This window comes from Blastococcus sp. SYSU DS0753 (genome assembly GCF_054051175.1).
The window spans coordinates 1-56764 of sequence record NZ_JBJHAT010000007.1 but is presented as its reverse complement, the minus strand read 5'-3'; the positions used below and the strand labels follow the sequence as shown (position 1 = coordinate 56764).

Sequence of the window (56764 nt, the reverse complement as noted above, 5' to 3'; positions counted from 1 at the left end):
GACCGCCCTTGTGGTACTGGCCGGTCGAGTGCAGGAAGCGGGGGCCCCACCCGAAGGTCACCACCTGCTCGGTCCGGCTCGCCAGCGACCTGCGCACCTCGGCGGCGCGCGCGTCCCGGTGCCGGTCGAGGTATGCCATGACGGCGAGGTACCCGCGGGGCTGGACGGCGGCCAGCAGCGCGTCGAGGGTCAGCGAGAGACCGTCGAGCGAGGAGAGGTCGACCCCGTCGAGGACCGAGGCGGTCCCGCGGATCTCCACCGCGCCGATCGTCGCCGCCGGCTGCTCGTCGGGCAGCCCGGCGGCGAGGAGCACGGAGGTGTTCTCCTTGCTCTCGGTCACGTTCGGCTGGTCGAAGGGGTTGATCCCCAGCACCCGGCCGGCGACCGCGGTCGCGTACTCCCAGCCGAGGAATTGCGCGCCGAGCGGCCCGGTGACGCCGAGCGCCGGCCCCGGGCCGGGGGCGTCGGCTCCCACCAGGCCCAGCAGGACGTCGGGGGCCGAGCTGGCGGACGCCTCCGACCGCTCGAGGACGACGGGGAGGATCCCGCGGCCCTCCTTGCCCGTCGACTCGGCGATGAGCTGCTCGGCCCAGTCGCCGAAGCCCTCGATCGGGGGGACGCCGGCGTCGGCGAGGGCCAGCTTGTCGCGCCCGGCGCCGAACGCCGCGGCCAGCACGATCCCCAGTTCCATGGCCGGGTTGCGCGGGGCGGCGAGCTGCTGGGCCAGCTGCGCCGCGTCGTCGATCAGCGCGGCGACGTCGGCACCGGCGAGGGCGGCGGGCACCAGTCCGAAGGCGGAGAGCGCGCTGTACCGGCCACCGACGGTGGGGTCGGCGAGGAATACCGCGCGGGCCCCCATGGCGGCGGCCGCCTCCGCCAGGGGGGACCCGGGATCGGTGACGACGACGAACCGCGCGCCGATCTGGCTCTCGTCCAGGCCGGCACGGGCGAACGCGGCTGCGAACGCCCGCCGCTGGCTGTCGGTCTCCAGCGTTCCGCCGGACTTGGAGCTGACCACCACGACGGTGCGCTCCAGTTCGGTCATGGCGGCGGCCACCTGACCGGGATCGGTGGAGTCCAGGACGACCAGCGGCACGCCCGCCGTCCGGCAGATCACCTCCGGGGCCAGCGACGAGCCACCCATGCCGCAGAGCACGATGCGGTCCAGCCCCTCGGCGACCAGCTGGGTGCGCAGCTCGGCCAGCGCGGTGAGCAGCGACCGGGAGGTGGCCGGCAGGTCGATCCAGCCGAGCCGGACCGCGGCCTCGCTCTCCGCGTCGGGGCCCCACAGCGTCGGGTCCTTGCGGACCAGCCGGGCGGCGACGTCGTCCTCGTCCAGTTGCCGGCGGAGAGCGCCGGGGATCTCCAACCCCGTGCAGCTGACCGCCAGGGTCACTTCTTGTCCTCGAGCTCGCTTCGTACCGAGTCGGTGAGCTCGTCCCAGGAGTCGACGAACTTCTGCACGCCCTCGTCCTCGAGCACGCGGAAGACGTCGTCGAGGTCCACGCCGGCGTCGCGCACCGCCTGCATGACCCCCGCCGCGTCGTCGTAGGCCTTCTGCACGGGCGTCCCGGGGGCGCCGTGGTCCGCGTAGGCCATCATCGTCTTCTCCGGCATGGTGTTGACCGTGCCCGGCGCGATGAGCTCGCTGATGTACATGGTGTCGGAGTAGTCGGGGTTCTTGACTCCGGTCGAGGCCCACAGCGGCCGCTGCCGAGCCGCGCCCTGCGCCTCGAGGGCCCGCCAGCGGTCGGAGGAGAACACCTCCTCGTAGGCCTGGTAGGCCAGCTGCGCGTTGGCGATGCCGGCCTTGCCCTTGAGCGAGGCGTCGGCGCCGGCCGCGTCGAGGCGCTTGTCGATCTCGCTGTCCACCCGGGACACGAAGAACGACGCCACCGACGCGATGCCCTCGAGCGATCCGCCCTCGGCCACCCGCTTCTCCAGGCCCGCGAGGTAGGCGTCCATCACGGCGCGGTAGCGCTCCAGGCTGAAGATGAGCGTGACGTTGACGCTGATGCCGTTGGCGATCGTCTCGGTGATCGCGGGCAGGCCGGCCTCGGTCGCCGGGATCTTGATGTAGAGGTTGGGCCGGTCGACCAGCCACCACAGGTGGGCGGCCTCGGCGGCGGTGGCGTCGGTGTCGTGCGCCAGGCCGGGGGCCACCTCGAGGGAGACCCGGCCGTCGCCCGGCTGCCGGTCGGCGATCGGGCGGAGCAGGTCGCAGGCGTCCCGGACGTCGGCGGCGGTGATCGTCCGCAGCGCCTCCTCGACGCTGACCTCGCGGACGGCGAGCGCGTGCAGCTGGTCGTCGTAGGAGTCCGACCCGCTGATCGCCGCCGCGAAGATGGTCGGGTTCGTGGTGACGCCCACGACGCTGTGCTCGTCGACCAGCGACTGCAGGTTGCCGCTGCGGATGCGGTCACGCGAGAGGTCGTCGAGCCAGACGGCGACCCCCGCGGACGACAGCTCGGCCAGGTTCTGGTTCTGTGCCATGTCAGGTGCCTTTCAGGAAGGGACTGGAGCGGCCTCGCTGCAGGGACCCGCCGCGAGCCTGTGGGTGGTGGGGGGCAGCGAGGTCCTTTCTCAGCGGTCGCCGGTGGCCTGGGGGAGCCCGCCCGTGGCGGCGACCGGACCGGCCGGGACGGTGGCGCCGGAGCGGGCGGCCTCGAGGCTCTCGCGGGCGGCGGCGACCACGGCCTCGTCGGTCAGGCCGAACTGCTCGTACAGGACGGTGTACGCGGCGCTGGCGCCGTAGTGGGTGAGCCCGACGATCCGGCCGGCGTCGCCGACGAACTCGCGCCAGCCCATCGGCACGCCCGCCTCGACGCTCACCCGGGCGCGGACCGTCGGGGGGAGCACCTCGTCCTTGTAGGCCTGGTCCTGGTCGGCGAACCACTCGACGCACGGCACGGAGACGACCCGGGTCGGGACGCCGTCGGCCTCCAGGCGGTCGCGGGCGGCCATGGCGATCTGCACCTCGGACCCGGTGCCGAGCAGGATCACGTCGGGGCTGCCGGTCGAGGCCTCGGCCAGCACGTAGGCGCCGCGGGCGACGCCGTCGGCCGAGCCGAACCGCTCGCGGTCGAACACCGGCAGGTTCTGCCGGGACAGCAGCAGCCCGGCCGGCCGGTCGTTGTTCTCCAGGATCGTCCGCCAGGCGGCGGTGACCTCGTTGGCGTCCGCGGGGCGGACGACGTCGAGGCCGGGGATGGCGCGCAGCGCGGCGAAGTGCTCGATCGGCTGGTGGGTGGGGCCGTCCTCGCCGAGGCCGATCGAGTCGTGGGTCCAGACGTAGGTGACCGGCAGTTGCATGAGCGCGGCCAGCCGGACCGCGCCGCGCATGTAGTCGGAGAAGGTGAGGAACGTGCCGCCGTACACGCGGGTGCCGCCGTGCAGGGCGATGCCGTTCATGATCGCGCCCATGGCGTGCTCGCGGACGCCGAAGTGGATCGTGCGGCCGAAGGGACCGCCGGACCACATCTTGGTCTGCCGGTCGGCGGGCAGGAACGACGGCTCGCCCTCCACCGCGGTGTTGTTGCTCTCGGCGAGGTCGGCGGAGCCGCCCCAGAGCTCGGGCAGCCGTGGGTAGAGCGCGGCCAGCACCTTCCCCGACGCCTTGCGGGTGGCCACGCCCTTCTCGTCGGCGGGGAAGGCGGGCAGGTCCTCGGCCCAGCCCTCGGGCAGCCGGCGCTCGCGCATCCGGGCCAGCAGGGCGGCGCCCTCGGGGTTGGCCTTCTCCCACGCGGTGAACCGCTCGTCCCACTCGGCGCGGGCCGCGCGGCCCTTCTCCACGACGGACCGGGCGTGGGCGAGGACGTCGTCGTCGACCTGGAAGGTCCGCTCGGGGTCGAAGCCGAGGATCTCCTTGGTCGCGCGCACCTCGTCGTCGCCGAGCGCCGAGCCGTGCGAGGCGCCGGTGTTCTGCTTGGTGGGGGCCGGCCAGGCGATGACCGTCCGCAGCACGATGAGGGAGGGGCGACCGGTCTCGGCCTTGGCCGCGGCGAAGGCGGCGTCGACGGCGGCGAGGTCCTCACCGTCGTCGACGTGCTGCACGTGCCAGCCGTAGGCCTCGTAGCGCTTGCCGACGTCCTCGGTGAAGGCGACGGTCGTGTCGTCCTCGATGGAGATCTTGTTGTCGTCGTAGACGAGGGTCAGGTTGCCCAGCCGCTGCGTGCCGGCCAGCGACGACGCCTCGCCACTGACGCCCTCCTCCATGTCGCCGTCGGAGGCGAAGCACCAGATGGAGTGGTCGAAGAGGCTCTCGCCCTCGGGGGCGTCCGGGTCGAGCATCCCGCGCTCCCGGCGGGCGGCCATCGCCATGCCGACCGCGTTGCCGACACCCTGGCCCAGCGGGCCGGTCGTGGTCTCGACGCCCGGGGTGTGGTTGACCTCGGGGTGGCCGGGGGTCTTCGAGCCCCAGGTGCGCAGCGCCTTGAGGTCGTCGATTTCCAGGCCGTAGCCGGAGAGGAACAGCTGCACGTACAGCGTCAGGCTGGAGTGCCCCATGGAGAGGACGAACCGGTCGCGGGCGACCCAGTTCGGGTCGGTGGGGTCGTGCCGCAGCCACTTGTGGAAGAGCAGGTAGGCCGTCGGGGCCATGCTCATGGCGGTGCCCGGGTGGCCGTTACCGACCTTCTGGACGGCGTCCATCGCCAGCACGCGCGCGGTGTCGATGACGCGGCGGTCGAGATCCCCGAAGTCCTGGGGGAGGGTCGGCTGCGGCTGCGACGGGCTGCCGGTGGGCGCGTCGGTCGCGGCCTCGGCGGGGGCTTCCGGTCCGGTGCTGCGCGTGTCCATCTGGTCGGTTCTCCCTCGAGGTAGGCCTGACGTCGTGCCCGGGCGAGCGGCCGGCCGCCGGTGGGTCGCCCAGGGGCGTCCCCCCGGGCCGGTGGGTCAGGGGGCGTGACGACGTCGTCGCGTCGCCCCTACCCGCTGCACCGGCGGCAGCAACGTGATCAACCCTAGTCATCCGAGGTCGTGCCGCGCGGCGGCCCGTGAACCGGCCGGGGCTACAGTGGGGGAGTTACGCCTCCAGGTTCGAAGGGATCCCGTGGTGCCCTGCTGCCCGCGCGCGACCGCGCACGAGGGCACCCGGTGACGGCGCTGTCCGAGCGCCCTCCCGCCTCCGCTGCCCGCCGCTCCACCCGCCTGCGCGCCCGGCTGGGCGCGTACGTGGGGTTGACCAAGCCCCGCATCATCGAGCTGCTGCTGATCACGACGCTGCCGGCGATGATCCTGGCGGCGGGTGGGTGGCCGTCGTGGGGCCTGCTGGCCGCGACGATGGTCGGCGGCACGCTCGCCGCCGGTGCGGCCAACGTCTTCAACTGCTGGTACGACCGCGACATCGACCGGCTGATGCGCCGGACCGAGCGCCGGGCCCTGGTGACCGGCGAGGTGAGCCCGCGCAACGCCTTCGTCTTCGGCGTCGTCCTGTCGGTGCTGGCGATCGTCCTGCTGGCCCTCACCACCACCCCGCTGGCCGCGGCCCTCGCCGCGGGGGCGATCTTCTACTACGCGGTCATCTACACCGCGGTGCTCAAGCGGCGCACGCGGCACAGCACGCTGTTCGGCGGGGTGCCCGGGGCCGCGCCGGTGCTCATCGGCTGGGCCGCCGTCACCGGTTCCCTGGACTGGCCGGCCTGGATCTTCTTCGGCGTCGTCTTCTGCTGGCAGCTGCCGCACTTCTGGGCGCTGGCCATGCGGTTCCGCGAGGACTACGCGCGCGCCGACGTCCCGATGCTCCCCGTCGTCGCCTCGGAGCTCTCCGTCGGCCGGCAGACCGTCGTCTGGACCTGGCTGACCGTGGCGGTCTCGCTGCTGCTCGCCCCGCTCGGTGCCGAGTACGGCATCGGCTGGATCTACACGCTGACCGCCGCCGCCCTCGGCGCCTGGTTCGTGGTCGAGGCGCACCGGCTGCTCTCCCGCATCCAGCGAGGGGTGGAGACCCGACCGATGCAGCTGTTCCACATCTCGATCTCCTACATGGCGCTGCTGTCGGTCGCGATCATCGTCGACGTCTTCGTCTGAGGAAGGACCCCGTCCTCCTCACCCCTCGCAGGCTCGGGACGAGCCCCCGGACGGGGCCCCTGGAGGGCGGCGCAGCCGGCTGCCGCCGAGCACTACCGTGCGGATCGTGCGCCGGGACCTCGCGAACGTGCGGATGGGCCAGTTCGTGGGGGCGGACGGCCGCACGTACTCGGCCCGTGGCGGCCGCATCGAGGCGGTCGAGATCGAGGGCCTGATCCAGGCGGGGTGGCCCGTGGTCACCTACCTCGCGGGGGGCAGGCTCGTGTGGCACGACGAGGAGGACGCGTGGCCGGCGTGGGCCGATGCGCGGAGCGCCGCCGAGACCGTCACCGGACGCCGCTGTGAGTCCGCCGACGGCTCGCTCGCCGTGCTTCTGGTGTGGCACGACTGACCGCGGCGGTGTGCGCGGACGAGCAGCCTCGGGCGCGAGAACTGCTCATCGGCGCACTCAGCCGGTTCAGCGGGTGGCGACCGCCGGCTCGAGGGGGGCCGTCAGCGGGGCCTCCGAGGCCGGGCCGCGCACGGACCACACCAGCCGGGCCGTGTAGGCGGTGATCAGCACCGCGCCCAGCATGTGCAGCAGCACCAGCACGATCGGCAGGTCGGTGAAGTACTGGACGTAGCCGATCACGCCCTGCGCGAGCTGGACCACCAGCAGGTCACGGGCGGCGCGCCGGACCCGGCCGGGGGAGTCGGTCGTGTGCAGCGCGACGAGCAACGCGACGGTGAGCCCGATGAGCAGGAAGACGGCGTCGGCGTGCAGGTGGCTGACCAGCTCTGCGTCGAGCCCGGTGCGACCCGCCTCGGCGTCGCCGCTGTGCGGACCGCTGCCGGTGACCACCGTGCCCATGACCAGGACCAGCGCGGTGGCCGCGGCGACGGCGCCGACGAGCAGCCGGAACGGGCGCCCGACCAGCGGCTGCCCGACCCCCGGCTCGCGGGACCGCAGCCAGAGCACCGTGGTGAGCGCGACCAGCCCCATGGAGACGAGGAAGTGCCCGGCGACCGTCCACGGGTTCAGCCCGGTCAGCACGGTGATGCCGCCGACGACGCCCTGCGCCGGGATGCCCAGGAACGCGGCCACGGCCAGGGCGCGCAGGTCGCGGCGGGCCGACCGGAACACCACGACGACGAGGGCCACGGCCAGCACCGACAGGACGAAGGTGAGCAGGCGGTTGCCGAACTCGACCACCCCGTGGATGCCCATCTCGGGCGTGGTGACGAAGCTGTCGTCGGTGCAGCGCGGCCAGGTCGGGCAGCCGAGCCCCGATCCGGTGAGGCGGACGACGCCGCCCGTGAGGACGATCCCGCCGTTGGCCACGACGTTCGCGAAGGCGACCCGCGAGATGGTCGTGGGCGAGAAGGAGGCGGGCAGGACCGGCACGCCCCGATGCTAGTTGAAGGACCCCGCTGCCCCCCGCGCCTCGCGAGCTCGCCGCGGCGCCCTGCAGCGCGGCCACCGCCCCCCGCCGCTCGCCCGCCCCGAGTCGCGCCTCTGCGGGCGGGCCGGGGGGCGTGAGGCTGCTCACGAACCGTCCCGGAGGGGCCGCTTCTTAGGTGGACCTTGCTTGCAGGCCTCCTGAAATAGGACACACTCGTGTTGTGGAATCCATCGCGGCGCACCCCCGGCCGTCGGCGACCGCCGACGACGGGCGCACCCGTGACCGCGTGAGCGGGCTGCTGCTCGAGCACGGGCCGCAGACGGCGACCGAGCTCGCCGGCCGGCTCGGCGTCTCACCGGCGGCCGTGCGCCGGCACCTCGACGCCCTGGTCGCCACCGGCCGGATCGAGGAGCGCCAGGTGCGCGACGCCCACCGCGGCCGGGGGCGGCCGGCCCGCCGCTTCCACCTCACCGACGCCGGCCGCTCGGCCTTCCCGCACGCCTACGACGACCTGGCGCTGACCGCGCTGCGGTACGTGGCGGATGTGGGTGGTCCCGACGCCGTCCGTGCGGTCGCCGAGCAGCAGCTCGCCGGGCTGGAGGCACGCGCCTGGAGCGCGGTCGAGCAGGCGGTCAGCGCCCGCCCCGGTGAGCCGGTGGACCGGGCCCAGGCGCTCGCCGCCGCCCTGACGGCCGAGGGCTACGCTGCCACCGCCTCGGCGCTGTCCGGAGGTGGGCAGCTCTGCCAGCACCACTGCCCGGTGGCGCACGTCGCGGCGGAGTTCCCGCAGCTCTGCGAGGCCGAGACGGCGGTGATCGGCCGGCTGGTCGGCACGCACGTCCAGCGGCTGGCCACGATCGCCCACGGCGACGGGGTCTGCACCACCCACATCCCCGGGCCGATACGGCCGGGGTCCCAGCGTCCGGGGAACAGAACGGCCCCCGAACGCCCTGTACCAGGTGAGCGTGCAGCCGCGCGTCGCGCGCGCACCGCACCGTCCACCAGCTTCACCCCCACGAACGACCGGGAGAGGACGCCCGCATGACCAGCACCCAGCAGCCGGCGACGGCCACGCAGCTGACGCAGGACGAGCAGATCGAGCAGCTCGGCCGCTACGAGTACGGCTGGGCCGACGCCGACGTCGCCGGTGCGTCCGCGCGCCGGGGCATCGACGAGGACGTCGTCCGCGACATCTCCGCCCGCAAGAGCGAGCCCGAGTGGATGCTCGAGCGCCGCCTCAAGGCCCTCAAGCTCTTCGGCCGCAAGCCGATGCCGGACTGGGGGTCGGACCTCTCCGGGATCGACTTCCAGAACATCAAGTACTTCGTGCGCTCCACCGAGGCCCAGGCGGCCTCGTGGGAGGACCTGCCCGACGACATCAAGAACACCTACGACAAGCTCGGCATCCCCGAGGCGGAGAAGCAGCGCCTCGTGTCCGGCGTCGCCGCGCAGTACGAGTCCGAGGTCGTCTACCACCAGATCCAGAAGGAGCTGGAGGACCAGGGCGTGCTCTTCCTGGACACCGACTCGGCGCTCAAGGAGCACCCGGAGATCTTCCAGGAGTACTTCGGCTCGGTGATCCCCTCCGGCGACAACAAGTTCGCCGCGCTGAACACCGCGGTCTGGTCCGGCGGCTCGTTCATCTACGTGCCGAAGGGCGTGCACGTCGAGATCCCGCTGCAGGCCTACTTCCGGATCAACACCGAGAACATGGGCCAGTTCGAGCGGACGCTGATCATCGTCGACGAGGGCGCCTACGTGCACTACGTCGAGGGCTGCACCGCACCGATCTACAAGTCGGACTCGCTGCACTCCGCGGTGGTCGAGATCATCGTCAAGAAGAACGCGCGCTGCCGGTACACGACCATCCAGAACTGGTCGAACAACGTCTACAACCTGGTCACCAAGCGGGCCGTGGCCCACGAGGGCGCGACCATGGAATGGGTCGACGGCAACCTCGGCTCCAAGGTGACCATGAAGTACCCGGCCGTCTGGATGACCGGCGAGCACGCCAAGGGCGAGGTGCTCTCGATCGCCTTCGCCGGCGAGGGCCAGCACCAGGACGCGGGCGCCAAGATGGTGCACGCCGCGCCGCACACCTCCTCGACCATCGTGTCGAAGTCGGTGGCCCGTGGCGGTGGCCGCACCTCCTACCGCGGCCTGGTCCAGGTCGACGAGGGCGCCTACGGCTCCAAGTCGACGGTCAAGTGCGACGCACTGCTGGTCGACACGATCAGCCGGTCGGACACCTACCCCTACGTCGATGTCCGCGAGGACGACGTCTCCATGGGGCACGAGGCGACCGTCTCCCGGGTCAGCGAGGACCAGCTCTTCTACCTGATGAGCCGCGGCCTCTCCGAGGACGAGGCCATGGCGATGGTGGTGCGCGGCTTCGTCGAGCCGATCGCCCGCGAACTGCCCATGGAGTACGCCCTCGAGCTCAACCGGCTCATCGAACTGCAGATGGAAGGTGCTGTCGGCTGATGACCGACTCCAACACCGGCACGACCGACCTCACCACCCAGCCGAGCACCCTCGCCTCGGAGCTGTTCGCTCCGGGCGTGGGGGCCCAGGCCGGGCCGCCCACCACCCCGGCCGCCGACACCGGCAGCGCGGGGGAGGCGGGCCCGGGCGCGCACTCGCACGGTGGGCCCGCCCCGACCGGCTCACCGGCCGAGCGGTTCACCTCCACCGACCCGGACGCCTTCGGCGTGCCCACGGGCCGCGAGGAGACCTGGCGCTTCACCCCCATGAAGCGGATCCGCCCGCTGCTGGACGGCGCCCCGTCCGACGCGCACCTGACCTGGACCACCGACCTGCCCGAGGGCGTGGAGCTGACCAGCGTCGAGGCCGACGACCCGCTGCTCAAGGGCCTGCCCGAGCCGGTGGACCGGCTCGCCGCGCTCGCCCGGCAGCGCAGTGGCGGCGCCGCCGTCGTGCGGGTGGCCAAGGAGGCGCAGCTGGACCGGCCGGTCACGCTGGGGCTCGCCGGCACCGGCTCGGAGGACGTCGTGTGGGGTCACCTCGTGATCGAGGTGGGCGCCTTCGCCACGGCGACGATCGTGCTCGACCACAGCGGCCTCGCGAAGTACGCGGGCGGCGTCTCCGTCCTCGTCGGTGACAGCGCGCAGGTGCGGCTCGTCTCCGTGCAGGACTGGGCTCCCGGCGCGGTGCACGGCGCCCAGTACGACGCCGTCGTCGGTCGCGACGCCACCTTCACGCAGGTCGTGGTCACCCTGGGCGGTGACCTCGTCCGCCTGGTCAGCAACGTGCAGTACGCCGGCCCCGGCGGTAGCGCGGAGCTGTTCGGCGTCTACTTCTCCGACGAGACCCAGCACCAGGAGCACCGCCTCTGGGTCGATCACGCCGTCCCGAACTGCACCAGCAACGTGCTCTACAAGGGCGCACTGCAGGGCGAGGGCGCCCGTACGGTCTGGATCGGCGACGTCCGCATCCGCCCCGCGGCCACCGGCACGGAGACCTACGAGCTCAACCGGAACCTCGTGCTCACCGACGGCGCCCGCGCCGACTCGGTGCCGAACCTGGAGATCGAGACCGGCGAGATCGTCGGCGCCGGCCATGCCAGCGCCACCGGCCGCTTCGACGACGAGCAGCTGTTCTACCTGTGCTCGCGCGGCATCGAGGCCGAGACGGCCCGCCGCCTGGTCGTGCGCGGCTTCTTCGCCGACGTCGTCCAGCGCATCGGCGTCGACGCCCTGCAGGACCGGCTGATGGCGTCGATCGACGAGCGCCTCGGCGCCCTGCCCGGCCTCGACGAGCAGCCGGTCGAGGTGGCCTGACCATGGCGTTCGAACGGGTCTGCGCGCTGGCCGACGTCCCCGAGAACGGCTCCCTGCGGGTCGAGCTCGCGGACGTCGACGTCGCCGTCGTCCGGTTCGAGGGGCAGCTCTACGCCCTGGAGGACCGGTGCTCGCACGCCGACGTCCCCCTGACCGACGGGGACGTCGAGACCTTCGACGGCGCCCCCACCATCGAGTGCTTCCTGCACGGGTCGTGCTTCGACCTGCGCACCGGTGAACCCACCAACCTGCCGGCCACCGAGCCGGTCGACGTCTACCCCGTCCGCGTCGAGGGGGAGGACGTGCTCGTCGACACCGAAGCCGACGGCCGCCTCCCGCTCGCGGCCGGTGAATGAAGGAGCGAGAAGAGAAGTGTCCGTTCTGGAGATCCGCGACCTGCACGTCAGCGTGGGCGAGGGTGACGACGCCAAGGAGATCCTCCGCGGCGTCGACCTGACCGTCCGCTCGGGCGAGACCCACGCCATCATGGGCCCCAACGGGTCGGGCAAGTCGACCCTGGCCTACTCGATCGCCGGCCACCCCAAGTACACGATCACCGGGGGCACCGTCACCCTCGACGGCGAGGACGTCCTCGAGATGAGCGTGGACGAGCGCGCCCGCGCCGGCCTGTTCCTCGCCATGCAGTACCCGGTCGAGGTCCCCGGCGTCTCGGTGTCGAACTTCCTGCGCACCGCCGCCACCGCCATCAAGGGCGAGGCGCCGAAGCTGCGCACCTGGGTCAAGGACGTCAAGACCGAGATGTCCGGCCTGGAGATGGACCCGGCGTTCGCCGAGCGCAACGTCAACGAGGGCTTCTCCGGCGGTGAGAAGAAGCGCCACGAGATCCTGCAGATGCGGCTGCTCAAGCCCGCCATCGCGATCCTCGACGAGACCGACTCCGGGCTCGACGTCGACGCGCTGCGCGTCGTCTCCGAGGGCGTCAACCGCAGCCGCGAGGACAGCGACGTCGGCGTCCTGCTCATCACGCACTACACGCGCATCCTGAAGTACATCAAGCCCGACTTCGTGCACGTCTTCGTCGCCGGCAAGGTCGTCGACGAGGGTGGCCCGGAGCTCGCCGCCAAGCTCGAGGACGAGGGCTACGCGTCCTACGTCAAGGGCACCCCGGAGGTCGCATCCGCATGACCCAGCTCGTCTCGCGTCCCGGAGGGGCGCAGCAGGCGCCTCTTCCGCTGGACGTCGAGGCGATCCGGGCGGACTTCCCGATCCTGACGCGCACCGTCCGGGACGGGAAGCGGCTGGTCTACCTCGACTCCGGGGCGACCTCGCAGAAGCCGCGCCAGGTGCTCGACGCCGAGCGCTGGTTCTACGAGAACGTCAACGCCGCGCCGCACCGGGGGGCCCACCAGCTCGCCGAGGAGGCGACCGCGGCGTACGAGGAGGCCCGGGCGAAGATCGGCGCCTTCATCGGGGCCCCCGAGAACGAGATCGTCTTCACCCGGAACACCACCGAGGCGATCAACCTGGTGGCCTACGCGCTCTCCAACGCCGCGACGGCGAAGGAGCCGGAGTTCCGCACCTACGCGGTGGGCCAGGGCGACGAGATCGTGGTCACCGAGATGGAGCACCACGCCGACCTGATCCCGTGGCAGCAGCTGTGCGAGCGCACCGGGGCGACCCTGCGCTGGCTGGGCCTCACCGACGACGGCCGGCTGGACCTCTCGGACCTCGGCACGGTGGTCAACGAGCGCACCAAGCTGATCGCCGTCACCCAGCAGTCGAACATCCTCGGCACGATCAACCCGCTCGAGGGGATCGTCGCCCGGGCCCACGAGGTCGGCGCCCTGGTGCTGGTCGACGGGGCCCAGTCGGTGCCGCACCAGCCGGTCGACGTGCAGACGCTGGGCGCGGACTTCCTGGTGTTCTCCGGTCACAAGATGCTCGGGCCCACCGGCGTCGGCGTCCTCTGGGGCCGCTACGAGGTGCTCGACAAGCTCCCCCCCTTCCTCACCGGTGGCTCGATGATCGAGGTCGTGCGGATGGAGGGCAGCACCTTCATGCCGCCGCCGCAGCGCTTCGAGGCCGGCGTGCCGATGACCGCGCAGGTGGTCGGGCTCGGCGCCGCCGTCGACTACCTGCAGGCGCTCGGGATGGACAAGGTCGAGGAGCACGAGAAGGCGCTCACCGGCTACGCGCTGGCCAGGCTGGCCGAGATCCCCGGCGTCACGGTGGTCGGCCCGCCCGACACCGTCGCCCGCGGCGGGGCGATTTCCTTCACCGTCGAGGGCGTCCACCCGCACGACGTCGGCCAGGTGCTCGACGACCTCGGCATCGCCGTTCGGGTGGGGCACCACTGCGCCTGGCCGGTGGTGCGGCGCTACGGCGTGCCGGCCACCACCCGCGCGACGTTCTACGTGCACACCGGCTACGACGACATCGACGCACTCGCCGACGGCATCCGGGAAGCACAGCGCTTCTTCGGTGTTGCACCCTCTGGAGACAGCGAGGGAGCAGCGAGCTGATGCAGCTGGAGTCGATGTACCAGGAGATCATCCTGGACCACTACAAGAACCCGCACGGGCGCGGTCTGCGCGACCCGTTCGACGCCGAAGTCCACCACGTCAACCCGACCTGCGGTGACGAGGTGACCCTGCGCGTGCGGCTCGACGGCGACACGGTCGCCGACGTGTCCTACGAGGGCATGGGCTGCTCGATCAGCCAGGCATCGGTCTCGGCCATGTACGACCTGGTCGTCGGCAAGCGCGTGACCGAGGCGCTGGAGACCGGCGAGCACTTCATGACCCTGATGCAGGCCAAGGGCGACCCGGCCGTCGCCGAGAAGCTCGAGGACGAGCTGGAGGACGCCGTCGCGTTCGCCGGCGTCTCCAAGTACCCGGCGCGGATCAAGTGCGCGCTGATGAGCTGGATGGCCCTGAAGGACGCCTCGGCGCGGGCGATGTCCGCGACCACGACCCCGGCTGGAGGCCAGGCATGAGCGAGACCACCGAGAACGCCACACCCGCGACCGACGGAGCGCCCGGCGACCTGCCGGCCTACAAGTCGGCGCTGCTCGAGGACCTCGAGGAGGCGATGCGTGACGTCGTCGACCCCGAGCTCGGCGTCAACGTCGTCGACCTCGGCCTCGTCTACGGGCTCGACGTCGACGACAGCAACGGTGACTCCAGCGTCGCGATCATCGACATGACGCTGACCAGCGCGGCCTGCCCGCTGACCGACGTCATCGAGGACCAGGCGCGCCAGGCGCTCACCGGTGGCCCCGGCCCCGGCCTGGTCGACGACATCCGGATCAACTGGGTCTGGATGCCGCCGTGGGGCCCGGACAAGATCACCGACGACGGCCGCGAGCAGCTGCGCGCCCTGGGTTTCCGGGTCTAGAAGGACCCCTTCGCCCCCCACCCCTCGCGCGCTCGGGGCGGGCCCCTGCGAAGGGGCCGCCCGTTCGTCACCTGAGGTCGGTGAGACGGGTGGCGAAGAACGGCACGGGGTGCCGTTCGCGCAGGGATCCCACCGCGAGCAGGAAGCTGCCCACGGCGAGGGCCACCCCCAGGGGCCAGGGCAGCGCCGGCACCGCGAGGCCGACCGCGACGGCGAGCGCGGCGCCGGCGCCCACGGTCAGCGGCGTGCGCACCCCGCTGCGGGCGCCGAGGACCATGAGTGCTGCCGCGGCGACGAGCACCCCGACCGCGCGCGACCCGTCCGGCGCGACCACGGCGATCGCCGTCGAGGGCACCACGGCGGCCAGGAGGCCGGGGCCCCATGCCGGCCACGAGCGGCCGTGGGTCAGCCGCGGCCCCGCCGCCAGCAGCAACCCGGCGGCCGCCGACAGCGAGTACCACTCCACGGCGGAGAGGTCCGCAGCACCCGCGGCCACCCAGACCGCGGCGACCAGCTGCCCGGCCCCGACCCGCCAGGCCACCAGCGTGCGCGCCGGCGGATCGTCCCCGGTGGGCGAGGTGCCCCCGGTCCCGGCCGGCACGGGCACCGCAGTGGGGTGCACCGGCTCCGGGCGCCGCCCGGTCCGCCAGGCCCACCACAGGGTGAACAGCCCCTGGGCCGCCAGGTGGGCGGCCAGGACCGGCCGGTCGCCGGCCGCCAGCGGCACGAGCACCGCCGCCCCCGCGCACACCGCGGCCACCCGAACCGTGGGCCGGCGGCTAGCGGCCGCCAGCCCGGCGCCGACCGTCATCGCCACCCCGTAGAGGGCGGTGAGCAGAACGGCGGCCACTGGCGCGGTCAGCGCATCGGCCGGCAGGGCCAGCAGCACCGAGCCGGCCAGGCACCCGACGGTGGTGGGCAGGGCGACCGGGCGGTCGTCCCCGCGACGGACGGCGACGAGCGCCGTCGGCAGCGCGGTCAGCAGCAGCAGGACCGACAGGGCCGCCCACGCCTCCCCGGCCACCAGGCGCAGCACGCACAGCACCGCGGTCACGACGCCACCGGCTACCGCCGCGGGCAGCAGCAGGTCTCGCCGCCAGCCGTGCAGCGTGGATGCGGCGAGGTTCGCGGTGACCACCCCGCCGTAGGCGGTGAGCGTGGTGGCTACGACGCCCCACGAGGAGAACGCACCCGCGACCGCCGCTCCGGCCACCGCACCGGCGACGACGGGAACCGCCCGGGGCGGTCCGAGGAGGCGCTCCAGTGGAGCGCGGAGCCGGGCGAGGAGCAGGCCGCCCGCGGCCCCGACGACGAGCGCGGCGGTGAGCCACTGCCGCGTCCCGGCGGCGTGCCAGACCTCGGTGGTTCCGGCGACCACGCCGAACAGCCACCACGGGGCGGTGGTGACCAGCGCGATCCGCGCCACGGCGGGACGGGCGGCGGCGGCGGTCCCCAGGCCCACCAGCGCCACGGTGAGACAGGCGTCGGTGCGCGGGCCGTCGGCGAGGCCGCCGAGGGCCCCGAGCACGGCCAGCTGCAGCGTGGCCCAGGCCGCCACCGGCCAGGCCGCCGTGGACGGGGCGAGGAACCGCAGCGCCAGGAACGCCGCGATCAGCCCCCCGCCGACCGCGGTGGACGGCGCGAGGACGCCGCCGGCCGGTGCGAGGGCGGCCAGCGACAATCCCGCGGCAGTGGCCGCCAGGCTCTCCTCGGAGCTGCGCAGCCGCTCGCGGGCGGCGCGGACCGAGCCGGCGGCGGCGGCCGCGGCGAGCGCCAGGAGCAGCCCGCGCACCGCCCAGCCGCCGGAGGCCGAGGCCACCGCGGCGCCGGCGGTCACCAGGAGGACCGCCCCGACGCCCAGCAGCACCTGCGGGGGGCGGGCGCGGTAGGCGAGCGGGGACGTGCCGACCGGCCGCGTCATGGCCGCCTCCTCCCTCCGCCCGGGTGCCGTCCCACCGTGGAGCTGTGCCCGTGCCGGGCAGCCCGTCAACCCGCGGGCTGCCGCTCCGCCAGGGTCAGGGACACCGTCTCGGTCGAGTCGTCGCCGCGCACCACGGACAGCTCCAGGGTGTCACCGGGGTCGTGGGCCCGGACGACGGAGACGAACTCCTCGGCGCCGCGCAGGGGTTCGCCGTCCGCCTCGGTGAGGACGTCCCCGGGGCTCAGCCGGGCCGCGGCCGCCGGCCCGTCGGGGGCGACCTCGGCGACGACCACGCCGCTGGTCCGCGGGGTTCCGAGCTGCTCGGCGATCCGCTCGGTGAGCGTGACCGGGACCAGGCCGGCGAAGGCGTGGCTCACGGTCCCGTCCTCGAGCAGCTGCTCCACCACGTCCACGACGGTCGCGGCAGGGATGGCGAACCCGAGCGCCACCGCACCGGTCGAGGGCGGCAGGTAGGCCTCGTTGATCCCGACGACCTCGCCGTCGGCGTTGGCCAGGGCCCCGCCGCTGCTCCCCGGGCTGATCGCCGCGTCGGTCTGGATCAGGTCGACCAGCGGCAGCTGCCCGCCGCTGGTCCCGGCGGGGATGTCGCGGTGGAGCCCGGAGATCACCCCGGTGGTGATCGTGTTCTCGAAGCCCAGCGGGCTGCCGATCGCCACGGCCGGTTCCCCGGGCGCGGGCAGCTCCTCCTGGAACGTGGCGGCGGGCAGGTCGTCGCGGTCGGCGCGGAGCAGCGCGAGATCGGAGACCGGGTCGGCGGCCAGGACGGCGGCCCGGCCGCGCCGGCCGTCGGCGAAGGCGATCTCCACCTCCTGCTGGTCGGCGACGACGTGGGCGTTGGTGACGATCAGCCCCTCGTCGCTGTAGACCACGCCGCTCCCCAGGCCGGGACCGGAGAGGATCGTGACCACGCTGGCCTCGAGGACCTCGACGACCCCGGTGGCGTCGGTGAGGCTGGTCGCCGCCCCGGAGCCGCCTCCCGTTCCCGGGGCGGCGTCGGCCGGCGGTTCCTCCCCGTCACCGGTGCAGGCCGCCAGCGCGAGCAGCGTCGCCAGCAGGACCGCCGGCAGGGCGCGCGGGCGGCGTGGGGGAGTAGCGGTCATGGCGGTCCCTGCGGAAGGGGCTGTCGTCTGCCCTGTCTCGGATCGGGGTGCGGGCGGGTGCAGCAGCCCTTTCGCCGAACCTAGGCGCAAGTCCCGGTCCCGACCACCGCAGCCGACGGGGGTGGGCCGTGACGAGGCCCGGCCGCTGCGCGGGGGTCCTACACTGGGAGCAGTGATCACGACGACCGGCCTGGAGCTGCGCGCCGGCGCCCGCATCCTCATCAGCGAGGCCAACCTGCGCGTGCAGCCCGGTGACCGCATCGGCCTGGTCGGGCGCAACGGCGCGGGCAAGACCACCACCCTCACCACCCTGGCCGGTGAGCGGCTCCCGCACGCCGGGAAGGTCGAGGTCAGCGGCGAGATCGGCTACCTGCCGCAGGACCCGCGCAGCGGTGATCTCGACATCACCGCCAGCGACCGGGTGCTCTCCGGCCGCGGGCTCGACGTCCTGCGCAACCAGATGGTGAAGGCGCAGGTCGCGATGGCCGAGCCGGCCGACGACGCCGAGCAGGACAAGGCCGTCCGCCGGTACGGGCGCCTCGAGGACCAGTTCGCCGCCCTGGGGGGCTACGCCGCGGAGAGCGACGCGGCGCGCATCTGCACCAACCTGGGCCTGCCCGACCGGGTGCTGGCCCAGCCGCTGCGCACCCTCTCCGGTGGCCAGCGCCGGCGCGTGGAGCTGGCCCGGATCCTCTTCTCCGACGCCGAGACGCTGCTGCTCGACGAGCCCACCAACCACCTCGACGGCGACTCGATCACCTGGCTCAAGGGGTTCCTCTCCAGCCACCGGGGTGGACTGATCGTCATCAGCCACGACGTCGAGCTGCTCGACGCCGTCGTCAACAAGGTGTGGCACCTGGACGCCAACCGGGCGACCGTCGACGTCTACAACCTCGGCTGGAAGCCCTACCTTGCCCAGCGGGAGACCGACGAGCGCCGGCGCAAGCAGGAGCGGGCCAACACCGAGCGGAAGATCGACACCCTCAACGCGCAGGCCGACAAGATGCGCGCCAAGGCGACGAAGGCCAAGGCCGCCAAGAGCATGGACAAGCGCGCCGAGCGGCTGGCCGCAGGCCTGGCCGACGTGCGGGTGCAGGACAAGGTCGCGAAGCTGCGCTTCCCGACGCCGGCCGCGTGCGGGAAGACGCCGCTCACCGCCGAGGGGTTGTCCAAGAGCTACGGCTCGCTGGAGATCTTCACCGACGTCGACCTGGCGGTGGACCGCGGAGCCCGCGTGGTCGTGCTGGGGCTCAACGGCGCGGGCAAGACCACGCTGCTGCGGATGCTGGCCGGCACCGAGGTGCCCGACACCGGCGAGGTCAAGGCCGGGCACGGGCTGCGCGTGGGTTACTACGCGCAGGAGCACGAGACCCTGGACATGGACCGCACGCTGCTGGAGAACATGCGCTCCGCGGCACCGGACAGCACGGACACCGAGCTGCGCCGCATCCTCGGCGCCTTCCTGTTCTCGGGAGAGACGGTCGACCAGCGCACCGGCACGCTCTCCGGCGGTGAGCGGACCCGGCTGGCGATGGCGACGCTCGTCGTCTCCGGCGCGAACGTGCTGCTGCTCGACGAGCCGACCAACAACCTCGACCCGGCCAGCCGCGAGCAGGTGCTCGACGCGCTGCGCACGTACGCCGGGGCGATCGTGCTGGTCACCCACGACGAGGGCGCGGTGCGGGCGCTGAGCCCCGACAAGGTGATCCTGCTGCCCGACGGCACCGAGGACACCTGGAGCGAGGACTTCGCCGACCTGGTCGAGCTCGCGTAGCTGATCGTCGGCCTCCGGCCGACACTGCGGCCACGCGCCGTCCCCCGCTGCGACGAGCGAGTCCCCGGCGCTCGTCGGGGGACCTCCGGCCCCCGCTCCTCGCGCCGCCTCGCGGGGCGGCTCCCGCTGGCACCGCGACCAGGTGCCGTCGCTCTCCGGGTGCCCCCGTCCGCACCGTCCCTCGGGAACCCTCCGGGCCCCGCTCGGGACGACACAGGTTCACCTGGCCGACACCTGGGGTGTGGGTGATCATGGGGTGGCGGGAGCCGTGGTCGACGGGACGGCGGCACCACGGCGACAGCCAACACACGGGCCGCCGCGCGAGCCGGCACTGCCGGCGCCGGGAGACCGGTGGCCGACACGGAGGGGAGTCATGGCCGACACCAGCACGTCCGACCTCGGCAAGGGCAAGCGGATCACCGGCGGGGACCGGTCGACGCTCGCCGACGAGCTGCGCAAGCGCTACGACGAGGGCGAGAGCATCCGGTCGCTGGCCACCTCGACGAACCGGTCCTACGGGTTCGTGCACCGCCTGCTGTCGGAGTCCGGGGCCTCGCTGCGCAGCCGCGGTGGGGCCAACCGGAATAGTAAGAAGAGTGAGTGAGCCCGCGAACGAACCAGTAGGCACAGCACCAGACCCCACCAGTTCCGCCGCCACGCCCGGCTGGGTGCGGACGAGCCGTGAGGGCGCCGTCCTCACGGTCACGCTGGACCGCCCGGACCAGCTGAACGCGCAGACGCCGGAGACCTGGTCGGCGCTGGCCGACGTCGGGGCCGCGCTCGACGAGGACGTCCGCGTCGTCGTCGTGCGCGGCTCGGGACGGGCCTTCTCGGCGGGCCTGGACCGCAGCATGTTCGACACCGGCTCCACCACCGGTGGGGGGTTCGGCGAGCTCGTCCGGTTGCCGGTGGAGGAGGCGCAGGAGCGGATCCGGTCCTACCAGGCCGGCTTCCGCTGGCTCCGCTCGCCGGGGATCGTCTCGGTCGCCGCGGTGCAGGGCCACGCCATCGGCGCCGGCGCCCAGCTCGCGCTCGCCTGCGACCTGCGGGTGTTCACCGACGACGCGCAGCTCCGGTTGCCCGAGGTGACCCTCGGCCTCGTCCCGGACCTGACCGGTACCAGCACGCTGGTGGAGCTCGTCGGCTACTCGCGCGCGCTGGAGCTGTGCATGACCGGCCGGGCCGTGGGCGCCGCCGAGGCGCAGGCGATCGGCCTGGCGACCGTGGTGGTGCCGCGGGTGGAGCTGGACGCAGCGGTCGCCGACCTGACCGCGGCCCTGGTGGCCCCGCCCGTCGGGGCCAGCCGGGCGACGGCCGCGCTGGTGCGGTCCGCCGTCCGCAACGACTTCGCCAGCCAGGACGCCGCCGAGCGCGCCGCCCAGGTACAGCGGCTGCACGATCTGGCCGGCGGTCGCTGACGGACTCCCAGGAACAAGCGCGGTCGCGTCCCGGTTGCAGGAGCCGCCGGGGCGCGACCGGCGGGCGTCGGGAGGTGCGGTGGACATGAGCAGCCCCATGACGTCGATGGCCGCCATGCGGTCGTTCAAGCGCGACCCCTCGGTCACCGCCCGGCAGCTGCCGAAGGGGACCGTCCGGCGCATCATCGGCATCGCCCGGCCCTACCGGCGCGAGCTGACCCTCTTCCTGCTGCTGGTGGTCGGGTCGTCGGTCATCGGCGTCGTCACGCCGCTGCTGGCCGGCGACATCGTCAACCGGATCGCCGACCTCGAGGGCACCGCGGGCGGCATCGTCCGGATCGCGCTGGTCATCGCCGGCCTGGCGGTCGTCGACGCCGCCATCTCCCTGGGCACGCGCTGGTACTCCGCGCGCATCGGCGAGGGCGTCATCTACGACCTGCGCAGCCGGGTCTTCGAGCACGTCCAGCGGATGCCGGTCGCCTTCTTCACCCGCACGCAGACCGGCGCGCTGGTCAGCCGGCTGAACAACGACGTCGTCGGCGCGCAGCAGGCGTTCACCTCGACCCTGTCGGGCGTGGTCTCCAACGTCATCGGGCTGGTGCTCACCGCGGGCGTCATGCTGACGCTCTCGTGGCAGATCACGCTGCTGTCGCTGGCGCTGGTGCCGCTGTTCGTCCTGCCCGCGCGCCGCATCGGCCGCCGGCTGCAGGAGATCACCCGGGAGTCCTACGCGCTCAACGCCTCGATGAACGCCACGATGACCGAGCGCTTCAACGTCGCCGGCGCGCTCCTGGTGAAGCTCTTCGGCCGGCCCGCCGCCGAGGCCGAGTCGTTCCGCGGGCGGGCCGCCCGGGTCCGCGACATCGGCGTCCTGTCGGCCATGTACGGGCGCACCTTCTTCACCGCGCTGACGCTCGTGGCGGCCCTGGCGACCGCGCTGGTGTACGGCCTCGGCGGCTGGCTGGCGTTCACCGGCTCGCTGAGCCCCGGCGCGGTCGTCGCCCTGGCGCTGCTGCTGTCCCGGCTCTACGGGCCGCTGACGGCGCTGGCCAACGTCCGGGTCGACGTGATGAGCGCGATGGTCAGCTTCGACCGGGTCTTCGAGGTGCTCGACCTCCCGCCGATGATCCGCGAGGCGTCCGACGCCGTGCCCGTGCCGGCCGAGGACCGCTCCATCGAGTTCGAGCACGTCTCCTTCAGCTACCCGGCCGGCGCCGACGTCTCGCTGCCGTCGCTGGAGGAGGTGTCGCTGCCCGAGCACGGGGGGCCGGTCGACGTCCTCCACGACGTCTCCTTCCGGGTCGCCCCCGGCCAGCTGGTCGCCCTGGTCGGCCACTCGGGGGCCGGGAAGTCGACGATCGCCCACCTCGTCCCGCGGCTGTACGACGCGACCGGTGGCACCGTCCGCGTCGGCGGCGTGGACGTGCGGCGGGCGACGCTCTCCTCCCTGCGCGACGCGATCGGCGTCGTCAGCCAGGACGCGCACCTGTTCCACGACACCATCGGCGCCAACCTGCGCTACGCCCGGCCGGAGGCCACCGACGAGCAGCTGTGGGAGGCGCTCACCGGGGCCCGCATCGCCGACCTGGTGCGCTCGCTGCCCCAAGGGCTGGAGACGGTGGTCGGTGACCGCGGCTACCGCCTCTCGGGCGGGGAGAAGCAGCGGCTGGCCATCGCCCGCGTGCTGCTGAAGGCGCCCGGCATCGTGATCCTCGACGAGGCGACCGCACACCTGGACAGCGAGTCCGAGGCCGCGGTGCAGCACGCCCTCGACACCGCGCTGGCCGGCCGGACGTCGCTGGTCATCGCGCACCGGCTGTCGACGATCCGCAGCGCCGACCAGATCCTCGTCGTCGACGAGGGTCGGATCGTGGAGGCGGGCACGCACCAGGAGCTGCTGGCGCGCGACGGCCGGTACGCCGACCTGCACCGCACCCAGTTCGCGCAACAGGAGCCGCGGTCCGTCGTCGTCGGGTGACCGGATCCGGGTGCGATCGATCGCTCTGCGCGCATGCTCGTGCACGCCCTGTGGCAGGCGCTCGGGCGCGTGCCGGTGGTGGTCGATCTGACGGCGGGTCACTGCGGCGAGCGTCGAACGGGAGTGGCTCCCGGACCACTAGCGTCACTCCTGTCCCAGGCGGCCGCAGCCCGGGACACGTGGCCGGGCTGGCGCGGCCACGCGGAACCACAGCAGGCGTCGGGACGTGCCGACGAACGCCAGCGAGGAGGAGACGTGACCGCAGCGCACCCGCAGGACGCTCAGATCCAGGCGCTCTACGCGGAGTTCATCGACGGCTGGAACCGGCGCAGCGGCGCGGCGGTGGCGGCCGGGTTCGCCGACGACGGCGACATCATCGGGTTCGACGGCAGCCACCACCGGGGCCGGCTGTCGATCGCGGCAGACCTGCGGCAGGTGTTCACCTCGCAGCAGACGCCCGCCTACGTGGCGGTCGTCCGCTCGGTCCGCCCGGTCGGGGAGGGCGTGGCGATGCTGACCGCCCACGCGGGCATGATCCCCGCGGGTGCCGGCGACCTCGATCCGGAGCTGAACGCCGTCCACACCATGATCGCCGTCGACGACGGGCGCGGCCGCTGGCGCATCTCGCTGTTCCAGGTCACCCCGGCGGCGTGGCCTCAGCACCCCGAGGCGCGGGAGGCGCTGACCGACGAACTGCGGGGCCTGCTCATCCCGCAGTGACCGCGGGTCAGTCGACGGTGGCGTCCACGGAGACGAGATCCTCCTGGTCCACCCGCGCCTTGCCGCCCGCGCGGGCGACGTCGGCGATCACCCCGCCGGACACCGAGAGGGCGACGTCCATCGCGGCCGGCGGGCCGATCGCGAGGAAGTCGTAGGGGGCGGTCAGCGGCTGCCCGTCGATGCGCAGGGCGCCGGGGGAGCCGGTCACCGCGCTGGACGCGACGACCCGCACGTCGTCGACCTGCAGCACCTCCGCCCCGGCGCCGCGGAGCTCCTGGATGGCGCCGAGGATCACCGAGGTCGGGACCGCGCCGCCGGGGTCCTGGATGGTCAGCCGCACCCCGGGGCCGCGCGCCGGGAGCGTGCCCGCCAGGATGCCGATGGCCTCCGCCCGTGACCGCGCCTCCGCCAGTGCGCTGCCGGACTCCTCCTGCCCGCTGCCCAGGTCCTCGAGGGTCTGCCGCGTCTCTGCGATCTGCTGGCGCAGCGTCGCCTCCCGGGCGCCGAGCTCGTCCAGGATCACCACGAGGTCGGCCTCCCGGCGCACGTCCTGGTCGCCGGGCTCCGCCGTGCTGCGGATCTGGACGGTGAGCGCGAAGCCGAGTGCGACGGCGAGGGCAGCGGTGGTCGCCACGGCGACCGGTCGGCTCCACGAGCGCGTCGGGGGTGAATCTCCAGTAGAGGTTGAGGTGGATCCGGAACGCGCCCCGGCGTCGCCGGTCGGCGGGGTCGCGTCGTCGGGGGTGGGCGGTGCCGCGTCGTCGGGACGACCCTCCGGTGCCGGGCTGTCCCCGGCCCCCGCTCCGTCCTCGACGCGATCTCCGGCCTGGGCGCCGGCCCGGTCCTCGGGTCCGGTCCGGCGCTCGGCGCCGACCTCGTCCTCGGCACCCGCGCCGTCCTCGGCGCGGGCCTCGTCCGCGGCAGAAGTGGGAGGTGCGGGGGTGGAATCGGCCCCGGGTGGCGCATCGCTCCGTTCGTCGCCGTCCATCGGCCCCACAGTAGGTCAGCCGCGGGCCGGCTCTCGGTAGCTGGGCGAGCGCCCCGACCCGGGCGCCGCCTCGGAGCGCAGCAGCGGCAGGGTGCGCCAGGGCACCAGGCAGGTCAGCGCCACCACGCTCGTCGACCGGACGACCGAGGCCGAGCGGTTCAGCTGCACCAGGATCTCCTGCAGCGCCTCGTGGGAGGCGGCGGCCACGCGGCAGATCACGTCGCCGCTGCCGGTGGTGGCGTGGGCCTCGAGGATCCCGGGGATCGCCTCGAGGTCCCGGTGCACCGCGTCGAGCGCCCCCTGTGCGATCTCGAGGGTCACGAAGGCCTGCACGCCGAACCCGGCGGCGGCCACGTCCACGTCCGGGCCGAAACCGGTGACCACCCCCGATGCTTCCAGTCGCTGTAACCGCGCCGTGGCCGTGGCGCGCGCGACGCCGACGACCCGGGCGATCTCCAGCAGCCCGGCGCGCGGGTGGTCGTGCAGCGCCTCCAGCAGCGCGACGTCGAGGGTGTCCAGTTCACGGGGCCGGCTCATCGTGCCTCCTTCACGTCATCAGCTGTGCAGTCTGCACAGCCGGAGGTGCCCAGAGCCAGTCCGAGCGAGCAGCCAGCGCAGTCGCAGGGTGCTTGCTTGCGCAGCAGGGCCGGGTCGGTGTGGTGTGACACGGGACACGGGACACGCGAACGGACGAGGAGGAGGCGCGATGACGCTCGAGCAGGTGCTCAACGACGAGGAACGGCTCGCAGGCCTGGACCTGCCGCAGCTGCAGCAGCTGGTCGGCCTGGTGGAGTACGACCCCTCCGGGGATCCCTTCCCGGTCACCGGCTGGGACGGGCTGGTGTGGGTCGTGGGCAACGCCGTGCAGACGGCGCACTTCTTCCAGTCGGCGTTCGGCATGCAGCTGGTCGCCTACTCCGGCCCCGAGACGGGGAACCGGGACCACCACGCCTTCGTGCTCACCTCGGGGGCCGCGCGGTTCGTCGTCCAGGGGGCCTACGACCCGGCGAGCCCGCTGGCCGACCACCACCGTCTGCACGGCGACGGCATCGTCGACATCGCCCTCGCCGTCCCCGACGTCGACCGCTGCATCGCGCACGCCCGGGCCCAGGGCGCCACGGTGCTCGAGGAGCCGCACGACGTGAGCGACGAGCACGGCACCGTGCGCCTGGCGTCCCTCGCGGCCTATGGCGACACCCGGCACACTCTGGTCGACCGGTCCCGCTACGCCGGGGCCTACCTGCCCGGTTACGTGGCGCGGACGTCGTCCTTCGTGAAGCGCCCCGGAGCGCCGAAGCGGCTGTTCCAGGCCGTCGACCACGTCGTCGGCAACGTCGAGCTCGGGGCGATGGACCAGTGGGTGGACTTCTACAACCGGGTCATGGGGTTCACGAACATGGCCGAGTTCATCGGCGACGACATCGCGACCGACTACTCCGCGCTGATGAGCAAGGTGGTCGCCAACGGCAACCACCGGGTCAAGTTCCCGCTCAACGAGCCGGCGATCGCGAGGAAGAAGTCGCAGATCGACGAGTACCTGGAGTTCTACCGGGGCCCTGGCGCGCAGCACGTCGCCCTGGCGACCAACGACATCCTGGCCACGGTCGACGCGATGACCGCCGAGGGTGTGGAGTTCCTGGCCACGCCGGACTCCTACTACGAGGATCCGGAGCTCCGTGCGCGGATCGGGACGGTGCGGGTGCCGATCGAGGAGCTGCAGCGGCGCGGCATCCTGGTGGACCGCGACGAGGACGGCTACCTGCTGCAGATCTTCACCAAGCCGACCGGTGACCGGCCCACGGTCTTCTTCGAGCTCATCGAGCGGCACGGCTCGCTGGGCTTCGGGAAGGGCAACTTCAAGGCGCTCTTCGAGGCGATCGAGCGGGAGCAGGAGCGCCGCGGCAACTTCTGAGGAGGGGGCTCCCGGCGGGGCATACTGCCGTCGTTCCGGCCGGGACCCCACGCGACCCCGGGCCGCTCCTCCTGGCCGCGGTGGCCGGCGCCGCCCACGTGGTCGTCGGCTACTTCTACCTGGCGAGCGGGCTGGTCGTCCCGAGGTACGCGCTGCTCCCGCTGTGGGTGCTCTGGCTGCTGCCCGCGGTGCTGCTGGCCCGGCTCGCAACCACCCGATCCTGGTGGACACCGCTCGTGCCGGTGGGGGCTGCGGCGCTGCTCGTCCTGGCGGTGGTCGCCGGTGACCAGTTCCTCGGCTGGCAGGCCTGAGCCGGAGACGGGGAGACGCCGGGGCTCAGTCGCCCGGGCCGGCGGGGCTCGGTCCGGTGGTCGCGCGCTGCTCGTCGGCGTGGGTGCGGAGGGCGTGCAGCACCGCACGGTTCACCACCACGTAGATCGCCAGGAGGAACAGGCCGACGACGACCAGGTACAGGGCGAGAATGATCAGCGACGTCACCGGCGTCAGGCTATCGGCCGGCCGGGCCCGTCCGGGAGCGCCGCGTCGTAGCGGTCGAGGAGCACGGCGGCGATGCGGTCGTCGGGCAGGAGGGGCGCCGTGATCGCGTCCGCGCCGGCCCCGGCCAGCTTGTCGTGGAAGTGGCCCGGCGCGAGGAGGTAGGAGGCGATGACCACCTGCTCCGCCCCGGCCTTCCGGGCGCCGGCCACCGCGTCGGGGACCGGTGGCTGCGCGGCGGAGCCGTAGCCGGTCGTCACTGGCCCGGCCCACGACGCCTGGAGGAGGGCGGCCGTGCGCTCGACGTCGGCCACCGACCGGGAGTCGCTGGACCCGGCGGCGGCCAGGACGACCGCGGTCGACGGGTCGGCCGGGTCGGCGCCCGACTCGACCAGCCGGGCGAGCAGCACCTCGGCCAGCCGGGGGTCGGGCCCCAGCGGCCGGGCGGCGACGGCCGACTCCGCGGCGGCGACGGCGCCGGCGATGTCGACGTGCACGTGATAGCCGCCGGAGAGCAGCAGCGGGACGACGACGGCGGGGCGACCGGCGGCCGCCAGCTCGGCGACCACGTCCACGACCGTCGGGGGCTGCACGTCGACGAACGCCGCGGTGGTGACCAGGCCGGGACGAAGCCGGCGCGCGGCCAGCGCCAGCTCGGCGATCAGCCGGCGGCCGGTGGGGTTGCGGGTGCCGTGGGCGCAGGCCACCAGGACGGGCACCTGCGACTGTGCGCTCATCGGGGTGTCCGGACCGGGGATGGCCCGATGAGCACACATGTGCGGTGGTCGGGTGCGATCACAGCGCGCGGGTGACGCCGCCGTCGACGGCGATCATCGTCCCGGTCAGGTAGGAGGCGGCGGGGGAGAGGGCGAACGCCGCCACCCGGCCGAACTCCTCCGGTCGCCCGACCCGGCGGAGGGGGATCGAGGCCTCGGTCCGGGCCCGCATGGCGGCGGGATCCGGGGATGCCGCTTCGATCTCGGTGATCCGGTCGGTGGCGATGGTCCCCGGCATCAGCCCGACCACGCGGATCCCCTTCGGCCCGAGTTCGTCGGCCAGCGCCTTGGCCGTCATGGCCAGACCCGGGCGCAGGCCGTTCGAGATGGCCAGGTGGCCGATCGGCTGCCGGACCGACGTGGAGAGGACGAACCCGATGCACGCCCCCTCGGCCAGGTGCGGGACCAGCGCCCTGACCAGCCGCAGCGGACCGAGGAGGACGTTCTCCACCCCGGCCCGCCAGTCGGCCTCCGTCGTCTCCAGCACCTGCCCCCGGGCCGGCCCGCCGACGGAGATCAGCGCGCCGTCGACCCGCCCCAGCCGCTCGAGCGCCGAGGAGACGAGGTGCTCGGCGGTGTCCGGGTCGGCGAGGTCGGCCGGGACGCCGGATGCCGCCGTCCCCAGGGCGGAGACGGCGGCGTCCACGGAGTCGGCGGAGCGGGAGCTGACCAGCACCCGGGCCCCGTCGTCGACGAGGGCCCGGGCGGTCGCGAACCCCAGCCCCCGGCTCGCGCCGGTGAGCAGGTATCCGCGACCGCCCAGGCCCAGGTCCATCAGGCGGCAGAGCCCCGCAGCGACCGCAGGACGTACTGCATGATCCCGCCGTTGCGGTAGTAGTTCGCCTCGCCGGGGGTGTCGATGCGGACGCGGGCGTCGAACTCCACGTCCCCCGCCTTCACCTTCACCGTGCGCGGGATCTCGCCGTCGTTGAGGGCGGTGATCCCGGTGATGGTGAACTCCTCGTCGCCGGTCAGGCCGAGTGACTCGCGGTTCTGGCCCTCGGGGAACTGCAGCGGCAGCACGCCCATGCCGATGAGGTTCGAGCGGTGGATGCGCTCGTAGCTCTCGGCGATGACGGCCTTGACGCCGAGCAGCGCGGTGCCCTTGGCGGCCCAGTCGCGCGACGAGCCCGAGCCGTACTCCTTGCCGGCCAGCACGACCAGCGGGATGCCGGCGTCGATGTAGGCGCGGGAGGCGTCGTAGATCGTCGTCGTCTCGCCGGTCAGGTGGTTCTTGGTGACGCCACCCTCGGTGCCCGGCACCAGCTGGTTGCGCAGCCGGATGTTGGCGAACGTGCCGCGGATCATCACCTCGTGGTTCCCGCGGCGCGAGCCGTAGGAGTTGAAGTCGCGGCGGTCCACACCGTGCTCGCGCAGGTACTTCCCGGCGGGGGAGTCGGCCTTGATCGAACCGGCCGGCGAGATGTGGTCGGTGGTCACCGAGTCACCGAGCACCGCCAGGGTGCGCGCGCCGGCGATGTCCTCGACCGGGGCGGGCTCGGCCGGCATGCCGTCGAAGTACGGAGGACGCCGGACGTAGGTGCTGTCCTCGGCCCACTCGAAGGTGTCGCCGGTCGGGGTGGGCAGGTTCTGCCACTGCTCGGTGCCGGCGAACACGTCCTCGTAGCTGCGGCCGAACTGCTCGGCGGACACCGCGTGGTCGATGACCCGCTGGACCTCCTGCGGGGAGGGCCAGATGTCGCGCAGGAAGACGTCGTTGCCGTCGGCGTCGGTGCCCAGGGGGTCGTTGTTCAGGTCGACGTCCATGGAGCCGGCCAGGGCGTAGGCGATGACCAGCGGCGGCGAGGCCAGGTAGTTCATCTTGACGTCGGGGTTGATCCGGCCCTCGAAGTTCCGGTTGCCCGAGAGCACCGAGACCACGGCGAGGTCGGCCTCGTTGACCGCCTGGCTCACCGGCTCCGGGAGCGGGCCGGAGTTGCCGATGCAGGTCGTGCAGCCGTAGCCGACCAGGTAGAAGCCCAGCTTCTCCAGGTACGGGGTGAGCTCGGCCTTCTCGTAGTAGTCCATGACGACCTTGGACCCGGGGGCCAGCGTCGTCTTCACCCACGGCTTGCTGGTCAGCCCGCGCTCGACGGCGTTCTTCGCCAGCAGCGCGGCGCCGATCATCACCTGTGGGTTGGAGGTGTTGGTGCACGAGGTGATCGCGGCGATCACGACGTGCCCGTGGTCGACGTAGGTCTCCGTGCCGTCCTCCATGACCACCCGGGTGGGCTTGGACGGGCGGTCCGGGACGCGGTCGGGGATGACCTGGTGGTTCGGCTTGCCGGCCTCCCCGTTGCCGTGCGCGAACGGGCTGACCGGGTCGGAGGCCGGGAAGGACTCGGCCGAGGCCTCGTCGGCCGCCGACTCGACGCCGTAAGGCTGCTCGTGACCGGGAACGCCGGGCTTGCGGTCCTCGCCGCCCGTCTCGTCGTCGGCCACGTAGTCGGCCAGCGACGTGCGGAACGCCGGCTTCGCCTCGGTGATCGCCACCCGGTCCTGCGGGCGCTTGGGCCCGGCGATCGACGGGACGACGGTGGCGAGGTCCAGCTCGAGGTACTCGGAGAAGGCCGGCTCGCGCGACGGGTCGTGCCAGAGGCCCTGCTCCTTGGCGTAGGCCTCGACGAGCTTGACCTGCTCCTCGGAGCGGCCGGTCAGCTTCAGGTAGGTGATGGTCTCCTGGTCGATGGGGAACATCGCCGCGGTGGAGCCGAACTCCGGGCTCATGTTGCCGATCGTGGCGCGGTTGGCCAGCGGCACCGCCGAGACGCCCTCCCCGTAGAACTCGACGAACTTCCCGACCACACCGTGCTCACGCAGCATCTCGGTGATGGTGAGCACGAGGTCGGTGGCGGTGGCGCCGTCCGGGAGCTGGCCGGAGAGCTTGAAGCCGACCACGCGCGGGATGAGCATCGAAACCGGCTGGCCGAGCATCGCGGCCTCGGCCTCGATGCCGCCGACGCCCCAGCCCAGCACGCCCAGGCCGTTGACCATCGTGGTGTGCGAGTCGGTGCCGACGCAAGTGTCGGGGTAGGCGATGACGCGGTCGCCCTCGGGGCGCGGGAAGACGACCCGGGCCAGGTGCTCGATGTTGACCTGGTGGACGATGCCGGTGCCCGGGGGGACGACCTTGAAGTCGCTGAAGGCGCCCTGGCCCCAGCGCAGGAACTGGTAGCGCTCGCCGTTGCGCTCGTACTCGATCTCGACGTTGCGCTGGAACGAGTCCTCGGTGCCGAAGATGTCGGCGATCACCGAGTGGTCGATGACCAGCTCGGCCGGGGCGAGCGGGTTGATCTTCTGCGGGTCGCCGCCCAGCTCCGCCATCGCCTCGCGCATGGTGGCGAGGTCGACGATGCAGGGGACACCGGTGAAGTCCTGCATGACCACGCGGGCCGGGGTGAACTGGATCTCCTGGTCGGGCTCGGCCGACGGGTCCCAGTTGGCGATCGCCCGGATGTGGTCGGCGGTGATGTCCGCGCCGTCCTCGGTGCGCAGCAGGTTCTCGAGAAGGATCTTCAGGCTGAAGGGCAGCTTCTCCGCGCCCTCCACCGCGTCGAGCCGGTAGATGTCGTACTCGGTGCCGTCGACGTCGAGCGTCGCCCGGGCTCCGAAGCTGTCCTTGCTGGCTGCCACTGCTCTGCGCCTACCCCTCGTGGTTCATCGCGCTTCGTTGACCACCCCCGATCATCCCAGTTCGTAGCCGGGACCACCGAGTCAGGCGACCCTTCCCTCACCCCGTGACCCGCGTCACGGTCGGCGAAACACCGGCGGCCGCTGCTGGGGGAACGGGCCGCGACTGCGTCCCTCCCGCCGCTACCGCCGCAGCGGCCCCACCGAACCCGGGCGGACGGCGTGCCGTTCGCGGCCGCCTGCTCCCGGCCGGTCCGCGCGATTAGCGTGCCGCGCCATGACCGCGGTCGACCCAGCAGCACCCGCCCTCGCGGCGGCCCCGACAGCGGTGCCGACGACCGCGGTCGCCGGGGCCTCGGGCCGCGCCCGCCTGGTCGCCGCCGTTCTCTGGGCGGGCCTGCTGCTGGCGTTCGTGCTCACCTGCGCCGTGCGCGGCCTGCCCACCGACCGCGTGGTCCTCCTGGGCTGGGTGCTGGCCGGGCTGGCCGTCACCTCGGTCACCCAGGGCTGGCGCCGCCTGGTGCGGCTGCTGGTGGACTGGCTGCCGCTGGTTGCGGTGCTGCTGGCGTACGACGCGACCCGGGGGCTGGCCGACGGGCTCGGCATGCCGGTGCACGTCCGTGAGGTGGCCGACGCGGACCGGTGGCTGACCGGCGGGGTGCTGCCCACCGTGTGGCTGCAGGAGCACGTGCAGGCCGACTGGTGGAAGGCCCTGGCGACGCTGGTCTACAGCAGCCACTTCGTCCTCACCCCCGTGGTCCTGGCGGTGCTGTGGCTGCGCGACCGCGAGCGCTGGGTGCGCTGCGCCCGCCTGGTCGTGGCGCTGTCCCTCGCCGGGCTCGTGACCTACGTCCTCTACCCGGCCGCCCCGCCCTGGCTGGCCGCCAAGCAGGGGGTGATCGAGCCGGTCGAGCGGATCAGCAGCGCCGGCTGGGCCGTCCTCGGGTTGCCCCGCGCCGGGGTGCTGCTGGACACCGGCCAGGGGCAGGTCAACCTCGTCGCCGCGGTCCCCTCGTTGCACACCGCCTTCGCCGTCCTCATGTGCGTCGTGCTGATGTCCTCGGCCCGGCACGCCTGGCAGCGGGCCGGCCTGGTGGCCTACGCCGTGCTCATGCCGGTGGTCCTGGTGTGGTCCGGGGAGCACTACGTCGTCGACACGCTCCTCGGGGCCGCCTACGCCTGCGCCGTCGTGCTGCTGGCGCCCCCGGCCGGGCGGCTGGTGCGCGCGGGCGCCGGTCGTGCGGCCCTACCGTTGCGGGCGTGACCGACGTCGTCCCCGAACCCCTGCCCGGCTGGCTGACCGCCGCCTCCCGGATCACCGTCCTCACCGGCGCGGGCATCTCCACCGACAGCGGCATCCCCGACTACCGGGGCCCGAACGGCGTCTGGACGCGCGATCCGGACGCGGAGAAGCTGGTGACGCTGTCGTACTACGTGGCCGATCCCGACATCCGGCGCCGGGCCTGGCTGATGCGGCGGGACATGGGCGCGCTCGACGTGCGCCCCAACGCCGGGCACGCCGCGCTGGTCGACCTCGAGCGGCAGGGCCGGTTGCGCACCCTGGTCACCCAGAACGTCGACGGGCTGCACCAGGCGGCGGGCTCGGACCCGGCCCGGGTGGTGGAGATCCACGGCACCGTCCACGAGGTCGAGTGCCTGGGCTGCCGCGAACGCACGACGATGCAGGAGGCGCTGGACCGGGTGGCCGCGGGGGAGCCCGATCCGCCCTGCCGATCGTGCGGCGGCATCCTGAAGTCCGCGACGATCAGCTTCGGGCAGCTGCTGGAGCCGGCGGTGGTCGACGCCGCGGTGGCGGCCGCCGGTGACTGCGACGTGTTCCTCGCGGTCGGGACCTCGCTGCAGGTGCACCCGGCGGCGGGGCTGGTCGACGTCGCCGTGCGGCACGGGGCCCGCGTGGTGGTGGTCAACGCGGAGCCCACGCCGTACGACGACGTCGCCGATCTCGTCGTCCGCGAGCCGATCGGGACGGCGATGCCGAGGCTGGTCGCGGCCGGCTGACGGCGTCCTCCCTCACGGTGCACGGTGCGGGAGGACGCTCCACGATCAGGTCGCCTGATCGTCGACGGCGACCGCTCGTCGTCCTCCCTGCCGACCGATAACGTGACGGGGACCACGTTGGACCGGCCGGCCTGCTCCGGCCCTGCACCCCGGGAGCCGGCATGCGCGTGCCCCTCACCAGTCGCGACTTCCTCGACCGCGCCGAGCTGGTCTACGGCGACCGCGTCGGCATCGTCGACGAGCCGGCGCAGCCCGCGCCGTCGCTGGGCGAGGTCTCCTACCGCGAGGTGGCCCGGCGGGGCCGCGCCCTGCAGGCCGGGCTCGACGGGCTGGGCATCGCCGAAGGGGAGCGGGTGGCGATCGTCAGCCACAACGCCGCCCGCCTGCTCGAGGTGCTACTGGCGGTGCCGTCGTCGGGCCGGGTCGCGGTGCCGATCAACTTCCGGCTGCAGCCCGAGGAGGTCGAGTACATCGTCGGGCACTCCGGTGCGCGGGTGCTGCTGGTCGACCCGGAGCTGGAGACGTCGCTCAAGGGGGTGCGCGCCGAGCACCGGTTCGGCACGGGGGAGGAGTACGAGCAGCTGCTGCGCTTCGACCGCGAGCCGCGGCCGTGGTCGGAGCCGGACGAGGACGCGACGGCGACGATCAACTACACCAGCGGCACCACCGCCCGCCCCAAGGGTGTGCAGATGACCCACCGCAACATCTGGGTCAACGCGGTCACCTTCGGCATGCACATGCAGATCAGCGACCGTGACGTCTACATGCACACCCTGCCGATGTTCCACTGCAACGGCTGGGGCCTGCCGTACGCCATGGCCGGGGTCGGCGCCCGCCAGGTGGTGCTGCGGAAGGTCGACGGCGCCGAGATCCTGCGCCGGGTGGAGCAGCACGGCGTGACGATCATGGCCGGGGCCCCGGCGGTCTGGAACGCCGTCCTGGAGGCCGCCGCCGACTGGGACGGCGAGGTGCCCGGGCGCGACCGGGTGCGGATCATCGTCGCCGGGGCGCCGCCGCCGTCGCGGACGATCGCCCGCGTCGAGGCCGAGCTGGGCTGGGAGTTCAACCAGATCTACGGCCTGACCGAGACCGCGCCGCTGCTCACCATCAACCGGCCGCGCGCCGAGTACGACGGGCTGGACCCCGAGGAGCGGGCCAAGCGGCTGTCGCGCGCCGGCGTGCCGTCGATCGGGACCCGGATGGCGGTGAGCGACAGCGGTGAGGTGCTGGCGCGCAGCAACACCGTGCTGGCCGGTTACTGGGAGAACCCCGACGCCTCGGCGGAGGCGCTCGAGGGCGGCTGGTTCCACACCGGGGACGGCGGCAGCATCGACGACGAGGGCTACGTCATCATCTCCGACCGCAAGAAGGACGTGATCATCACCGGCGGGGAGAACGTCTCCTCGATCGAGGTGGAGGACGTCGTCTTCAGCCACCCGGCGGTGGCCGAGGTCGCCGTCATCGGGATCCCCGACGACAAGTGGGGGGAGATGGTGACCGCGATCGTGGTGCTCGCCGAGGGGGAGCAGGCCACCGAGGCCGACATCATCGCCCACTGCAAGGCCCGGCTCGCGGGGTACAAGGCGCCGAAGCGGGTGGAGTTCCGCGACGAGCTGGCCCGCACCGCAACCGGCAAGATCCAGAAGTTCAAGCTGCGCGAGGACTTCTGGGCCGGTGCCGAGCGCCGGGTGAACTGAGCGCAACGCTCGGGCCCGCGCCGCGCGGGCCCGAGCGCGGGGCCGTCGTCACCCGCTCGGGTGTTCTCACCCGTGCGGGTGAGACCTCCTCAACGGTGCTGCGGTGCCGTCCGATGCCTCCACGGGGCGCCCGTCCGGGCGTCCCGCGGACGTCGGGAAGAGGCAGGTCGTGGGCAGCGGGACGCGGATGGGCACGGTGCGGGACGGTGGTACCGGTTCCCCGTGCGTGAGGGGCGGGCGCGGCAACGGCCGGACAGCGCTGCGGGCGGCGGTCGCGCTGCTCGTCGCCGCCGTGGCGATCGGCCTGACCCCGTCGTCGGCCGGCGCCGCGCCGCGGTCGCCCAGCGCCGCCGAGCTGAGCGCGGCGGAGCGGGCGAAGGCCGATGCCGCCACCCGGGTCGGGGAGATCGGCGCCCAGCTGGCGCAGGCGCGGGCCGAGGTCGAGGCCGCCCACCAGGGGGCGCTGATCGCGCTGCAGGACTACGAGGACAAGCAGGCGGCGTACGACGCGGCCAGGAACGCCGCCGACGCCGCGGCCGCCGCGGCGGCCCGGGCAGCCGCCGACCTGCAGCAGGGACGCGACGACGTCGCCTCCTTCGCGCGGGCCAGCTACATGCAGGGCTCCACCTCTCCGGGCATCACCGCGCTGCTCAGCTCGAGCGGTCCGGCGGAGCTCATCGAGCGTTCGGCGCTGCTGGAAGCCGCGGGCGCCAACCGCACGGAGGTCGTCGCCGAGCTGACGGTCCTGGAGGTGCAGGCGGCGGGCGCCCGCGAGGTCGCCGACGAGACCGCGGCGCAGGCCGCCGCAGTCCAGCAGCAGGCGGCCGACCTGCTGGCGAGCGCGCAGTCCCAGGAGGTGTCGGCCCGCCGCCAGGCCGACGCGCTGGACGCCCAGGAGGACCAGCTCCAGGCCGAGCTCCAGCAGGCGCAGCAGGTGCTCTACGGCCTGGAGGGGGCCCGGGCCGCAGCGCAGGCCGCCTCCGCGAGGGAGGCCACCGCGCAGGACTCCGCCGCTCGCGCCCCCGCGCCGGCGCCGCGGGCCACCCACGCCCCGCCGGTGGCCACCCCCACGCCGCCGGTGGCCACCCCCGCGCCGTCCGGCCCGTCGCCCGTTCGCTCCCCGGGCGGCTCGGCCGGTGCCCCGTCGGCGTCGGCGGCCGCGGTGGCCATCGCCGCCGCGCGTTCCCAGCTCGGTGTGCCCTACTCGTGGGGTGGCGGCGGGAGCAACGGCCCGAGCAACGGGATCGCGCCGGACACCGCGATCTTCGGCTTCGACTGCTCCGGCCTCACCCAGTACGCCTACGCCCGGGCCGGCATCGCCATCGGCGGGACCAGCCGGGACCAGTGGTGGCTCAACCGCACCAAGCAGGTGGCGCTCGCCGATCTGCAGCCTGGTGACCTGCTCTTCTGGGGCGGGGACCGGAGCGACTACATGTCGATCACCCACGTGGCGATCTACATCGGCGGCGGGCAGGTGATCGAGGCGCCGGACCGCGGGAAGCACGTGACCATCGCGGCAGCACGCACCTCGAGCAGCACGTACTTCGGCGCGGTGCGACCGAGCGCCTGAGCCGCCGCCGGCGGGGACCGGGCACGAGACAGAGAGGGACCGGGCACGAGACAGAGAAAGGCGTCGGGCAGCCACGGGGGGAGCTGCCCGACGCACGGTCAGGCTAGCAGTCCGCGCGGTCGCCGGGCAGGGAGTTGCGCGCCCCGCCTGCGGCGGTGCGACAGCGGCCCGTGGGCGGCTGTCGGCGTTCCGGCGGCCCGCCCCGCCGGTGTAGGACACTGGGCGGGGGCCGGGACGACACCGCGCCCCGTCGACGGCCTGCCCGAGTCGGGTGGTCGCGGCCCGGCCGACCAGGGAGCCACGTGTCCAGCGCTGCCAGCACACCGACCGAGAGCCTGCCCACCTCCCCGCAGGCGCCGGTGCCGCCGTCGGTCGACGCCGCCCGCCTGGAGCGGGTGCTGTTCGAGATCAAGCGCGTCATCGTCGGGCAGGACCGGCTGGTGGAGCGGATGCTGGTCGCGCTGCTGGCGCGGGGGCACGTGCTGCTCGAGGGCGTGCCCGGCGTCGCCAAGACCCTCGCCGTCGAGACGCTGGCGACCGTCGTGGGCGGCACCTTCTCCCGCCTGCAGTTCACCCCCGACCTGGTGCCGGCCGACATCATCGGCACGCGCATCTACAAGGCCGGCCAGGACACGTTCGACACCGAGCTCGGCCCGGTGTTCGCCAACTTCCTGCTCACCGACGAGATCAACCGGGCGCCGGCGAAGGTGCAGTCGGCGCTGCTGGAGGTCATGGCCGAGCGGCAGGTCTCCATCGGCGGGGTCACCCACCCGCTGCCCGACCCGTTCCTGGTGCTGGCGACCCAGAACCCGATCGAGTCCGAGGGCGTCTACCCGCTGCCCGAGGCGCAGCGCGACCGGTTCCTCATGAAGGTGCTGGTGGACTACCCCAGCACCGAGGAGGAGCGCGAGATCATCTACCGGATGGGCTCCCGGCCCCCGGTGCCGGAGACGGTGCTCGGCCCCGACGAGCTGCGCCGGCTCCAGCGCACGGCCTCCGAGGTGTTCGTGCACCACGCCCTCGTCGACTACGTCGTCCGCCTGGTGGTGGCGACCCGGTCGCCGCGGGAGCACGGCATGGACGACGTCGCCACGTGGGTGTCCTACGGCGCGAGCCCGCGCGCCTCGCTCGGGCTCATCGCGGCCAGCCGGGCCCTGGCGCTGGTGCGCGGCCGGGACTACGTGCTCCCGCAGGACGTCCTCGACGTCACCGCCGACGTCCTCCGCCACCGCCTGGTGCTGTCCTACGACGCGCTGGCCGACGGCGTGCCGGCCGACCACATCGTCAAGCGGATCGTGCAGACGGTCCCGCTGCCGCAGGTGGCGCCCCGGCAGGGCGCCTCGGGTGGCGGACCGGGTGCGCCGGGCGGGCCGTCGGTGCCGCCGGGCCCGGGCGGGCCGTTCTTCGGGCCACCGCAGGGCATGCCGCAGGGGGCGCCGTGGGGTCAGCACGGCCCGCAGGCGCCGGGCGGGCCGCAGTACGGCCCAGGGCCCCAGGGGCCCGGTCAGCAGCCGCACGGTGATCACGGAGGTGCGGCCGCGCCGCAGCACGGCGGCAACGGCGCCACACCCGGGTCGCAGCGGACGTGATCGGCCGCCGTCGCCGGGAGGAGCCGCCGTCGGTCGCGCCCGAGCACCCGGGGCTGCTGCTGCACCCGGCGGCGCCCGGCTCGGGAAGCGGGGACGACGGGGCGCCGCCGCGCTTCACCGACGGGCCGGCCGACGTGCTGCTGCGCCGGCTGGAGCTCACCGTGCGCCGCCGGCTCGACGGCCTGCTGCAGGGCGACCACCTGGGGCTGGTCCCCGGTTCGGGCAGCGAGGCCGGTGACTCCCGGACCTACCACCCCGGCGACGACGTGCGCCGCATGGACTGGCCGGTGACCGCCCGCACCCAGGTGGCGCACGTCCGGGAGACGATCGCCGACCGCGAGCTGGAGACCTGGGCGGTGGTCGACCTCTCGGCCAGCCTGGACTTCGGCACCGCGAACTGCCAGAAGCGCGACCTCGCGATCGCCGGGCTGGCCGCGGTCGGGCACCTCACGGTGCACGGCGGCAACCGGCTGGGCGCGGTCGTCACCACGGGGGAGCGGGTGGACCGGTACCCGGCGATGCCGGGCCGGCTGGCTGCCGAGCGGCTGCTCCGCTCGGTGGTGGCCACGCCGCGGGCGGGCAGCGGCCGCCGCGGCGACCTGGCCGTGGCGCTGGAGACGCTGCGCCGCCCGCCGCGCCGGCGGGGCCTGGTCGTGGTGATCTCCGACTTCCTGGGCGACAGCGACTGGGAGCGCCCGCTGCGGGCGCTGGGCACCCGGCACGACCTGCTGGCCGTGGAGGTCCTCGACCCGCGCGAGCTGGAGCTGCCCGACGTGGGGCTGCTCACCGTCGTGGACCCCGAGACCGGTCAGACCCTCGAGGTGCCGACCGGCGACGCCGAGTTCCGCGCCCGGTACGCCGAGGGCGCCGCCGCCCAACGGGCCGGCGTGGCCGCGGCGCTGCGCCGGGCCGGGGCCGGCCACCTGCAACTGCGGACCGACCGTGACTGGCTCATGGACGTCGTCCGCTTCGTCGCCGACCGCCGGCGTGCCGGCAGCGGAGGGGCCTCCCGATGACCTTCCAGTCACCGTGGTGGCTGCTGGCCCTGCTCGTGGTCGCCGCGCTGGTGGCGGTCTACGTGGTGCTGCAGCTGCGGCGCAAGGCGTACGCGGCCCGTTTCACCAACGTCTCGCTGCTGAGTTCGCTGGTCCCGAAGCGGCCCGGCTGGAAGCGGCACCTGGCGTTCGGGCTGGTCGCCCTGGGCCTGGCGACCCTCGTCGTCTCCCTCGCGGTGCCGAGCACCGAGGTGCAGGTGCCACGGGAGCGGGCGACCGTGATCATGGCCGTCGACGTCTCCCTGTCCATGGAGGCGGAGGACGTCGAGCCGACGCGGTTCCGGGCGATGCAGCGGGCCGCCACCGAGTTCGTCGACGTGCTGCCCGAGCGGATCAACCTGGGTCTGGTGACCTTCGCCGGCACCGCGACGACGGTGGTGCCGCCCACCACCGATCGGGGGCAGGTGGCCATCGCCATCGAGAACCTGGAGCTCGCCGAGGCCACGGCCATCGGCGAGGCGATCTTCACCTCGCTGGCGGCGATCCAGAACTTCCAGGCGTCCCTGGAGACCAGCGGCGAGGAACCCCCACCGGCGCGCATCGTGCTGCTGTCCGACGGCACCACCACCGTCGGCCGCGACGACTCGCAGGCCATCGAGGCGGCCCGCGCCGCGGGGGTGCCCGTCTCCACGATCGCCTTCGGCACCGACTACGGCACCCTCGACATCGACGGCGAGCGGGTGCCGGTGCCGGTGGACCGGGCGGCGCTGGAGCGGATCGCCGACGAGACGGGCGGCAGCTTCAGCGAGGCCGCCAGCGTCGAGGAGCTGGAGGAGGTCTACAGCGACCTGGGCAGCCAGATCGGCTACACCACCGAGCCCAAGGACATCAGCCCCTGGTTCGTGCGGGCCGGCGTGCTGGTCGTGCTGCTCGGCGCCGTCCTCAGCCTGTTCTGGACCAACCGCCTGGTGTGAGCGGAGGCCCCGTCCCGACGCGCTGCCCGCGCGGGGACGGGGCGCTCCCTCAGACCGAGAAGCCCCGCTGGCGGCGGACCAGCTTCTTCAGCATGAACAGCGTCTGCAGGACCGTCACCAGGTAGAGGACGGGCCAGCCGATCGAGAGGATCGCCGACTGGACGGCGATGGTCTGCTGGCTCCAGGCGAAGATCAGGACGGCGAACGTGGCCGCCGCGCACAGCGCCGGCATCACGTAAGCGGATCCGCGGCCGCGCTCGGCGGCGGCCTGGGCGGCCCAGTTGTCCTTCTCCACGCGGGCGAAGAACTGCACCCACGCGCTCATGAAGTGGCCCATGCGGATCCACATGTACAGCTCGGCGGGGGCGAACAGCAGCGCGTAGAAGATGTCCGAGGCGCTCTTGTCGTGCATGGAAGCGGCGATCCGCAGGTTCAGCAAGGTTGCGACGATCGGCGGGATCAGCCACACCGGGTTGAACACGAACGCGTCGATCGACAGCGCCGCCGCGAGCAGCAGCAGGAACGACATGCGGGTGCCGATGTTGAACACCATCGAGACGTTCTCGTACCAGCGCAGCCGCAGGTTCGGGTGCAGCGGCTGCCCCTTGGTGTCGCCCCGCTGACCGGGCCACAGCAGGTCGATGCCACCGAAGTTCCACTTCACCTGCTGGCCGTGCAGCGCCCGCAGCGTGGTCATCGGCCCGACGAACGCCCGGGCGTGCGCGCTGATCTTGGTGCTGAAGCCGGCGTCCTTGATCTGCAGCGACAGCTTGGAGTCCTCGACCTCCGAGTCGCGCACCCAGGGTGCGGCCTGGTGGTTGCGGTACATGACCGTCTCGAGGGCGCGGACGCTGAAGAGGCTGCACTGCCCGCCGAGGACGGCCATGTTCCGGCCGCGGACCAGGTTGTCCATGTTGAAGCCGGCGAACTGGGCGCGCTGGCCGGCGACCAGGAAGCGCGCCATCGCGCCCTTCACCCGGGACTTGTCGAAGGTGTAGATCGCCGACAGCCCACCGATGCGCGGGTCGGTGACCATCTCCTTCTCCAGCCATTCCACGCACCGGCGGTCCAGCGTGGTGTCGCCGTCGACGCCGAGGATGTAGTCGTGGCCGCGGCTGACGTAGTAGCCGTAGTTGAGGGCGCCGACCTTCTTGTCGGGGTTCTCGCCGATGTCGTGCACGTGCACGACGGTGTGGAAGGCCTCGCCCTTCACCACCCTCAGGTGCTCGCCGGCGTACTCCCGGGCGATCTCGGGGGTGTCGTCGTCGGTGTTGTTGATGATGACGTGGATGGCGTCCGGCGGCCGGGTCTGCGACAGCAGCGAGGTGAGGACGTCGGAGATCGTCGCCTCTTCGTTGTAGGCCGGGATGATGCAGCTGATGGTGGCGTGCCGGCGCTCGTGGTGGGCCTGGCCGCCGCCGAACTCGTCGGGCACGAGCGAGCTGACGTCGACGACCTCCTGACCGCTGCGGGCCAGCAGGTGGACGCGGTCGGTGGCACGGCGCATGCCGTGCAGGACCACCTCGGTCACAGCGAGTCCTCCTCGAGTAGCGGGAGCTCGAGCTGGTCAAGCACGGTCTGGCGGAAGTAACGCCCGGAGCCGGGCGTGGTCTCGACCAGCAGGTCGAACTGGACGAAGAGGGTCACGGTCGTCGCCGTGGCCGAGACGTCGGGCAGCGTGAAGGCGGTGGCGTAGGTGAACGGCGGTGTCAGGGCGAACTCGCCGCGGTCCTCGGCGGCCACGGTGCGCTGGGTGCCGTCGTCGGTGGTCGCCGCGAAGCGGGTGACCAGCACGGTCACCGTGGTGCTGCCGCCCTCGACGTGCGCGGCCAGCTGCACGGTCTTCGCATCCGAGGCGGTCCAGGACGCCGCGTCCTGCTCGGTCCAGTAGTCGATGACGACTGTCCGGTCGCCGGCGGCGACGGTGTGCGTCACCGAGCCGGTGTCCAGGTCGCCGGCGGGGCGCACGGGCTCCTGCGGCTCGGCGGACTCGGTGCCGTCGTCCACCGCGGGCGTCGCCACCGCGGCGGCGTCCCCTCCGGAGAGGCCCGGGCTCATCGAGACGTCGGGGAAGGTGCACCCCGTCGTCCCGGCCAGCAGCGCGATGGTCACGCCGGTCGCGGCGGCGCCGGACCGGAGCGTGCGTCGTCCCATGGCTTCCCCCCGTGGTCAGTCGGATGACCGCGCGGAGGGTCGATCGGTGGCGCTCGTCCCCCCCGGCTGCGTCCGTCACGGACAGTAGGGAGCGAAACCGGGAGGAGAGCCGCTCGTGCCCGAAAGGACGAACGGCGTCCGCCCTCCGGGTGACGCTGGGTCACCCTCCCGGTGGAAACGCCGGGAGGGTGACCGGCCGGTTCAGCGGGAGGGGTCGAGGACGAGCTTGCCGGTGGTGCGGCGGGCGAGCAGGTCCTGGTGCGCCTCGCGGACGGCGGACAGCGGGTAGCGCCCGCCGACGACCGGCTTCAGCGAACCGTCGGCCGTCATGGCCAGCAGGTCGTTCATCGCGGCGTCGAGCATCTGCGGGCGTGCCATGCAGTGGGCCAGCCAGAAGCCGATGACCGCGCGGCTCTTCTGCATCAGCGCGCCGGGGGGCACCACGGGCGTCTCCTGCCGGGCGGCCATGCCGTAGGTGACCAGCCGGCCGAACGGCGCCAGGGCCGACAGCGAGCCGGTGAACACGTTGCCGCCGGTCATCTCGAGCACGATGTCGACCGGCCTGCCGCCGTTGGCCTCGCGCAGCGCGCCGGTGAACTGCTTGGGGTCGTCGTCGGCGAGGGCCGGGTCGACGGTGGCGTGCGCGCCGAGCTCCTCGGCGAGCTGCCGCTTCTCCGCGCTGGAGGCGGTAGCGATCACCCGGCCGGCGCCCCACCGGCGGGCGAGCTGGACGGCGAGCGAGCCGACGCCGCCGGCGCCGGCGATGACGACGACGGACTCGCCCTCGGCCAGGTGGGCGCTGGTGCGCAGCAGGTGCCAGGCGGTCGTCCCCTGGAGGACCAGCGAGAGGGCCTGCTCGTCGCTGACGGCGTCGGGCACGGGCCAGGTGAGGACGTCGTTCGCCACGGCCTTCTCGGCGTAACCGCCGCCGTCGAGCAGCCCGACCACCCGCTGCCCGCCCCCGACCGGGGTGCCGACGAACTCCGCGCCCGGCACCAACGGCAGCTGCTGGGCGGCCAGGTAGGAGTTCTCGATCTGGTGGGTGTCGGCGAAGTTCACCCCCGCTGTCGAGACGTCGTAGACCTTCTGGCCGTCACCGGCCTCCGGCTCGGGGACGTCGACGACGTCGAGGACCTCGGGGCCGCCGAAGCGGGTGATCTGCACGGCTCGCATGCCGGGCAGCCTAGGGACAGCGGCGCCCGGGGCGTCATGCGGTGACGGGCACCGCCGGCCGTCGGGCATCGTCCTGGCCGACCCGGCGAAGCGCTCGCGCGAGGTGTAGGGAGTCGGGACGGCGACCAGCTGTCGGCTCCGGGCCCGGACGTAGAGGCTCGCACGCTCGGCGCGGACAGCCGCCGAGCGTTCGCGTCGGCACCTCGAGGAGCCTCTGCACCTCCCGTACCGCGGGGTCAGCCCGTGCACGTCGGCCAGTAGTCACCCGGTCCGCGTCCGTCAGGTGATCCCTCAGACACACGGTCGGTGATGCGGGAGAGCAGGTGGCGGCGGTCTCGTCGGGGTGGGTCTCGGCGCAGGCCGGCCGGGTGTGGTCGTCATGGCGCAGTGCACGTAGTCGTAGTCGACCCGACGGCCGGCGTTGGCCTCGGTAAGGCTGTGGTTGTGCTCAGCCGAACCGCGGCCGTGGGCCCGCCAGCCACCGCCGGGGCGGATGACGCCGAGCTTCTTGACGTCGACGTACACCAGCTCGCCGGGGCGGGCGCATTCGTAGCGGCGCACCAGCTGCCCGGTGGGGCGGTTCAGCCAGGCCAGCCGGTGCATGCCGTGTCGGGTCAGCACCGCGTGCACCGTGGAGGGCGCCACCCAGACCAGCGGGCCGATCTGCGCCGGGCCCAGCTTCCGCTGCGCTCGCAGGGCCAGAATCTGCGCCTCGAGCGCCCCCGATGTCCTACCTGGTACTCGGTGGGCCCGGCTCGGTCGATCCAGCAGGCCGGCCGGGCCTTCGGCCCGCCATCGGGCCAGCCACGCATAGCCGGTCGCGCGGGAGACGCTGAGCTCCACCATGACATGGGTGACCGGCCGGCCCTGCTCGACCACCCCTCGGACGAGTTCGACGCGACCATGAACGTCAGACGGGCAATAGCGTGGGACACGAGACCTCCGAGCATCCGGGCGTGGCGTCAGCACCCACACCTTCGCTCGGAGGTCTCCTCTTCAGATCAGCCCGCGACGCCGTCAACAACACTATGGGCACTACAGCTAAACGACGGACGTCTGGCAGTGCGGATAAGCGCCCCCGCCCGCGGAAGCAGTGACTATGCGCCTACTGGACAAGGAGGCGCTTCCGATGTGCGCCTTCGGTTGGTCGAGTGGGCGACAAGACGTCAAGGGTCGATCTTTGCCCGCACCGCCCGGCGTCACGCTGGTCCAATCAGACGTTCGGCCTTGATGACCTCGAAGTTCTCGTGGCCTGCCAAAGCACTGATCGCAGCCATTCCAGGCATCGTGGATCGCTGGATGAAATCCCAATCCCCGATCAAATAGAGGTGCTTCTTGGCTCGCGTTATGCCGACATTCAACAACTTGGCGGCCGACACTTGACGGCGTGAGCCATCGAGGTCCGCTTCACCGACCCAGCGGGCACTTCCGTCTTGCATCAGGTCGAAGATGACCGAGTCAAACTCGCGCCCTTGGAAGGCGTGAGATGTTCCGCAGTCTACAGAGAGCTTCTCACGGCGCATGCGTTCCTGTGCGCGTTTGGCCTGCGGTCGGTAGGGTGAAACGAATCCGATGGACCCCTCCTTAACACCTGGCCCCCTTTGTGCAATGTAGGACAACAGGTCCAAGCCCAGGGGGCTGCACCATGAATTGCCGTCACGCTCGAGGGTCTTGCGCGGATGACTGTAGGTGTCTATGAGCCTGATCGTCTTACCGTCCTCTGGAGTGGAGGAACGGTGGCTCTCCAGGAGGCCCTTGTAACAGAATTTGTTGACCAGATCTGCAATCACTGACGGATACCGATACTGACGCTTCAACGGGACACACCGCTTGTGCTGCTCGGCTGTGTGACGATCTCGGATGCCAAACAACTCGAAGATGTCGTCACGTTGCCACCGACTGCGTTCGGCTTCGCTGGGAGTCGTCGGGTCGTCCGCCTCCGCTATCGGGGCGTTCTGTAAGAAGTCGCCCACCAAGGCGAGCGTTGTATCCGCTCTAGAGCCGGCGTACACGACCGACGGGGCTTCCGCGCTGGCGACCTCATCCAAGATGACTACGTCGAATCGACGCTCGAGAAGTTGCCGATTCGTGGTCAAGCTCGCAAGCGTCGTCGCAACTACGGGAGCCTCGTGCAACAGCTTCCTCTGCGTCTCACTCATCTCGTCGTCCAGTCGCTTCTGCTTCCGTTCCAAGTCCTTCAACCCGCTGTCCAGCGCATCGACCTGCTCGGTCAGCTGCTCGAGGGCGGAAATCTTCGTGTCCAAGCCTCTAGCGGAGGCGTCGGCGATCAGTGCGGCCGCAGCGGGCATCTTCGCCGCAACGACTTCGAGGCGAGCCACCTCTGATTCTGCGGCCAGTCGACCCCGTCTAATCTCCTGCAATGAGGCGCGCGCTTCCGCCTCGAGTCCGAGCGCGCGGTCGCGCCGCGTCCTAGCCTCTTCGACTTCCTCCAAAGCACGCCTGACTGCTTCGATGTCGTCGCTCGCTGACCGGCGCTGTTGTTGACGTACCCGCCAGTCTCCCTCCGTGCCGACGATGTCCCTGTCGACGTCGGCGAGTGCGTTGGAGAGTTGCTCAGCTTTCGATTCCAACTTCTTGCGCTGAGGGAACCAGAATCTGCTGCTACCTCGCGCGATGTCTCCTCGACATTCCTGCAGGTCGTCGACGAGCGCTCTGCGCCGTAGCTGCAAGGCTTCCAGGTTTCTTGCGAGCGGCAGAAGAGCTGCTTCGGCATCCGACAGCACGCGCTCCGCTCGCTGCATCCGATAGAGGGCGTCCGCCTCACTTGCCGAACTTGGTGGCGTTAGCGATTGCAGCTCGAGTACGACCAACTCCAGCCGGTGTGTCGCTGCTTTCTCCAGCTGTACGTGGTCCGCTAAGTCCTGCTGCCTCTGACCGAGCTGCGCCGCGAGTTCCACTGTTGCGTACGCGGCGCGCACTTCATCTATGTCTATCTGAGCTAGTTCGTCCACGAGCGTCCGCAATGCCTCTCGGGGAGGAGCCTCTTGGTTACGCTTTCGAAGCTCCTGCAGCCTTCTCGTTTCTTCTGCGTGGTTGGTCAAGACAGCTGCTGCCTTGTTGTACAGCAGGTGTGGGTGACCTTGCACCGCTTGAGCGATCTTGTCTTGCACCTGCTGGCTCGCGAATCGAATTACGGACCCAGGCTTCAACAACGAAGCTGTCGCGCCGTCGCCCGACTGGTCGATCAGCCCTTCCAGCACGTTGTCTACGGCGACATGAGTGTGGGAGGACAACAGCACTGACTTGCCCTCCGCGAGCGAGTGTCTTACGGCGGCAGTGATGACACTCGTCTTGCCGGTGCCCGGGGGGCCCCAAATGAAGAACGCTCCAGGCGTAGTCATTGCGGCGAGTGCGTACTGTTGCTGGATGTTGAGTGGTCGATCAGCTGGCAGATGCTTGGGCGACCACGGCCTCAGCAGTGTTTCCTCGCCGCTGGACAGCATCTCGACCAGCGGACCCCTGGGGCTGTTCTTCAACGCCGCTCGTAGGGCCTTTTTGAGCTTGATGTCAATACTGGATGTGCAGAAAACGTTGACTCTGGGTGCCCCGGCTAACGCTAGACGCGTCTCTTCCGGCAGCGCCAGCGTGACCTTCGAAGCCTTGAATCCGGAGAACTGCACCCTGTGCCGTGCTCCGGGGGTGCCGTCGTTCATATCCGATGGGACGACGTAATACTCCTGGTCGCTCCACTTCTTGTTCAGGTTGCTCAGGACCTGGAGATTCTGGCCAGGCGGGGGTACGACGCTCGAGTTACGCGCTATCTGTTCTCCTTTCTGCTCCTTGGCCAGCCGGGAGAGAGAAGCGTCCAATGCGTCAATCGTCAAACCTTTGATCGTCTGCCAGGTGACCGCACCGGACTTCGTTGCCATGACGCGACTCTACGGGCTGGAAGTGAAAGTCGCATGGTGGTCAATCGTGACCGATCCATGTTGAACAGTAGTGCCAGCGATCGGCCGTTGGCCCAGTCTTCGAGACACCCCGAGTTGGCGATTGTTGGTTCAGGTCGGGCCTAACGCTGTCAGACTTGATCACTTCGGCACCATCAACTCCGGCGCTTGGATGAGCAGCGCCTCAGAGGCTGTCGGTGCGGCCGGCTGTCTTTCGGCGCACCGTTGCTGCCAAGCAACGGAGCGGTCGGCCTGGCAAGCGCACTTGTAGGCGTGTGAGCGCACGGAACGCGGCCTCGGTGATCGATGGCACGGCGGTGCGGGCGCCTCTTGAGGTCAGTTGGCGGACTTCCCGTGGTGGGTGTCGGCGAAGTTCACGCCGGCGGCGGAGACGTCGTAGAGCTTCTGCCCGGGACCGGCCTCCGGCTCGGGGATGTCGACGATGTCCAGGACCTCGGGACCGCCGAAGCGGGTGATCTGCACAGCACGCATGGTCGGAGGCTAGAGCAGCCACCACTCGGGAGAACGCGGCGACCGGGTCGGCCTTCTGGGCCCGATCCGGGGCAGGCTGTGCAGCGGGATGCCGGGGGAGGAGGCCGACGCCCCCCTGCCCCCGGCGTGGCGATCAGGCCTCGTAGGGCGGGAGGACGTCGAGGACCCAGGTCACGCCGAAGCGGTCGGTGACCATCCCGTACAGCTGTGCGTAGCCGACGGGGGCGAGCTCCGCGCGGACGGTCCCACCCTCGGTGAGCGCCTTCCAGTACCCGGTGATCTCCTCGGTGTCGGTGCCGCGCACCGAGACGTAGACGGCGTCGGTGCCGGGGTCGTACGCCCGCGCGGGCGGCACGTCGAAGGCCATGATCGCGAAGCCGTTGGGGGCCTGGACGCCGCCCCACTTGACCTGCTCGGCCACCGCGCCGTCGGCGTCGTCCCGCTCGTCGCCGCCCTGGGCGAAGGTGAAGGCCATGACCTCACCGCCGAACACCGACGCGTAGAAGTCCAGTGCCTCGCGGGCCTGGCCGCGGAAGTTGAGGTGCGTGGTCGTGGTGATGCTCATGTCGGCTCCTCGGTGTCCCGCCACCCCCTTGGTGGCGACGAGAGGAGCGTGGCAGCGGTAGCGGACAGGTTCAGTCCTCTACTGTGGTCAACGTGACGGGCATGCCCGAGAAGAACGGCACCTCGTCCAGGTTGCTGACCCTGCTGTCACTGCTGCAGGCCCGCCGCGACTGGCCCGGCGCCGCCCTGGCCGAGCGGCTCGGGGTCCACCCCCGCACCGTGCGCCGCGACATCGACCGGCTGCGCGAACTCGGATATCCCGTGCACGCGTTCAAGGGCCCGGACGGTGGCTACCGCCTCGACGCCGGCACCGACCTGCCGCCGCTGCTGTTCGACGACGACCAGGCCGTGGCCCTCGCCGTCGCCCTGCAACTGGCCATCACCAGTGGCGCGGGTGTCAGCGAGGCCGCCGCCCGTGCGTTGACCACCGTCCGCCAGGTGATGCCCGCGCGGCTGCGGCACCGGATCGACGCCGTCCAGGTCACCCCTGTCGCCCGCGGCGCGACCGCCGAGGTGGACCCGGCAGTGCTGGTGGCGCTGACGGCAGCGATCCGCGCCCGCGAGATCGTGCGGTTCGACTACGCCGCTGCGCGTGGGAGTGCGGGCGGGGTAAGCGAGGAGGTCGTCCCGCCCCGGAGAGCCGAACCGCACCACCTGGTCACCCGGAACGGCCGCTGGTATCTCGTCGCCTTCGACCTCGACCGAGCCGACTGGCGGACCTACCGCTGCGACCGGATCACCCCCCGCACCCCGACCGGCCCACGCTTCACCCCACGTGTGCTGCCTGGGGGCGACCTCGCCGCCTTCGTGAACGGGACCTTCCAGGGCAGCGCCGGCGGTGTGGACACCTGGCCGTGCACCGGCACCGTCGAACTGGGTCTCCCTGCCGCCCGGGTGGCACCGTTCGCCCACGACGGCCTCGTCGAGTCACTGGGCCCCGACCGCTGCCGGCTCACGCTCGGTGCCTGGTCCTGGGTCGGCATCGCCGCTGCCGTCGCCCGCTACGACACCGACGTCCTCGCTGTCAGCCCGCCGGCCCTCGCCGAGGCCTTCCGCACGCTGTCCGCCCGGTTCGCCAGGGTCGCCCCGGCCGGCACCAAGCCGGACGAACCGGACCTGTCCTGACCGTCGACTCGGCTGGGGGACGTCGTCGACGAAGAGGACCTCGGGACCGCCGAAGCGGGTGATCTGCACGCCTCGCATGCAGGTGAGGCCAGGGCGTGCGCTGATCGCCGACGCGAACCCGTGTCGAGGGCGAGGCGAGACACCCGGAGCGCCTCCCACCCGCACGGTGCGCAGGGTCAGGCGTGGGAGCTCCGGACCGGTGTGCGTCGATGCCCTGCCGCCTGTGCGGATGGTCACGAGCCGTCCCGTCGTCGCCGGCCGCGTTCCCCCGTCACCACTCCGTAGCCTGGGCGTCGTGCCCCCCACGAGCCGGGACCGCAGGTGGCGGATCGCCCGCCTGCCGGACCAGGCGCGGAAGGCGATCGCCGGCTCCGGCCCGCCGACGGCGCCCTTCGCACTGCGCGCCCAGCCCAGCCGGGTCGACGCGGGCACCGCGCGCTCGGCGCTCGGTCTGGCCCTCCGCATCGGCGAGTCGATGATGGCGGTCGGGGCGTCGGCGGCTGACGTGACCGCCACGGTGCTCCGTGTGGCGGCGGCCTACGGACTGACCGATTGCCAGGTCGACGTCACCTTCACGTCGCTCACGATCAGCTACGACCCGGACGACGTGCCCCCGCTCGTGCTGATGCGCATCGTGCGCCCCCGTGGACTGGACTACACCCGGCTGCAGGGGATCACCGACCTGGTGTCAGCGATCCAGGCGGAGGGTCTGGACCTGAAGGACGCGCACCGTCGGTTGGACGACGTCCTGTCTGCGCCGCACCCCTACCGTCGGCCCATCCACGCACTCGGCTGGTCGGGGGTGGCGGGCTGCGTCGCCTTCCAGCTCGGCGGTGGCTGGCTCGTGGCGCTCGTCGCGGCGGTCACCACGGCCGTCATCGAGCAGACGCTCCGCGCACTCGATCGGCGTGGGCTCCCGATGTTCTTCCAGCAGGTGGCCGGAGCTGCGGTGGCCACCGGGGCGGCCGTCCTCCTCCTCGCGTGGGAGGTCGAGGTCCGCACCTCGTTGGTCGTCGCCGCCGGGATCGTGGTGCTCCTGGCAGGCCTCTCGTTCGTGGGCGCGGCCGAGGACGCGATCAGCGGCTTCCCGGTCACCGCCGCGGCGCGGGCCTTCGAGGTGCTGATGCTGACGACCGGCATCGTCGTCGGTATCGCCGCAGTCCTCGATCTGGCGCGGCGGGCGGAGTTCCCGCTGCGCGTGCTCGAACCGTCGACGTCCACCGTGCCGTTCGCCGTGGCGGTGGCCGCCGCAGCCGGGATGGCCGGGTTCTGGGCGGTGGCGTCGCACGCCCGCCCGCTCGCCGTCGGAGTGGCCACGGTGGCCGGCGCGCTGACGTGGACCACGGCGTCCACGGCTGCCGTGTTCGGTGCCGGCCCAGCAGTGGCGAGTGCTGCGGCGGCCGTGGTCGTCGGCTTCTGCGGTGGGGCGTTGACCGATCGGCTGCGGATCCCGCCCCTGCTCCTCGCGGTCTGCGGCATCGTCCCGTTGCTGCCCGGGCTCGCGATCTACCGGGGCCTCTTCGCGGTCGTCGTGGAGGCCGACGTCTCGGGCGGGATGAACGCGCTCGTGGGGGCCGCGGCGATCGGGTTGGCCCTCGCCGCCGGCGTCGTGCTCGGCAGGTTCTTCGGCCGGCCGCTGGGCGGCAGCCAGGACCGCTTCGACCGACGGGTCCGGCGCCGGGGGACCAGCGGGTCCTGAGGTCGGACGCGCGGCTCGCCCAGGCCGAGGCCATCGCCTTCTCAGGCGGCCACCCAGCGGACCGGGAGCCGCTTGACCCCGCGCTGGAAGCTGGACCGCAGCAGCGCGGGTGGTCCGGCCGGCTCCAGCACCGCGGTGCGGCGCAGCAGCTCACCGAAGAGCGCCCGCATCTGCGCCCGCGCCAGCTGCCCGCCGAGGCAGAAGTGCGGCCCGTGCCCGAAGGAGAGGTGCGGGTTGGGCGCGCGGCGGACGTCGAACCGGTCGGGATCCGGGAAGACCGCCTCGTCCCGGTTCGCCGAGGTGAACGAGACCACGACCTTGTCCCCGGCTCGGATGCGGGTGCCGGCGAGCTCGACGTCCCGCGTGGCGGTGCGGCGGAAGACCATCACCGGCGTCCACCAGCGCAGCATCTCGTCGACCGCGCCGGGGAGCAGCGAGGGGTCCGCCCGGACGGCGGCCAGCTGGTCCGGGTGCTGCAGCAGCGCGATCAGGCCCCCCGGCAGACCGTTGCGCAGGGTTTCGTTGCCGGCGACCGCGAACAGCCAGAACATGTTCTCGAACTCCGCGTCGGTCAGCCGGCCGCCGTCCTCCTCGACCTGCGCCAGCAGGATCGACATGACGTCGGCACCGGGCGTCTCCCGCTTCTGCTCGGCGAGCAGGCGCGCGTACGCGTACAGGTCGGGCATGCCCGACCGGGTCCGCGGATCGGGCATGGTCCCGTCGTCAGCGGGCGCCGGGCGCAGGGCCAGCGCCTCGCGGGCCATGGCGGTGCCTCCACTGCCGTCGAAGGCCGCCGACGTGGCGTAGTCGGCGTCCTGCCAGCCGATGACCCGGTTGGACCAGTCGAACATCAACCAGCGGTCCTCGGCCGGTACACCCAGCACCTCGGCGAGGACGAGCAACGGCAGATCGGCCGCGACGTCCTTGGCGAAGTCGCAGGTGCCCTCGCCGGCGCCGGAGATCATGTCGTCGACCAGCCGCGCCGCCGTCGCCTCGATCGCGTCGGTCAGCGCCGCCACGGCCCGTGGGGTGAACGAGCGGGTCAGCAGCCGCCGCAGCCGCGTGTGGTCGGGCGGGTCCATGTTGAGCATCATCTGCCGGACCCACTCGAGGTCACGGGCCTCGCTGACCTGCGTGGCGCCGAGCCAGGAGGAGTAGGTCGCCGGGTCGCGCAGCACGCGTTCGACGTCGCCGTGCCGCAGGACCAGCCAGAACCCGGTGCCGGCCGGCTGGCCGTGCAGAGCGGGCTCGTCCACCCAGGCGACGGGCGCCTCGGCCCGCAGCCGACGCAGCAGCTCGAACGGCGGGCCGGTCTCGTAGGTGACCGGGTCGACCAGCGCCACCGTGTCCGCTGACCCGGCCGAGGGGCTCCACGCGGGGGAGCTCACGGGAGCCCGTCGAGGAACCGCTCGGCGCAGGTGAACAGCGCGACCGGCGTCTCGAACATGGCGTAGTGCCCCGCGTTGGGCAGCACCTCGAGGGCCGCGTTCGGGTACTGCTCGAGGAACGTCTGCTGCATGACGGGCGCGCCCAGGGCCGGGTCGTGCTCGCCGACCACGACCAGCACCGGGACGGGGTTGCCGCGCACCTCGGTGGAGAAGTCGGTGCGCGCCCACGCCTCGAGGTAGCCGCCGAAGGCCGCGACGTCGGACTGGTCGAGCGAGTGCTGCACCATCCGGTCGACCCAGGTGGGGGAGAGCCGGTTGCCGGTGGTCAGGTCGATGATCGCGTACCGGCTGCCGCGATCCTCGGCGGCGCTGCTGAACAGCTGCCAGCCCTGGTCGTCGAACGGCACCCCGGTGGAGGGGACCGGGCTGATGCCGAGGAGGCCCTGCACGCGCTCCGGCGCGTCGGCCAGCACCCGCTGCATCGCGGTGCCGCCCATCGAATGCCCCATCACGACGAACTCCGACCAGCCCAGCTCATCGGCCGCGGCCAGGGCGTCGGCGGCGATCTCGGCGAGCGTGAAGGAACCGGTCTGCCCCCTGCGGGCGCCGTAGCCCCGGTAGTCGAGGAGGGCGACGGAGTACCGGTCGCCGTCGAACAGCTCGGCGAACGGCCCCCACCCGGCGGCGGACCCGAACCAGCCGTGCAGAGCGAGGACGTGCCGAGGACCGGTGCCGACGACGACGGGTCGGGGTGCCATGGCCGGCAGTCTGGCGAGCCGCCGGTGAGCAGGCAAGTGACCGCGGCACGCTGAGGCGCCCACATGTCCACCGGGCCTCCGGACGCGCCCGGCGTCCGGAGACACCTGGCCGAGAAGCGGCTGCTCCTGGCAGCCCTCCAGCCCTTCGTGGCCGACCTGGCCCTTGTCCGCGCCGGCACACCTCGGTGATCCTCGGCACGGGAGGTCAGGGTGACGGCGAGCAGGCGGAGCGGGACGCCATCTCGCCGGCGGCGCGGCCGGGGACGTGGAGCACCGGGCCCGGTTCGTTGTCTCCGACGCCTTCCGTGACCAGGGCTGGGTCGCCGCCCGGCAGGCGGCGGTGCGGCGCCGGTCGACGACGCAGGGGAGGACGTGTGGACGTCGGATTCATCGGTCTGGGTGTCATGGGTCAGCCGATGGCGCTGAACCTCGCCCGGGCGGGCACGCCGCTGGTCGTCTGGAACCGTTCCCCCGACCGGACGGAGCCGCTGCGTGCTGCCGGTGCCACGGTCGCGGCGGACCCGGCGGAGGTCTTCCGGCGAGCACGGATCGTGATCCTCATGCTGGCGAACGCGGCCGCCGTCGACGACGTCCTCGGCCGCGGTGCGGGGCACTTCGCCACGACTGTCGGTGGACGCGTGGTCGTCGCCATGGGGACGACGTCGCCCGAGTACTCCGCCGCTCTCGGCGCGGACGTCCGCGCGGCGGGCGGGGAGTACGTCGAGGCGCCGGTGTCCGGATCCCGCCTCCCCGCGGAGGCGGGGCAGCTGGTCGGCATGCTGGCGGGCGACGCCGGCGTCGTCGCGGGCGTGCGGCCACTGCTGGAGCCGATGTGCCGCCGCACGTTCGTCTGCTGGGACGTCCCGAACGCGCTGCTCATGAAGCTGGCGGTCAACCTCTTCCTGATCACGCAGGTCACGGGGCTCGCCGAGGCGTTCCACTTCGCCGACGTGCACGGCCTCGACATCCACCAGCTCCGTGAGGTGCTCGACGCCGGGCCCATGGCCAGCGAGGTGTCGAGGGTGAAGGCGGCCAAGCTCGTCGAGAGGGACTTCGCCGTCCAGGCGGCGCTCACCGATGTCCTGATGAACAACGAGCTGGTGGCCGGCGCGGCTCGGCGCATCAGGGCCGCCGTGCCGCTGCTCGACGTCTGCCATGCCCTCTACGGGGAGGCGGAACGGTTGGGGCACGGGGCGGCGGACATGGCCGCCGTCGTCCACGCCCTCGAGGCGAGGACCGCCGCGATGACACAGCGGACGCAGCAGCAGGCGACGTGACCGGCGCCGGCGCGCCGGCCTCCGTCGCCCGTCCTGCGTCGGCGGCCCGGGGCCGGCCGCGGATCAGCGCGTGATCTCGATGCGGCGACGGCGGGTCCGCGCGGACTTCGGCACCCGGATGGTCAGGACGCCGTCCCGCAGCGAGGCCTCGACGTGTTCGTCGTCCACCTCCGCCGGCAGCGACACCGCGTAGTGGAACTTGCCCACCTTGCGCGTGCGCCGGTGCAGGATGCCGGTGCGCTTCTTCTCCCGGATCTCCCCGGAGACGGTCAGGACCCGGTCGTCGAGCTGGACGTCGACGTCGTCACGGGCGAGGCCCGGCACCTCCAGCTCGACGACGTAGGCGTCGTCGGTCTCCTCGAGGTCGGCGGACGGGACCCAGCGGTCCAGGGCGCGGAGAGGGTCGGCGTCCCACACCCTGGCCAGGCGGTCGTGCAGCTCGTCCAGCTCCCGGAAGGGATCCCACCGATCCGCAGCCGACTCCCGATTCAGCACCGGCAACGTCATCTGTTGTCCTCCTCTCGGACTGGTCGATCACTACGTACGGGTGAACCTGTAGCGGTCGCTGTAGATTCCTCCGCCTGTCCGGTCGGGATCCCTGCGACGTGCGGCCGCCGGGTGCGTCACCACCCGGTCAGTCGGGCGATCCGCTCGGCCGTCGGCGGGTGCGTCATGAACAGCGCCGACAACGATCGGCCAGGGGAGCCCGACAGCGGGTTGACGACGTACTTGGGCGCCTGGGCCGGCTGCACCTCCATGGGCAGGCGCTGCGCCACCCGCTCGATCTTCGCCAGCGCCGTCGCCAGGGATCGTCCGTCACGGCACAGCCAGGCGCCCGTGCGGTCGGCCTCGTACTCCCGGCTGCGGGACAGGGCCAGCTGGAGCAGGAGCGCGGCGAGCGGAGCGACCAGGAAGGCGACGAGGGCGGCCAGTGGGCCGGGTGCCTCGTCCTCCTCCGAGCTGCCCGCGAACGGCAACCACCCGGCGAGCTGGGCGACGAAGCTGATACCGGTCGCCAGCGCCGCGGCCACCGAGGTGAGCAGTGTGTCCCGGTTCCGGACGTGGGCCAGCTCGTGGGCGAGCACGGCCCGCAGCTCCGCGGGTGTGAGCAGGTCGAGCAGCCCCTGCGTCACGGCGACCGCGGCGTGCGCCGGATCGCGTCCGGTGGCGAAGGCGTTCGGCTGCCGATCCGGCGTCACGTACAGGCGGGGCATCTCCAGCCCCGCCTCGGCGGAGAGCTCTCCCACGATCCGGTGCAGCATCGGTGCGCTCGCGGGCCCGACGGGGACCGCGCCCGCGGAACGCAGCGCCACGCGGTCGGAGAACCAGTAGGACCCGGCGACCGTGGCCACGCCGAGCACCAGGCCGATCACCGCGCCGGTCCGGCCGAAGAGCGACCCGAGCAGCACCAGCAGCCCGGCCATGCCCGACAGCAGGACCGCCGTCCTGACCCCGTTCCAGGCCCGCCGCCGCGGTGCGTAGGGCGCGCGATGCCGCGGGGCCCGGGCAGCCGGCGCGAGGCGGTACTCGGCAGGCCGACGTCGACGCAGGTCATCCGGCATCCCGGCCGGGCGCAGCGGCGTCGGCATCATGGTCGTCATCGGTCCTCCTTCAGCGATCCTGTTGGGTCGAGTCCAGCTGCTGGTCGACCCAGCGCTGGATGGTGGTCGCGGGCTGGGCGCCCACCAGTCGTGACCGCTCCTGGCCGTCGGCGAAGAGCGCCAGCGTCGGGATGCCGCGCACCCCGAGGCGGGAGCTCGCGCCGGGCGCGGTGTCGGCGTTGACCTTCGTGACCTTGAGCCGCCCCGCCCGGTCCCGCGCGAGCTGCTCCACGACCGGGGTGACGGCGCGGCAGGGCCCGCACCACGGCGCCCAGACGTCCACCAGGACGGGCAGCGGGCTCTCCGTCACGACGGCGTCGAAGTCGGCGTCGCCCGCCTCGACCAGCCAGGGCAGGTCGGCGGGGGGGGGGGGGGGGGGGGGGGGGGGGGGGGGGGGGGGGGGGGGGGGGGGGGGGGGGGGGGGGGGGGGGGGGGGGGGGGGGGGGGGGGGGGGGGGGGGGGGGGGGGGGGGGGGGGGGGGG

At 72.8% G+C, this 56764-nt stretch carries 52 protein-coding genes (1 of these 52 cut by a window edge); 28 read left to right on the top strand and 24 right to left on the bottom strand.

Translation table 11 applies throughout. From position 1 onward, the window contains the following. From ACI799_RS08325 to tkt, 3 genes are all read right to left on the bottom strand, one after another. Window positions 1–1396, bottom strand: partial view of a glucose-6-phosphate isomerase gene (locus ACI799_RS08325; RefSeq protein ID WP_456612865.1) — the 5' portion only. 209 nt of this gene lie to the left of the window's left edge; the window shows 1396 of its 1605 coding nt (coding positions 1–1396); it begins with the start codon at window positions 1394–1396; its stop codon lies off the left edge, out of view. Next, window positions 1393–2493: a transaldolase gene (gene tal / locus ACI799_RS08320; RefSeq protein ID WP_456590335.1), complete on the bottom strand. Its 1101-nt coding sequence runs from the start codon at window positions 2491–2493 to the stop codon at window positions 1393–1395. Before tal ends, ACI799_RS08325 begins: the two co-directional genes overlap by 4 nt. A 90-nt stretch (window positions 2494–2583) precedes the next feature. Next, window positions 2584–4797 carry a transketolase gene (tkt, locus tag ACI799_RS08315; protein WP_456590336.1) on the bottom strand — a complete coding sequence of 738 codons (2214 nt, stop codon included), beginning with the start codon at window positions 4795–4797 and terminating at the stop codon, window positions 2584–2586. A 297-nt stretch (window positions 4798–5094) separates the two neighbouring features. Here tkt and ACI799_RS08310 point away from each other — a divergent pair, with 297 nt between their 5' ends. Both ACI799_RS08310 and ACI799_RS08305 read left to right on the top strand, forming a co-directional pair. Beyond that, window positions 5095–6027 carry a heme o synthase gene (locus ACI799_RS08310; protein ID WP_456590337.1) on the top strand — a complete coding sequence of 311 codons (933 nt, stop codon included), beginning with the start codon at window positions 5095–5097 and terminating at the stop codon, window positions 6025–6027. A gap of 106 nt (window positions 6028–6133) precedes the next feature. Further along, on the top strand, window positions 6134–6418 hold the full coding sequence (locus tag ACI799_RS08305) for a hypothetical protein (protein WP_456612864.1): 285 nt from the start codon (window positions 6134–6136) through the stop codon (window positions 6416–6418). A 66-nt stretch (window positions 6419–6484) separates the two neighbouring features. Here ACI799_RS08305 and ACI799_RS08300 read toward each other — a convergent pair whose 3' ends face one another. Beyond that, complete coding sequence (locus tag ACI799_RS08300; RefSeq protein ID WP_456590339.1) at window positions 6485–7411, bottom strand: COX15/CtaA family protein; 927 nt, start codon at window positions 7409–7411, stop codon at window positions 6485–6487. A gap of 218 nt (window positions 7412–7629) precedes the next feature. On the opposite strand from ACI799_RS08300, the gene ACI799_RS08295 reads away from it, so the two are divergent. Genes ACI799_RS08295 through ACI799_RS08260 form a run of 8 tightly spaced genes read left to right on the top strand, consistent with a single transcriptional unit; the run spans window position 7630 to window position 14566 of the window. Continuing rightward, complete coding sequence (locus tag ACI799_RS08295; RefSeq protein ID WP_456590340.1) at window positions 7630–8454, top strand: helix-turn-helix transcriptional regulator; 825 nt, start codon at window positions 7630–7632, stop codon at window positions 8452–8454. Continuing rightward, a complete protein-coding gene (gene sufB, locus ACI799_RS08290) occupies window positions 8451–9893 on the top strand; it encodes a Fe-S cluster assembly protein SufB (protein ID WP_456590341.1) in 1443 nt (480 codons plus the stop codon). The genes ACI799_RS08295 and sufB overlap by 4 nt, the downstream gene beginning before the upstream one ends. Then, window positions 9893–11209: a Fe-S cluster assembly protein SufD gene (sufD, locus tag ACI799_RS08285; protein ID WP_456598832.1), complete on the top strand. Its 1317-nt coding sequence runs from the start codon at window positions 9893–9895 to the stop codon at window positions 11207–11209. Before sufB ends, sufD begins: the two co-directional genes overlap by 1 nt. Before the next feature lie 2 nt (window positions 11210–11211). Beyond that, window positions 11212–11565 carry a Rieske (2Fe-2S) protein gene (locus tag ACI799_RS08280; RefSeq protein WP_456590343.1) on the top strand — a complete coding sequence of 118 codons (354 nt, stop codon included), beginning with the start codon at window positions 11212–11214 and terminating at the stop codon, window positions 11563–11565. A gap of 16 nt (window positions 11566–11581) precedes the next feature. Further along, window positions 11582–12355, top strand: a complete 774-nt coding sequence (gene sufC, locus ACI799_RS08275) for a Fe-S cluster assembly ATPase SufC (protein WP_456590344.1) — start codon at window positions 11582–11584, stop codon at window positions 12353–12355. Next, complete coding sequence (locus ACI799_RS08270; RefSeq protein WP_456612863.1) at window positions 12352–13692, top strand: cysteine desulfurase; 1341 nt, start codon at window positions 12352–12354, stop codon at window positions 13690–13692. Before sufC ends, ACI799_RS08270 begins: the two co-directional genes overlap by 4 nt. Continuing rightward, window positions 13692–14165, top strand: coding sequence for a Fe-S cluster assembly sulfur transfer protein SufU (gene sufU / locus ACI799_RS08265; protein WP_456590346.1), 474 nt, complete (start codon window positions 13692–13694; stop codon window positions 14163–14165). Before ACI799_RS08270 ends, sufU begins: the two co-directional genes overlap by 1 nt. After that, window positions 14162–14566, top strand: a complete 405-nt coding sequence (locus tag ACI799_RS08260) for a metal-sulfur cluster assembly factor (RefSeq protein WP_269193641.1) — start codon at window positions 14162–14164, stop codon at window positions 14564–14566. Before sufU ends, ACI799_RS08260 begins: the two co-directional genes overlap by 4 nt. 67 nt (window positions 14567–14633) lie before the next feature. Here ACI799_RS08260 and ACI799_RS08255 read toward each other — a convergent pair whose 3' ends face one another. Both ACI799_RS08255 and ACI799_RS08250 read right to left on the bottom strand, forming a co-directional pair. Continuing rightward, complete coding sequence (locus ACI799_RS08255; protein WP_456612862.1) at window positions 14634–16487, bottom strand: SCO7613 C-terminal domain-containing membrane protein; 1854 nt, start codon at window positions 16485–16487, stop codon at window positions 14634–14636. Window positions 16488–16552: 65 nt separating this feature from the next. Continuing rightward, on the bottom strand, window positions 16553–17608 hold the full coding sequence (locus tag ACI799_RS08250; protein ID WP_456612861.1) for a S1C family serine protease: 1056 nt from the start codon (window positions 17606–17608) through the stop codon (window positions 16553–16555). 172 nt (window positions 17609–17780) lie between these two features. Here ACI799_RS08250 and ACI799_RS08245 point away from each other — a divergent pair, with 172 nt between their 5' ends. From ACI799_RS08245 to ACI799_RS08225, 5 genes are all read left to right on the top strand, one after another. Continuing rightward, window positions 17781–19382 carry an ABC-F family ATP-binding cassette domain-containing protein gene (locus ACI799_RS08245; protein ID WP_456612860.1) on the top strand — a complete coding sequence of 534 codons (1602 nt, stop codon included), beginning with the start codon at window positions 17781–17783 and terminating at the stop codon, window positions 19380–19382. 373 nt (window positions 19383–19755) lie between these two features. Beyond that, entirely contained in the window at window positions 19756–19986 is a 231-nt protein-coding gene (locus ACI799_RS08240; RefSeq protein WP_269193646.1) for a helix-turn-helix domain-containing protein, read from the top strand. A gap of 64 nt (window positions 19987–20050) precedes the next feature. Beyond that, window positions 20051–20800: an enoyl-CoA hydratase/isomerase family protein gene (locus ACI799_RS08235; protein ID WP_456612859.1), complete on the top strand. Its 750-nt coding sequence runs from the start codon at window positions 20051–20053 to the stop codon at window positions 20798–20800. 85 nt (window positions 20801–20885) lie between these two features. Continuing rightward, complete coding sequence (locus tag ACI799_RS08230) at window positions 20886–22778, top strand: ABC transporter ATP-binding protein (RefSeq protein ID WP_456612858.1); 1893 nt, start codon at window positions 20886–20888, stop codon at window positions 22776–22778. A 255-nt stretch (window positions 22779–23033) separates the two neighbouring features. Further along, window positions 23034–23498 (top strand): SgcJ/EcaC family oxidoreductase, encoded by a 465-nt coding sequence (locus ACI799_RS08225; RefSeq protein WP_456590352.1) that lies wholly within the window; start codon window positions 23034–23036, stop codon window positions 23496–23498. 7 nt (window positions 23499–23505) lie between these two features. On the opposite strand, the gene ACI799_RS08220 is transcribed toward ACI799_RS08225, so the two are convergent. Together ACI799_RS08220 and ACI799_RS08215 are read right to left on the bottom strand one after the other, a co-directional pair. Beyond that, window positions 23506–24132: a DUF881 domain-containing protein gene (locus ACI799_RS08220; protein ID WP_456612857.1), complete on the bottom strand. Its 627-nt coding sequence runs from the start codon at window positions 24130–24132 to the stop codon at window positions 23506–23508. A gap of 369 nt (window positions 24133–24501) precedes the next feature. After that, window positions 24502–25023, bottom strand: a complete 522-nt coding sequence (locus tag ACI799_RS08215; protein ID WP_456612856.1) for an Lrp/AsnC family transcriptional regulator — start codon at window positions 25021–25023, stop codon at window positions 24502–24504. A gap of 169 nt (window positions 25024–25192) precedes the next feature. Between ACI799_RS08215 and hppD the strand changes: the two genes are divergently transcribed. Both hppD and ACI799_RS08205 read left to right on the top strand, forming a co-directional pair. Further along, window positions 25193–26398, top strand: a complete 1206-nt coding sequence (gene hppD, locus ACI799_RS08210; RefSeq protein ID WP_456590355.1) for a 4-hydroxyphenylpyruvate dioxygenase — start codon at window positions 25193–25195, stop codon at window positions 26396–26398. Window positions 26399–26478: 80 nt separating this feature from the next. After that, a complete protein-coding gene (locus ACI799_RS08205; RefSeq protein WP_456598827.1) occupies window positions 26479–26709 on the top strand; it encodes a hypothetical protein in 231 nt (76 codons plus the stop codon). A 25-nt stretch (window positions 26710–26734) separates the two neighbouring features. On the opposite strand, the gene ACI799_RS08200 is transcribed toward ACI799_RS08205, so the two are convergent. The 4 genes from ACI799_RS08200 to ACI799_RS08185 are packed head-to-tail and all read right to left on the bottom strand — an operon-like array spanning window position 26735 to window position 31302. Continuing rightward, a complete protein-coding gene (locus ACI799_RS08200) occupies window positions 26735–26896 on the bottom strand; it encodes a hypothetical protein (protein WP_456590356.1) in 162 nt (53 codons plus the stop codon). Between the two features lie 5 nt (window positions 26897–26901). After that, on the bottom strand, window positions 26902–27630 hold the full coding sequence (locus tag ACI799_RS08195) for a sirohydrochlorin chelatase (protein WP_456612855.1): 729 nt from the start codon (window positions 27628–27630) through the stop codon (window positions 26902–26904). A 58-nt stretch (window positions 27631–27688) separates the two neighbouring features. Further along, window positions 27689–28444: an SDR family oxidoreductase gene (locus ACI799_RS08190; protein WP_456590358.1), complete on the bottom strand. Its 756-nt coding sequence runs from the start codon at window positions 28442–28444 to the stop codon at window positions 27689–27691. After that, complete coding sequence (locus tag ACI799_RS08185; RefSeq protein WP_456590359.1) at window positions 28444–31302, bottom strand: aconitate hydratase; 2859 nt, start codon at window positions 31300–31302, stop codon at window positions 28444–28446. The genes ACI799_RS08190 and ACI799_RS08185 overlap by 1 nt, the downstream gene beginning before the upstream one ends. Window positions 31303–31576: 274 nt before the next feature. Here ACI799_RS08185 and ACI799_RS08180 point away from each other — a divergent pair, with 274 nt between their 5' ends. From ACI799_RS08180 to ACI799_RS08150, 7 genes are all read left to right on the top strand, one after another. Continuing rightward, window positions 31577–32563 (top strand): phosphatase PAP2 family protein, encoded by a 987-nt coding sequence (locus tag ACI799_RS08180; RefSeq protein WP_456612854.1) that lies wholly within the window; start codon window positions 31577–31579, stop codon window positions 32561–32563. Next, the gene (locus ACI799_RS08175; protein ID WP_456598824.1) at window positions 32560–33318 is read left to right on the top strand and encodes an SIR2 family NAD-dependent protein deacylase; all 759 of its coding nucleotides are present in this window, start codon (window positions 32560–32562) and stop codon (window positions 33316–33318) included. Before ACI799_RS08180 ends, ACI799_RS08175 begins: the two co-directional genes overlap by 4 nt. 161 nt (window positions 33319–33479) lie before the next feature. Beyond that, a complete protein-coding gene (locus ACI799_RS08170) occupies window positions 33480–35015 on the top strand; it encodes an AMP-binding protein (RefSeq protein ID WP_456590362.1) in 1536 nt (511 codons plus the stop codon). A 226-nt stretch (window positions 35016–35241) separates the two neighbouring features. Further along, window positions 35242–36585 (top strand): C40 family peptidase, encoded by a 1344-nt coding sequence (locus tag ACI799_RS08165; RefSeq protein ID WP_456612853.1) that lies wholly within the window; start codon window positions 35242–35244, stop codon window positions 36583–36585. 302 nt (window positions 36586–36887) lie between these two features. After that, on the top strand, window positions 36888–38174 hold the full coding sequence (locus ACI799_RS08160) for an AAA family ATPase (RefSeq protein WP_456598356.1): 1287 nt from the start codon (window positions 36888–36890) through the stop codon (window positions 38172–38174). Next, window positions 38171–39190 (top strand): DUF58 domain-containing protein, encoded by a 1020-nt coding sequence (locus ACI799_RS08155; protein ID WP_456612852.1) that lies wholly within the window; start codon window positions 38171–38173, stop codon window positions 39188–39190. Before ACI799_RS08160 ends, ACI799_RS08155 begins: the two co-directional genes overlap by 4 nt. Further along, a complete protein-coding gene (locus ACI799_RS08150) occupies window positions 39187–40143 on the top strand; it encodes a VWA domain-containing protein (RefSeq protein ID WP_456590366.1) in 957 nt (318 codons plus the stop codon). Before ACI799_RS08155 ends, ACI799_RS08150 begins: the two co-directional genes overlap by 4 nt. 49 nt (window positions 40144–40192) lie before the next feature. Here the strand turns inward: ACI799_RS08150 and ACI799_RS08145 are convergent, their stop codons facing one another. The 7 genes from ACI799_RS08145 to ACI799_RS08115 all read right to left on the bottom strand — a co-directional run bounded on the left by ACI799_RS08145 (window position 40193) and on the right by ACI799_RS08115 (window position 48435). Continuing rightward, the gene (locus ACI799_RS08145; RefSeq protein ID WP_456612851.1) at window positions 40193–41674 is read right to left on the bottom strand and encodes a glycosyltransferase family 2 protein; all 1482 of its coding nucleotides are present in this window, start codon (window positions 41672–41674) and stop codon (window positions 40193–40195) included. Further along, window positions 41671–42297 (bottom strand): hypothetical protein, encoded by a 627-nt coding sequence (locus ACI799_RS08140; protein ID WP_456612850.1) that lies wholly within the window; start codon window positions 42295–42297, stop codon window positions 41671–41673. Before ACI799_RS08140 ends, ACI799_RS08145 begins: the two co-directional genes overlap by 4 nt. 201 nt (window positions 42298–42498) lie before the next feature. After that, window positions 42499–43470, bottom strand: a complete 972-nt coding sequence (locus ACI799_RS08135) for a quinone oxidoreductase family protein (protein ID WP_456612849.1) — start codon at window positions 43468–43470, stop codon at window positions 42499–42501. 291 nt (window positions 43471–43761) lie between these two features. Continuing rightward, a complete protein-coding gene (locus ACI799_RS08130; RefSeq protein ID WP_456612902.1) occupies window positions 43762–44439 on the bottom strand; it encodes a helix-turn-helix domain-containing protein in 678 nt (225 codons plus the stop codon). A 230-nt stretch (window positions 44440–44669) separates the two neighbouring features. After that, a complete protein-coding gene (locus ACI799_RS08125) occupies window positions 44670–47360 on the bottom strand; it encodes a DEAD/DEAH box helicase (protein WP_456612848.1) in 2691 nt (896 codons plus the stop codon). A 354-nt stretch (window positions 47361–47714) separates the two neighbouring features. Beyond that, window positions 47715–47870 (bottom strand): Zn-dependent oxidoreductase, encoded by a 156-nt coding sequence (locus tag ACI799_RS08120; protein WP_456612847.1) that lies wholly within the window; start codon window positions 47868–47870, stop codon window positions 47715–47717. Window positions 47871–48003: 133 nt separating this feature from the next. Then, window positions 48004–48435, bottom strand: coding sequence for a VOC family protein (locus ACI799_RS08115; protein ID WP_456612846.1), 432 nt, complete (start codon window positions 48433–48435; stop codon window positions 48004–48006). A gap of 101 nt (window positions 48436–48536) precedes the next feature. On the opposite strand from ACI799_RS08115, the gene ACI799_RS08110 reads away from it, so the two are divergent. Together ACI799_RS08110 and ACI799_RS08105 are read left to right on the top strand one after the other, a co-directional pair. After that, window positions 48537–49559, top strand: coding sequence for a helix-turn-helix transcriptional regulator (locus ACI799_RS08110; RefSeq protein WP_456612845.1), 1023 nt, complete (start codon window positions 48537–48539; stop codon window positions 49557–49559). 295 nt (window positions 49560–49854) lie between these two features. After that, the gene (locus ACI799_RS08105; RefSeq protein WP_456590372.1) at window positions 49855–51258 is read left to right on the top strand and encodes a threonine/serine ThrE exporter family protein; all 1404 of its coding nucleotides are present in this window, start codon (window positions 49855–49857) and stop codon (window positions 51256–51258) included. Between the two features lie 41 nt (window positions 51259–51299). Here ACI799_RS08105 and ACI799_RS08100 read toward each other — a convergent pair whose 3' ends face one another. Then, window positions 51300–52646 carry a cytochrome P450 gene (locus ACI799_RS08100; protein ID WP_456612844.1) on the bottom strand — a complete coding sequence of 449 codons (1347 nt, stop codon included), beginning with the start codon at window positions 52644–52646 and terminating at the stop codon, window positions 51300–51302. Beyond that, the gene (locus tag ACI799_RS08095; RefSeq protein ID WP_456612843.1) at window positions 52643–53404 is read right to left on the bottom strand and encodes an alpha/beta fold hydrolase; all 762 of its coding nucleotides are present in this window, start codon (window positions 53402–53404) and stop codon (window positions 52643–52645) included. Before ACI799_RS08095 ends, ACI799_RS08100 begins: the two co-directional genes overlap by 4 nt. A gap of 63 nt (window positions 53405–53467) precedes the next feature. Between ACI799_RS08095 and ACI799_RS08090 the strand changes: the two genes are divergently transcribed. Both ACI799_RS08090 and ACI799_RS08085 read left to right on the top strand, forming a co-directional pair. After that, on the top strand, window positions 53468–53593 hold the full coding sequence (locus tag ACI799_RS08090; RefSeq protein ID WP_456612842.1) for a hypothetical protein: 126 nt from the start codon (window positions 53468–53470) through the stop codon (window positions 53591–53593). 185 nt (window positions 53594–53778) lie between these two features. Next, entirely contained in the window at window positions 53779–54681 is a 903-nt protein-coding gene (locus ACI799_RS08085; RefSeq protein WP_456612841.1) for an NAD(P)-dependent oxidoreductase, read from the top strand. Between the two features lie 63 nt (window positions 54682–54744). Here the strand turns inward: ACI799_RS08085 and ACI799_RS08080 are convergent, their stop codons facing one another. From ACI799_RS08080 to trxA, 3 genes are all read right to left on the bottom strand, one after another. Beyond that, the gene (locus tag ACI799_RS08080) at window positions 54745–55188 is read right to left on the bottom strand and encodes an Hsp20/alpha crystallin family protein (RefSeq protein WP_456612840.1); all 444 of its coding nucleotides are present in this window, start codon (window positions 55186–55188) and stop codon (window positions 54745–54747) included. A gap of 116 nt (window positions 55189–55304) precedes the next feature. Further along, on the bottom strand, window positions 55305–56282 hold the full coding sequence (locus ACI799_RS08075) for a M48 family metalloprotease (protein WP_456612839.1): 978 nt from the start codon (window positions 56280–56282) through the stop codon (window positions 55305–55307). Between the two features lie 10 nt (window positions 56283–56292). Further along, window positions 56293–56628, bottom strand: coding sequence for a thioredoxin (trxA, locus tag ACI799_RS08070; RefSeq protein ID WP_456612901.1), 336 nt, complete (start codon window positions 56626–56628; stop codon window positions 56293–56295). Window positions 56629–56764: the final 136 nt, after the last annotated feature.

Excerpts from the sequence above, each read along its gene's own strand:
- ACI799_RS08140 (WP_456612850.1), bottom strand. The coding sequence starts at position 42,297 with ATGGGACGACGCACGCTCCGGTCCGGCGCCGCCGCGACCGGCGTGACC.
- tkt (WP_456590336.1), bottom strand. The coding sequence starts at position 4,797 with ATGGACACGCGCAGCACCGGACCGGAAGCCCCCGCCGAGGCCGCGACC.
- ACI799_RS08195 (WP_456612855.1), bottom strand. The coding sequence starts at position 27,630 with ATGAGCGCACAGTCGCAGGTGCCCGTCCTGGTGGCCTGCGCCCACGGC.
- ACI799_RS08135 (WP_456612849.1), bottom strand. The coding sequence starts at position 43,470 with ATGCGAGCCGTGCAGATCACCCGCTTCGGCGGCCCCGAGGTCCTCGAC.
- sufB (WP_456590341.1), top strand. The coding sequence starts at position 8,451 with ATGACCAGCACCCAGCAGCCGGCGACGGCCACGCAGCTGACGCAGGAC.
- ACI799_RS08075 (WP_456612839.1), bottom strand. The coding sequence starts at position 56,282 with ATGACGACCATGATGCCGACGCCGCTGCGCCCGGCCGGGATGCCGGAT.
- ACI799_RS08215 (WP_456612856.1), bottom strand. The coding sequence starts at position 25,023 with ATGAGCCGGCCCCGTGAACTGGACACCCTCGACGTCGCGCTGCTGGAG.
- hppD (WP_456590355.1), top strand. The coding sequence starts at position 25,193 with ATGACGCTCGAGCAGGTGCTCAACGACGAGGAACGGCTCGCAGGCCTG.
- ACI799_RS08095 (WP_456612843.1), bottom strand. The coding sequence starts at position 53,404 with ATGGCACCCCGACCCGTCGTCGTCGGCACCGGTCCTCGGCACGTCCTC.
- tal (WP_456590335.1), bottom strand. The coding sequence starts at position 2,493 with ATGGCACAGAACCAGAACCTGGCCGAGCTGTCGTCCGCGGGGGTCGCC.
- ACI799_RS08255 (WP_456612862.1), bottom strand. The coding sequence starts at position 16,487 with ATGACGCGGCCGGTCGGCACGTCCCCGCTCGCCTACCGCGCCCGCCCC.
- ACI799_RS08190 (WP_456590358.1), bottom strand. The coding sequence starts at position 28,444 with ATGGACCTGGGCCTGGGCGGTCGCGGATACCTGCTCACCGGCGCGAGC.
- ACI799_RS08120 (WP_456612847.1), bottom strand. The coding sequence starts at position 47,870 with ATGCGTGCTGTGCAGATCACCCGCTTCGGCGGTCCCGAGGTCCTGGAC.
- ACI799_RS08270 (WP_456612863.1), top strand. The coding sequence starts at position 12,352 with ATGACCCAGCTCGTCTCGCGTCCCGGAGGGGCGCAGCAGGCGCCTCTT.
- ACI799_RS08125 (WP_456612848.1), bottom strand. The coding sequence starts at position 47,360 with ATGGCAACGAAGTCCGGTGCGGTCACCTGGCAGACGATCAAAGGTTTG.
- ACI799_RS08090 (WP_456612842.1), top strand. The coding sequence starts at position 53,468 with ATGTCCACCGGGCCTCCGGACGCGCCCGGCGTCCGGAGACACCTGGCC.
- sufD (WP_456598832.1), top strand. The coding sequence starts at position 9,893 with ATGACCGACTCCAACACCGGCACGACCGACCTCACCACCCAGCCGAGC.
- ACI799_RS08110 (WP_456612845.1), top strand. The coding sequence starts at position 48,537 with ATGCCCGAGAAGAACGGCACCTCGTCCAGGTTGCTGACCCTGCTGTCA.
- ACI799_RS08080 (WP_456612840.1), bottom strand. The coding sequence starts at position 55,188 with ATGACGTTGCCGGTGCTGAATCGGGAGTCGGCTGCGGATCGGTGGGAT.
- ACI799_RS08280 (WP_456590343.1), top strand. The coding sequence starts at position 11,212 with ATGGCGTTCGAACGGGTCTGCGCGCTGGCCGACGTCCCCGAGAACGGC.
- ACI799_RS08170 (WP_456590362.1), top strand. The coding sequence starts at position 33,480 with ATGCGCGTGCCCCTCACCAGTCGCGACTTCCTCGACCGCGCCGAGCTG.
- sufU (WP_456590346.1), top strand. The coding sequence starts at position 13,692 with ATGCAGCTGGAGTCGATGTACCAGGAGATCATCCTGGACCACTACAAG.
- ACI799_RS08230 (WP_456612858.1), top strand. The coding sequence starts at position 20,886 with ATGAGCAGCCCCATGACGTCGATGGCCGCCATGCGGTCGTTCAAGCGC.
- ACI799_RS08150 (WP_456590366.1), top strand. The coding sequence starts at position 39,187 with ATGACCTTCCAGTCACCGTGGTGGCTGCTGGCCCTGCTCGTGGTCGCC.
- ACI799_RS08240 (WP_269193646.1), top strand. The coding sequence starts at position 19,756 with ATGGCCGACACCAGCACGTCCGACCTCGGCAAGGGCAAGCGGATCACC.
- ACI799_RS08180 (WP_456612854.1), top strand. The coding sequence starts at position 31,577 with ATGACCGCGGTCGACCCAGCAGCACCCGCCCTCGCGGCGGCCCCGACA.
- ACI799_RS08260 (WP_269193641.1), top strand. The coding sequence starts at position 14,162 with ATGAGCGAGACCACCGAGAACGCCACACCCGCGACCGACGGAGCGCCC.
- ACI799_RS08115 (WP_456612846.1), bottom strand. The coding sequence starts at position 48,435 with ATGAGCATCACCACGACCACGCACCTCAACTTCCGCGGCCAGGCCCGC.
- ACI799_RS08250 (WP_456612861.1), bottom strand. The coding sequence starts at position 17,608 with ATGACCGCTACTCCCCCACGCCGCCCGCGCGCCCTGCCGGCGGTCCTG.